The organism is Actinomycetota bacterium, from assembly GCA_030019255.1.
Taxonomy (GTDB): domain Bacteria; phylum Actinomycetota; class Geothermincolia; order Geothermincolales; family RBG-13-55-18; genus Solincola_A.
The window spans coordinates 198,001-254,383 of record JASEFK010000005.1; the positions used below are offsets into that span (position 1 = coordinate 198,001).

Below are 56,383 nucleotides of genomic sequence, written 5' to 3' on the forward strand. Positions count from 1 at the left end.
GCCTCCGGCGCTCGGTGGCCATCTCCTTCTCCAGGCGGGATATCTCCCCGCGGGTCAACAGGTAGGCCATGGGATCCCCGCGCCGGCAGTCTATCTTCTTCCAGTGGGCCTGCATACGCCTGGCCAGGCGGGATCGGGAGCGTTCCAGGCGCACCACCTCTCGGTCGGCGTGGAACTGGGCGAAGCTGGAGTTGAGCATGTGCACGGTGGTCTCCACGTCGTAGTAGTGCAGCAGGTTGACCACCATGTTGTAGGAAAGGGAGAAGCTGGAAATTATGGGAAGACTTTCCATCTCTGCCAGCCTGCGCACCTGGGAGAAGGGGACCATGGGGTTGTACAGGGTGATCGCGTTGCCCACCTTGTCGATGCCCCGGCGGCCAGCCCGGCCGGTGAACTGGGTATACTCGGTGGGGGTGAGGAACTCGTGGGATTCCCCGGTGAACTTGAACAGGGACTCGATGACCACCGTCTTGGCGGGCATATTTATCCCCAGGGAAAGGGTCTCCGTGGCGAAGACCACCTTGACCAGGCCCTGGGCGAAGAGGTCCTCCACTATCTCCTTGAAGATGGGGAGGTGCCCGGCGTGGTGGGAGGCCAGCCCCCGCTTGAGGGCCTCCAGCCAGTGGTCGAAACCGAACACCTTCAGGTCCTCCTCGGGAAGCCAGGCCACCCGGGCCAGGGCCTGCTCCTCGATGGCCCTCTTCTCCTCCGGGGTGGTCAGGTCCGCCCCCTCTTCCAGGCAGTGGGCCACCCCGGCGTCGCACCCGGCCCGGCTGAAGATGAAGTAGATAGCCGGGAGCATCCCCGACTTACGGAGACGTTCCACCACGTCCGCCCGCCGGGGTATGAGGTGACGGGTACGCGGCCTCTTCCCCCCGCGCCCCTTCTGCTTCATGGAACGCTCGTATTCCTCCACCACCCCCGGGGCGCGGTCGGAGAGCAGGTTGACCATGATGCCGCCGATGAGGTAGTAATGCCGCAGGGGAACGGGGCGGCGGTCGTGGTAGACCACGTCCACGTCCCCTCGCAGGTCGTTCAGCCACTCCCCGAACTCCCGGTAGTTGGAGACGGTGGCCGAGAGGGCCACGATCTTGATGTCCGTGGGGAGGTGGATGATGATCTCCTCCCACACCGGTCCCCGGAAGGGGTCCATGAGGTAATGGCACTCGTCCAGGACCACGTAGCGGAGGTCAATGAGGTCCGGGGAGCGCTCGTAGATCATGTTGCGCAGCACCTCGGTGGTCATGATCACCACCGGCGCTTGGGAATTGATGCTGTTGTCCCCCGTAAGGAGGCCTACCTTTTCCGGGCCGTAGGCGGCTCCGAAGTCGCGGAACTTCTGGTTGCTGAGCGCCTTGAGGGGAGTAGTGTAGAAAGTCCTTCCCCCCATCCTCTCCGCCAGCCACACCGCGAACTCCGCCACCACCGTCTTCCCCGACCCGGTGGGGGCCACCACCAGGACGGAGCGGTCACGGGCCAGGCTCTCTATGGCTTGGAGCTGGAAGTCATCCAGGGGGAAGGAATAGCGCGCGGTGAACTCCGCGATCAGGTCCGTTTCCCGTTCTCTCTCCACGCCTTAATTGTAACAGAAGGCGGAAACGGGGAACGGTAATCCCTCAGGCGGGCCCCGGAAACTCCATCCTGACCCCTGGCGTCATCCAGGGGTGAGACATTTTAAGAGGAGGCGTTTTGCTCGTGATGACTCGCTCCGGTAACCTGGGGCGTGAGGCGGAAATGCGAGACAGATTATCGTGCGAGCTCGTGGAGCCGGGAGAAGAGAGGGAGCTCCTCTCCTTCCTGGAGCGAGATCCGGTGGCCAATCTCCGCCTGGTGTGGACCGTGAGGCGCTGGGGCCTCCTCAACCTGGGCCTGGCGGAGCAGGGCGCTTTCCTCGCCGTGCGCTCTGGGGGGCGGATAAGGGGGGTACTCTTCCGCGACAACCTGGGCCTGTGGAGGACGGCCGCCGGGGCGGATGAGGCCCGGTTCCTGGTCCGGTCGGCCATGGACCTTTGGGGACCGCCGGTGGCCATGACCGGGCGCCGCGAGGAGGTGGAGGGCATACTGGCCGACTTTCCGGAGCTCTCCGGGGCAGTCGTACGCCGGGAGGAGGAGGTGTCCCTGGTCCTGGAGCCGGGGGATTTCGTTCCACGCAAGCCGGAGCTGGCCGAGGAGGCCGAAGAGGAGGACCTGGAATCACTGGCGGGCCTGGAAAGATCCTTCCAGTTGGAGTACATGGGAAGCGTTTCCAGGGACTGGGAGATAAGGCTGCGCATGCTGCGCCTGGTGGAAGCGGGCGCGGCGGCTCTGGCCCGCTGGGAAGGAAAACCGGCCGCCAAGGCGGAGATGGAGGCAGTCACTCCCCGGGCGGACGAGCTCGGGGGGGTTTACACTCTGCCGCGGTTCCGTCGCCGGGGGCTGGCGGCGGCGGTCTGCAGTCTACTCTGCAGCCGCTCCCTTTCCCGGGGGAAAGTTGTGCGCCTGGAGGCGCGCGAGGATAACCACGCCGCCATTTCCCTGTATCGTAGCCTCGGCTTTCGCGAGCTCTGGCCCCACCTGGTGGTGGTCTTCCGCCGCTGATCGAGGATATTTCACCAGCTTGAGATTTTTCTCCACAGGCTGGCCTCAACAAGTGGTCTTCCGCCGATGATCGGGAGGCGGGAAAAAGCCGATGGCATCCCTTCCGTCCTTCATTTTCCCCGGCGCCGGTGAATGCCTGCGTCGACGGGGCCCAGCCTGGACCGGGTGCCGGGTCTCATGGTAAACACTATGTTGGTAATATATACCAAATTAATTTCGATTGGACATCTTCGGGCTGCCTCCGGCCACCGCGACGGGCCGGAGAAGTGATCATGACCGTGCCCTCAAGCCGTGGCGCCGCTTTCCGCCTCCGCGACCAGAGACTTGATATCCATGGGGGCGGGCTTTTCTGGGTCCAGCTCCAGGGCGATCGCTTCCAGCTCGCAGCGGGAGACGCACACCCCGCACCCGAAGCAACGCCCAACGTCAACCTCCGCCACCAGGTCGTCCTCCAAGTTCAGTGCCTTGAAGGGGCAGGCCTCCACGCAGTTGCCACAGCCGCTGCATTCCTCCGGGTTCACCCGGGCCACGTAGCCGGAGGAGCATATGTTGGGTGAGCCGAAGGCCAGGTAGGACTTCATGCCTATGCAGCAGCAAGAGCAACAGTTGCAGATGGCGAAGAAACGGCCCCCGGCGGCGTCCTTGAAGTAGGCGCAGTGCACGTGCCCTCTCTCGTGCTCTTCCTTGAGGATGCGCGCCGCTTCCTCCGGAAGGAGGCGGCGGAAGTTATTGGGCTTATGCTCCTCCAGGAAGCCCAGGAAGGGTTCCCCCACTATTAGGCAGACGTCCAGGGGGAGGCAGGGATTGTTCTGCGTGTGCCGGCATGGGCATTCGATGACCCCGATGTGATCGGGGTCCTCGAGGATGATGTCGTTAGCGATGGGGTAGGGGACCACCTTCTCCTGACGGGGAAGGTAGACGTTCTCCTTCACGTTCACCAGGTCCACGGCGTGTTCCGTGCGCACCACCTTGGCGTGATAAGTGCTGGTGGCAGGGTCGAGGGTCTCCCGCGCCACTTTCCCTACCACCACGTCCAGGATGTCCTCCAGCTCAGGGGGAAGGTCGTGGGGAGGCTCCTTCTCCGCCATGTTGATGAGTTTTCCCAGGCGGTAGACGTAGGCGTTGGGGAACCGTCCGTAGAGGTAGCCGTGGATGAACCCCTCCAGGTTACGGTTGCCGAACATCTTGAAGAAGCGTTTGACGGGGTCGCGCATGCGCCTCCCTCCCTTTCAAGACGTACCCTCCCGGACGCCCATGCCCATTATTATATAGGAGAAGAGCCGATAACGGCCCGTCTCAACGCGCCCGCCGTTTTCACTGCCTCCTCTCGGCCGGCCGTGGCCGGGCGGGGAGATGGCCAATTCAGCTTGCGCTGTTTCACCGTAATGGGTGTGGACGGTGAACCTCTCTTGAAGGCGGGGAAGGCGGGCTGATGGTGCAGGCGTGCACTATTCCTCCGGAGTGGGATTAAATATTGGTGGCCGCCGCGGAGCCGGGGCAGGATGGCGGGGAAGGGCCCGCCCGGACACGTAAGGAAATGGGTCAGGGAGGAAGGGATGGCCGAGGGAGGGTTCTGGAAACCGGAGATGGAGCTCCTATCCGAGGAGGAGATACGGAACCTGCAGCTGCGTCGGCTGCGGGAAGTGCTGGAGCGCTGTGGCAGGAGTCCCTTCTACAGGGAATGGTTCCGGGAGGCGGGATTCGATCCCGGCAAGGTGAGCTCCCTCGCCGACCTGCGGGCCCTGCCCTTTATGGACAAGGAGACCCTGCGCGGGGATGACCCGCGGCGCTTCCTCACCGTCCCCCTGGAGGACGTGGTGCGCCTTCATTCCTCCTCGGGCACCACCGGGCAGGCCACGGTCATCTTCCATACCGCCCGGGACATCGAGGCCTGGACGGAGCTGGTGGCCCGGTGCATGTATATGACCGGGGTACGCCGCTCGGATGTCTTCCAGAACATGATGGGGTACGGGCTCTTCACTGGGGGCCTCGGCTTTCACTACGCCGCGGAGAGGATCGGCGCTCTGGTCATCCCGGCGGGCTCGGGAAACAGCAAGCGCCAGATACAGCTGATGCGGGACTTCGGGACCACGGTCATCCACGTCATCCCCAGCTACGCCCTCTACCTCCTGGATGTCTTCCGCGAGCTCGGCCTGGATCCGCATCGGGACACCAGCTTGCGCATCGCCTTCATCGGCGCCGAACCCCACACGGAGAGCCTGCGCCGCCGACTGGAGGAATCCTATGGAATCAAGGCCTATAACTCCTACGGGCTCTCGGAGATGAGCGGACCCGGGGTGGCCTTCGAGTGCCCCTTCCAGGAGGGGATGCACGTCTGGGAGGACAGCTTCCTCCTGGAGGTCATCGACCCTGAGACCCTGGAGCCCGTGCCCGAGGGCGAGGAGGGCGAGCTGGTCTTCACCACCCTGCACCGGGAGGGCATGCCCCTCCTGCGCTACCGTACCCACGACCTGGCCCGCGTCTTCCCTGGGCCCTGCCGCTGCGGGCGGGCACACCGCCGCATCTCCCGAATCAAGGGGCGCACGGACGACATGTTCATCGTCAAGGGGGTCAACGTCTTCCCCATGCAGGTAGAGAGGGTGCTCCTGGGGGTCCTGGGAGTGGGTTCCAATTACCGCATCGTGCTGGAGACGGTGGAGAACCGGGACGAGATGCGCGTCCAGGTGGAGGTCTCCGGCGATCTCTGGCATGGCGAGGTGAGGGAATTGAACCAGCTGCGCCGCCGCATCGTGCAGGAGCTGCGCCAGGAGATACTGGTGACCCCGCAGGTGGAGCTCATGGAGCCGGGTTCCCTACCCGCCGGGGAGGGGAAGGCGGTACGGGTGGTGGACATGCGGGACCACGCGAGGGGGGATTGATCATGGCGCACCAGGTCAACGTCTTCGCCCGGAACCAGCCCGGACGGCTGGAGAAGCTCACCCAGGTTCTCATGGAGGAAAACGTGAACATCCGGGCTATCACCATCGCCGGCGCCGACGATTACGGGGTGGTGAAGCTCCTGGTGGACGACCCGCGCCGGGCCCACGAGGCCCTGCGGAAGGAGGGCTTTTCCGCCTACCTCAAGGAGGTCATCGCAGTGCTCATGGACGACCGCCCCGGCGGCCTGCACCGCGTCTGCCGCGCCCTGGGCGAGAGGGGGGTAAACATAGAGGACGCCTACGGTTTCGTGGTCCAGGACCGCCGCACCGCCGTGCTGGTGGTGGAGGTGGAGAAGATCCCCGAGGCCGAGGAGGTCCTCCGGGCGGGTGGCTTCGAGCTGATGAGCGACGAGGAGCTCTATTCCATTTAGCTACCCCTTCGGTCCTGCGGCAGAGGGGCGGACGGTTCGCAAAGGGCTTTTCGGGAGGCCTGAGGTCATGCGGGATGCAAACCCGATACGTGGGTACCGCCCATCGAACCACCCGGCAATCTTCGGGTAATTGTTCTACTGGCACCAAGGAAGGCGGCCGATTCCCGCCGCCGGCTTCACAGGGGATGCGGGGCCTTCCGCGGAGGCGAAGGCTCGACGTTTATCTCCCGCAGGAGCCTTAGCTCCTCCACCGCTTCCCCCTCGCCCTCCATGCCGTAGATGCGGGGAGTCATCACCGCCAGGAAGGCGTTCACCACCCGGGGGTCGAACTGCACCCCGCTGTAGGTGGTTATTTCCTTCACCGCCTCCTTCACCTCCTTGATGTCACGGTAGCCCCTCCAGGAGGTCATGGCCACGAAGGCGTCGGCCACGCTCAGGATGCGCGCCCCGAGGGGTATGGATTCCCCCTTCAGCCCGTCGGGATAGCCCATCCCGTTCCACCATTCGTGATGTCCGCGGACGATGGGGATAATCTCCCAGTTGGGCCTGATGGCCGCCAGCATCTCCGCCCCCAGCAAGGGATGCCTCTTTATCATCTCCTTGTCCGCGGGCGCCAGTTCCCCGGCCCGAAAAGCAGCGTCCGAGAGCTGGCCCGCCACCTGGAGCATGCCGATGTCCATGAGGTTGGCCGCCCTCTCCACCAGGCGCACGTAATCCTCGTCCAGCTCCATGCGGCGGGCGATCTCCACAGCGTAGAAGGCCACCCTCTTCCAGTGCCCCTTCATGTGGGGCATCTTCTTCTCCAGCCTGGCGTGGAGGTCGTCGGCGATGGCCACCAGCTTGGAGACCTCCAGCAGGGCGGTAAGGTCTTCCATCTGCTTGCGGAGGCCGTCGGTGGTGCGGCGCAGTTCCTCGAAGACCCTCATGGACTGCCGGCTGTAATCCCTCTCCCGCCTCATCAGGTAGGCGACGAAGGCCACGATGAGGAGGGCGAGGCTTACGCGGGTGAAGTTGTTGAAATAGTCGGAGCCGAAAAGGCCGCTGAGCATCTCCAGGTTGAAGGCGTAGACCACCACGGCGATGCCCAGGATGAGGGCAATGAGCACGGCCAGGTAGAGGAGATCCCTCCTGCCCCTGTCGAAAAGCCGTATCTCCTCTTCCGGGGCGGGCGAGGAATCTTCCCGGGGCGGCGAGGAAGCTGGTTTGCCCATGACGGTCTCCCCGTGCGGGGTCCCTCTCCTTCTTCCGAACATCCTTACCCCCTGAAACTTCCCGTCACCATGATCTGGTAACGGTTTTTTCGCCTACATCCGCAACCTCGGCGTGGGTCAGCGCCTCTCTACATCACCCAAACGGGTAATAAAAGGGCGAAAAAGGATGGAGATGGGCCGGCCACGGGACAATAAAAAGCACCATTTTCCGGATGGGGTTACGGGTTGGGCGGCGGGATCGAGAAAGCACCCTCCCGGATTCCGGCCGGTTTGCGCTGGTGATTCCGTGCGCACGGATCCCCCCGGACCACAACTCGGACATGTTGGAAAAATCCAGTAAAACCTGGTTATTCCTTGAGTGCCGATCGCCCTGGACTTCAACCCGTCTGGTAGGCACTTAGCCCGTACAGTTGGTATCCTGAGGCCATGCCTGGAGTGATTTACGGAGACAGTCCCTCCGGGCATCAACCGCCGTTGTCCTGCGAATCATCCAGGCTGAAGGCGGCCTGCGAGCCGGAACGACTCGGGGTCCAGGAGCGGCGGGCGTCGATGACGTGCACCACCTCCCACCCGCGGCTCTGGAGGGCCTCGGCGATGAACCTCCGGTGGCACTTCCAGGGCAGGAGTTCGGCGCAAACCACGGCCGAGGGCATCTCCGCCGCTGCCCTCTCCAGCTCCTCGATGCCCTTCCTGAATTCCGGGGTCTCCATGTGCGCCCGGTAGCCGCCCTTGCGGTACCCGCCCAAGAGGTTTCCCATCCAGCGGTAGCCCAGTCCCTTATCCTCCAGGTAGGAGGAGAGGGCTTCCCGGGAGAAATGCGGGTACCTCCGGCTGGTCGGAAAGGACCTCACGTCGCAGACGCGTTTGATCCCCCAAGCCGCGAGCACGTCCAGGAACTCCTCAAGGGTCCGCGTGCTGGTCCCCAGGGTGAAGATCCTCTTCGAGGCGGTAGCCTCCGGTGTACCATCCACTTTTCTCCCTAGCCGTCTCTCGTACGGCTCCCAATCATGAGGTGGCTTCTTTCCCGTCCCCGGTCTCCGGTGTGTTTACCGCTCCCTCGTCCTTTCCGGCTCTCTCGAGGATGGCGGCCGCCTTCTCCAATATCTCCCGTTCACCCTTGTAGGAAAGGGCCTGAAGGGCCCGGTCGAGGGGCATCCACTCCACCCCCTCCACCTCCCAATCGTGGCCCTCCTCGCTCCCTCGGCGGTAGCGGAGGAGGTAGAAGTGGACCAGCTTGAAGTACCGGGTATCCTCCTCGGGGGAATAGTAGTAATAGCGGACGTAGCCCAGGGGAGCCACCGGCTCTCCCTCCATGCCAGTTTCCTCCCGGACCTCACGAACGGCGGTTTCCAGGGGGTCTTCACCCTCCTCCACCAGGCCCTTGGGGAGGGCGTGTACCTTCCCTCCCTTCAGCCGGATGACGGCCACCTCGTATCCGCCTTCGGCGGGGCGGAAAAGGACTCCTCCCGAGGAGACCTGTTTGCCGTATTTCATGACCCTTCCCGACTTCCCCGGCGATCCGGCCCGATATATCCGGAGCGGACGACAGGCTTGCGCCGGTTGGTCGTCCTGTCGCCTCTTACCCATTAAACATCAAGGGAACCGCTTTCCGTCAATGTTGCGGGAACCCGGAAGACCATGCGTATGCCCGGGTATAGGTTGCCCTGTGGGACGCCCCGATCCGGTACCTCTTTCATCGAAACTAAGGGGCGACTCACCATTGCTGGCGTTGAACCTCTCCGGGTGATGCGCCGTCTTAACCGTTAAGGCTTGCATGTGGTATTTTTAGGGCGGCTTTTCCGGAACGGGAGCGGCCTCCCGGACCTGTAGGCGAGGGGAGAGATATGCGGGTTGCGAGGATCTATGCTGCGGCAGCCATCCTTTTTCTGTGCCTTTCCCTGGCACTGGGCATGGCCGCCTGTGGAAAAGGTAACACCGAGGGCCTTCTCCGGAGAGAGGTGCCGGAGAACGCCACCCCGGAGAAGATCATGCTGGAGGGGCTGAACGCCACTGACGAGGTCGGCTCCCTCCACTATGTCTTCGACTACGCCTTCATCGTTCCTCCCACCGGAAAGCAACCCTACACGGCAGAGGTGAGGCTGACCGGGGAGGGCGATTACGACGCCGCCACCGAGAACGCGAGGGCCCACTTGACCTGGTCCACTTTCAATAAGGAATTCGACTACATCCTCTACGAGGGAGTGCAATATTTCCGCGCCGCGGACGGGGAACGGTGGTACGAGCTCCCCTCCGAATCCACCCTGCGCATCCCCAGCGTCTCGGAGATCGCCAGGAACACCGCCGAGTACCTGGATAACTTCCAAAAGATAACCCGCCTCCAGGACGAGGTGGTGGACGGGAGGGACTGCTACCACATTGCCATGGTTCCCAACTTCGACGCCATCATGGAGGACGAGGAGTTCCTCAACATGATCCGGGGGGAGGGCCAACTGGATGAATCCAAGCTGGCCGAGCTGGAAAGGATAAAGGAACAGCTTAAGGAGGCCAGTGTCAACTACGAATACTGGTTCGACAAGGAATACCTGGTCCTGAGACGAACCCTGTACAACATCGAGATGGTGCAGAAGGGCGAAGGCGACTCCCCCTCCTACACGGTCAAGGTGATCATGGAGATAACCTTCCCCCGCTACAACCAGAAGGTGGAGATCACCAAGCCGGAAACTGCCCTTCTTTACAAGGGATAGCGAGGGATAGCCGTTGGAAGGAGCTGGAAGATTGCGCAGGATTCACCCACTGCCCGTGACCGCAGGCATCACCGCTCTGGCCGTCCTGCTGGTCTTGGGAGTGGGCGCCGGATGCGGGAAGCAGAAGCGGGATTATTCCAGCGACCTGGTGGCCGCTGCGCAAGCTTTCACCGGGGCGGGGAGCGTTCACGCCCTGGTCAACGCGGCGGTCTCTCCCCTGGAGGGGGAGACCGGAATGACCGTCAACGTCCAGGGAGACGCCTGGGTTGACCTGCGCGCCCCGGCCCTGGAAGCCCGCTTCACGGTTCTGGGCATGGAGGTCTCCCTCCGCTACGTGGGGGGACAGGCCTATCTTAAGGTGGGGGGCAGTTGGTACTCCCTATCCGCGGAGAGCCTGGGGGTGAGCGAGGACATACCCTCTTCCCTGGCGGACTTGTTGGCGGCCCTTCCGGAGGTGCTGTCCGCCTCCGTGAGCGTGGAATACCTGGGGGAGAAGAAGGTAGGCACCTTCGACTGCGTGGAGCTGGATGTTCATCCCGACATCAAGGCGATCTCGGAGCTGGAGGAGGTGCGCAAGCTGGCCGAGGACCTGGACATCGCCCCCGAGGAGCTGGAGGAGATCCTTTCCGGTTCCAACCCCGTGATACGGGTCTGCCTCCAAAAGGGCGCACCGGTCGTCAGGCAGGTATATATGGCCGCCGACGTTGAGCTTTCCCCTTTTAACAAGCAGTTGGGTCTGGGCCTCCTCCCCGAGAAGGGGCGCCTGGAGATCACCGCCGATTTCCCGGAATACGACGTGGAGGTCACCGTGGAACCTCCCGCCGAGGCCCGCCCCTTCAGGGGCCTCTGAACCGGCGGCCCCTTCCGTCCATGGAACCCGGGAGCGGGTGCGCGGAGCCCTTCGTCCGTGCATGACTTAAGGGGTCTCTGGATCGCCGGCTCCTTCTGCCCTTGCGCTCTGCGCTTGACGTAACGGTCGCCTGCCCCGGGGGCCGTCCCCGCAGGGCGGCCGGCCGTCGGATCCGCGCCCTTTCCCGTGGCGGAACAGGCCGGTGAGCTCCTGGAATCAGAGCGAGCCTCCCATGACGCGGTGCCCCGTGGATGATAATATAGCCGTGATCGGAACCCGGAGGTGGAGTATGTACTTCCAGGACATGATCATGGCCCTGCAGTCCTACTGGACGGAGCGCGGCTGCGTGCTGGTGCAGCCCTACGACGTGGAGGTGGGAGCGGGGACCTTCAACCCGGCAACCTTCCTGCGCGCCCTGGGGCCGGAGCCCTGGCGGGTGGCCTACGTGGAGCCCTCGAGGCGCCCCACCGACGGGCGCTACGCGGAGAACCCCAACCGCCTTCACCAGCACACCCAGTTCCAAGTCATCCTCAAGCCCTCCCCCCACGACGTGCAGGACGTCTACCTCGATTCCCTGCGTGCCCTGGGGATTGACCCCGCGGAGCACGACGTGCGCTTCGTGGAGGACGACTGGGAAAGCCCCACCTTGGGGGCCTGGGGGCTGGGGTGGGAGGTCTGGCTGGACGGCATGGAGATCACCCAATTCACCTATTTCCAGCAGGTCGGCTCCCTGGACTGCCGGCCGGTTTCCGTGGAACTCACCTACGGCATGGAGAGGCTGGCCATGTACGTGCAGGGGGTGGACAACGTCTTCGACCTCCGCTGGAACGGGGAGTTTACCTACGGGGACCTGCAGAGGCAGGCGGAGGTGGAGTGGAGCATATACTGCTTCGACGAGGCGGATACGGAGATGACCTTCCAGCTCTTCGACCGCTACGAGGCGGAGGCCAAGAGGCTCCTGGAGAGGGGCCTGGTGCTTCCGGCCTACGACTGCGTGCTCAAGTGTTCCCACCTCTTCAACATCCTGGATGCCCGGGGGGTGATCAGCGTGACCGAGCGTACCGGGTACATCGCCAGGGTTAGGGAGCTGGCCCGGGGGACGGCCTCCGCCTACCTGGCGCAGAGGGAAGCGCTGGGGTTCCCCCTGCTGCGGGAGGGATGCTGAATGGCCGGGGGAGGAGCCAGGGACCTTCTCCTGGAGATAGGGACCGAGGAACTTCCCTGGGGAGCGGTCCAGGACGGGAGGAGGCAGCTCCGGGACAACCTCCTCTCCATCCTGGAAAGGGAACGCCTCGGACACGGGGAGATCCACGTTTATTCCACGCCGCGGCGCCTGGCCGCCCTGGTGGAAGACCTGGCGGAGAGGCAGGCTGATTACCAGGAAATGGTAAAGGGTCCGCAGCGTTCCGCGGCCTTCGACGAGCGGGGGAATCCCACCGCTGCCGCGGAGGGCTTCGCGCGCGCCCGGGGCGTGCGGGTCGAGGACCTGGTGGTAAGGGAGACGGAGAAGGGGGAGTTCGTCTTCGCCGTGGTCCGGGAGGAGGGGAGGAAGACCCTGGAAATCCTCCCCGGGCTGGTGGAGGAGGTGCTCCGCTCCTTCTCCTTCCGAAAGTCCATGCGCTGGGGGGAGGGGGAGTTCCGCTTCGCCCGTCCAGTCCGCTGGCTGGTGGTCCTCTACGGGACGGAGGTGGTCCCCGTGGAGTTCGAGGGCCTGCGGGCGGGAAGGCTGACCAGGGGACACCGCTTCCTTTCATCCGGGGAGGTGGAGGTGGCACTTCCCCGCGACTACGTGGAGGTTCTGCGCCGGGCCCGCGTGCTGGCGGACGAGGAGGAGCGCCGGAAGTCCATACTCGAGGGCGTGGAGGAAGCCCTCTCCTCGCAAGGCCTGCGCGCCGTCCCCGCCGGCGAGACCCTGGACGAGGTGGTGGACCTGGTGGAATACCCCTACGTAATCCTGGGAAGCTTCGAGGAGCGCTTCCTCCAGCTCCCGCGCGAGGTCCTGGAGACGGCCATGCAGGAGCACCAACGCTACTTCCCGGTGGAGGGAGAGGACGGGCGGCTGGCTCCCGCCTTCCTGGTGGTGCACAACGGGGATCCCGAAAGGGAGGATATCATCCGGAGAGGGCACGAGAGGGTGCTGCGGGCGCGCCTGGAGGATGCTTCCTTTTTCTACCAGGAAGACCTGAAGCGGACCCTCGAGGACCGCCTGCCGGACCTGAGATCGGTGGTCTGGCAGGCCAGGCTGGGCAGCCTCTACGACAAGTCCCTGCGCCTGGCCGACCTGTGCGAGGAGGTCTGCCGCTCCGCCCACCTCCCCGAGGAGACGGCGGAGAAGGCCCGGAGGGCGGCCCTGCTGTGCAAGGCCGACCTAGTGACCTCCATGGTGGTCGAGTTCACCTCCCTGCAGGGCGTCATGGGGCGCATCTACGCCCTGGCGGCGGGTGAGGACGGGGAGACGGCCGCGGCCATCGAGGAGCATTACCTGCCCCGCTTCGCCGGGGACCGCCTCCCGGAAACCCTTCCCGGCGCGGTGCTCTGCCTGGCGGAGAAGGTCGACAACCTGACTGGTTGTTTCGGGGTGGGGCTTATCCCCAGCGGATCGGAGGACCCCTATGCCCTGCGGCGCCAGGCGGTGGCCGTTCTCTCCGTGGTGGCGAAGGCGGGCCTGCACCTGGATTTCGCTTCCCTCCTCGCCGTGGCGGCGGAGAGGTTCGGTTTCGCCCGTCCCGATGCGGTGGCCGGGGAGGTGGGCGAGTTCTGCCGGCAGCGGTGGAGGCAGGCGCTCATCGGGGAGGGATTCGATTACGACCTGGTGGCCGCGGTCCTGGACCTGGCCCTCAGGGACCCGTGCGAGGCGCGACTGCGGCTGGAGGCCCTTCAGGAGGCGCGAAACCGGGGCTTGCTGCAGAGGGCCTACACCGGCTTCGAGCGCTGTTACAACCTCTCCAGCCGCTCGGAGGCCGCGGAGCTGGACGTGGATCTGCTACGGGAGGAAGCAGAGCGTAACCTCTATTCCAAGCTCACCTGGGCCCAGGATCCCCTGCGCGGGTACCTGGACGCGGGGGAGTACCAGGCCGCCCTCGGGGTGCTCCTGGAACTGGCCCCGGACATAGACCGCTTCTTCTCCGAGATCTTCGTCATGGGAGAGGACCGGCGGTTGCGCGACAACCGCCTGGCCCTCCTCAAGAAGGTGGCCTCCCTCTTCCTGGAGTTCGCCGATTTCACCCAGGTGGTGACCGAGGGGGAGCGCTGACCCCAAACGGAGGAAGAACAGCGTTTCCACCGGGAAATCCCGTTAAACCACCCGTGCAGGGCTCAATATAATTGTTTATAATTTTTCCATTATTCCGTCCCGTCCGGGTGACCTCCCGCCCGGATGACTAAGGGTCTTCCCGGTATGTGGGTGGGAGGAGGCGGAAACGCGCATACGCCGAGAGATACGGGTTAGAAGATTCAGGACAGGAAGGCGAGGGGGAATCGGAGATGACCAAGTATGTGTACGACTTCGACGAAGGCGATGCGGGGATGAAGAAACTCCTCGGCGGGAAGGGGTCCAACCTGGCGGAGATGACCAGGCTGGGACTGCCCGTGCCGCCCGGGTTCACCATTACCACCGAGGCCTGCAATTACTATACAGCGCAGGGCGAATATCCCCCGGGCCTGCAGGAGGAGATCAACGAGCACCTCCGCCGCCTGGAGGAGAAGATGGGCAAGAGGCTGGGCGACAAGGAGGACCCCCTCCTGGTCTCCGTGCGCTCCGGAGCGGCCATTTCCATGCCCGGGATGATGGATACCGTCCTCAACCTGGGTCTCAACGACGAGTCGGTGAAGGGCCTGGCCGCCCAAACCGGCGACGAGCGCTTCGCCTACGATGCCTATCGCCGCTTCATCCAGATGTTCGCGGACATCGTCATGGGGGTGGACAGAGACCTCTTCGAGGAGAGGATAAACGAGAAGAAGAAGGAACGCGGCGTGACCCAGGACGTGGAGCTGACGGCGGAGGACTGGAAGGAGTTGGTAGAGGAGTTCAAGGCCATCGTGCGGGAGAAGGCCAGGCGGGATTTCCCATCCGACCCCCGCGAGCAGCTGGACCTGGCCATCCGGGCCGTATTCAGGTCATGGAACAACCCCCGTGCCATCACCTACCGCAAGCAGTACGACATACCCGACGACCTGGGAACGGCGGTCAATGTGCAGACCATGGTCTTCGGGAACAAGGGTGAGGACTCGGCCACCGGAGTCTGCTTCACCCGCGACCCCTCCACTGGGGAGAAGCGCCGCTTCGGCGAGTACCTGGTAAACGCCCAGGGCGAGGACGTGGTGGCCGGGATCCGCACCCCCAAGAGCCTGGACCAGCTGGCGGAGGAGATGCCCGAGCTCTACCGGGAGCTCACCTCAGTCATGGACAAGCTGGAGAAGCACTACCGGGACATGCAGGACATCGAGTTCACCATCGAGCAGAAGAAGCTGTACATGCTGCAGACCCGGACGGGCAAGCGCACCGCGGCCGCTGCCCTGAAGATCGCCGTGGACATGGTGGAGGAGGGACTCATCACCAAGGAGGAGGCGGTGGCCCGGGTACAGCCCGAGCAGCTTGACCAGCTCCTCCATCCCCGGCTGGACCCTGATGCCAAGTACGATGTAATCGCCAGGGGCCTGCCCGCCTCCCCGGGTGCGGCGGTGGGAGAGGTGGTCTTCGACGCCGATACCGCCGAGGTGCGCGGCTCTCGCGGCGAGAAGGTCATCCTGGTGCGCTGGGAGACCACCCCCGACGATATCCACGGCATCATCGCCGCGCAGGGCGTGCTCACCAGCCACGGGGGAATGACCAGCCACGCCGCGGTGGTGGCCCGGGGCATGGGAAAGCCCTGCATCTGCGGTGCGGAGGCCATCAAGATCAACCAGGCGGAGAGGATCTTCGAGGTCAACGGGCTGGTGGTCCGGGAGGGCGACGTCATCACCATCGACGGGACCTCGGGGAAGGTCATCCTGGGGGAGGTGAAGCTCATCGAGCCCAAGGTGGACGTCAACCTGGAGAAGATCCTGGCCTGGGCCACCGAGATACGCCGCCTGGGCGTGCGCACCAACGCTGACACTCCCGAGGACGCCAAGCGCGCCCGCGAATTCGGCGCCGAGGGCATCGGGCTCTGCCGCATCGAGCACATGCTCATCGGGGAGGACCGATTGCCCATCGTGAGGCGCATGATCCTGGCCGAGACCGAGGAGGAAAGGGAGGAGGCCCTCATGGAGCTGGAGCCCCTCCTGCGCCGCGACTTCGAGGCCATCCTAGAGATCATGGACGGACTCCCGGTGACCATCCGCCTCCTGGATCCTCCCCTGCACGAGTTCCTCCCCGACCTCACCGAGCTGCGCGTAGAGCTGGAACGCCTCAAGCACGTGCCGGGGGAGAGGGAGGAGTACGAGGCCAAGGAGAAACTGCTGGCGCGGGTGCGCGCCGAGGCGGAGGCCAACCCCATGCTCGGGCTGCGCGGCTGCCGCGTGGGCTGCACCATGGGCGGGGTCACCGAGGCCCAGGTGCGGGCCATCATCAAGGCCGCCTGCGACCTCAAGAAGCAGGGCAAGGACCCGAGGGTGGAGATAATGGTCCCCCTGGTGGCCTTCCGCAAGGAGCTGGAGATCGAGCGGGAGAAGATAATCCGGGTGGCCGAGGGAGTCAAGGAGGCCATGGAGGTGGACCTGGACTACCAGGTGGGCACCATGATCGAGCTTCCCCGCGCCGCCCTGACCGCCGACCAGATCGGGGAGGTGGCCGATTTCTTCTCCTTCGGGACCAACGACCTCACCCAGACCACCCTGGGGTTCAGCCGCGACGACGCCGAGGCCAAGTTCCTGCCCCAGTACATCGAGGAGGGCATCCTCACCGACAATCCCTTCCAGACCCTGGACGTTGAGGGGGTGGGCAAGCTGGTGCGCATGGCCTGCGAGCTCTCCCGGAAGGTCAATCCGAAGATAAAGCTGGGGATCTGCGGCGAGCACGGCGGGGATCCCCGCAGCATCAAGTTCTGCCACGAGGTGGGCCTGGACTACGTGAGCTGTTCCCCCTTCCGCGTGCCGGTGGCCATCCTGGCCGCCGCCCACGCCGCCCTGGGGGACGTGCAGGACGCCACCAAGTAAAGCCCGGCAGTGTAAGTAAGCCGGGCCGGCGCCCCGCGGAAAGGGTTTGGAAGGCGCCTTCCCGCCCCATGCCGGTTCGCATTCAGGTGTGGCCGGGAAATCCCGCCATGGACGAGCACAGGGGGGATTCGCCGCGGTCCCCCCGACGATGTCTTGACATTACGGCGGGATACAATCTTCATGGGGCGCGTGCTCGGTTGCGCGGGAGCCGTCCGGGCGGCCGAGTCGCTTGAATGCCTTGCCGGAAAGGAGGTCACTGCCATGTATATCCTGGCCGTCAACGGAAGCCCCAACCGCAAGGGGAACACCGCCTTCCTCCTGGAGAAGGTCCTGGAGGCGGCCCGGGAGGAGGGGGTAGATGGAAAAATTATCCATGTGATGGATGTTGTGAAGGACCAGGAGAACCCCTTCTGCGTGGCCTGTTCCAGCCCCTGCAAGGAGGCCTGCCACGCAAAGTCCGCGGCGCTCCATGAGGCCTGCGAGGCCCTGGAGGGGGCGGCGGCGGTGGTTCTCGGAAGCCCGGTTTACTTCGGGACCGTTTCCGCCCAGCTGAAGGCCTTCTGGGACAAGACCCGCGCCGTCCGTTCCCGCAAATCCCTGGTGGGAAAGCCGGCAGCGGCGGTGAGCGTGGGAGCGGCCCGCTTTGGAGGCCAGGAGACCACCCTCAAGGCCCTCCATGACATGCTCATGATCCAGGGGATGAGCGTCGTGGGGGAGGGAACGCAGGACGATGATGCCGGGCACCAGGGAGTGTGCGCCCAGAAGCCGGCCCAGGAGGACTCCTTCGCCCTGGAGAGGGCGCGCATCCTGGGTAAGCGCCTGGCCCGCGAGGCGAAGAGGGCGGCGGGATGAACGGAAGCGCCTCTGCGCTTCCCGCAGGCCCTGTTCGATAAACGGCGATGGAAAGCGCGGAGAGAGAAGGGAAAGGTGCCGGGATGAGCGTGCGGGAGGAGATAGAACGCTGGGAGGAGGAATGGCTCTCTCCCTATGCCGTGCGCAGCCGGGAGAGCCGGGGCCGCCTGAGGGAGGAGAAGCCCGACTCCCTGCGGACCTGCTTCATGCGCGACCGGGACCGCATCATCCACAGCAAGTCCTTCCGGCGCCTGAAGCACAAGACCCAGGTTTTTTTGGCCCCCGAGGGGGATCACTACCGCACCCGCCTCACCCACACCCTGGAGGTCAGCCAGATCTCGCGCACCATAGCCCGGGCCCTGCGCCTCAACGAGGACCTTACGGAGGCCATCGCCCTGGGGCACGACCTGGGACATACCCCCTTCGGGCATATGGGGGAGGAGGCCTTCCGCGACCTCACCCCCACCCCTTTCCGGCACAACGAGCAGAGCCTCCGGGTGGTGGACAAGCTGGAATATAATGGTAAAGGCCTCAACCTCACCTGGGAGGTCCGGGACGGCATCCTCAACCACACGGGCCAGAGCCCTCTTCCCGCCACCCTGGAGGGCCGCGTGGTGCGCATCGCCGACCGCATCGCCTACGTGAACCACGACATCGACGACGCCATCCGGGCGGGCATCCTCACCGAGGAGGAACTGCCGGAGGGGCCCATACGGGTGCTGGGAAGGCGGCACAACCAGCGCATCGACACCCTGGTGCGGGACTTGGTGGAGGCCAGCCGGGACGGGGGGGACATCCTGCAGAGCGAGGAGGTGGCTGCCGCCCTGGACGAGCTGCGCGACTTCCTATTCGCGCGGGTGTACATAGGTTCAGTAGCCAAGCAGGAGGAGGACAAGGCCATCATGGTCCTGCGGCACCTGTTCCATTTCTACCTGGAGCACCCCGAGGAGATGCCCCGGGAGTTCCGGGAGGGGGAGGAGGACCTGCGGGTGAGGGTCTGTGATTACGTGGCCGGCATGACCGACCGCTACGCCATGCGCAAGTACCAGGAGCATTTCCTGCCGCGCGTGTGGGTGGGGGAGCTTTGAGGTGAGTCCCTTGGCCGGGGGGAGGATCCGGGACGAGGACATCGAGCGCCTCCGCGAACAGGTGGACATTGTGGAGGTCATCTCCGAATACGTGCAGCTTAAGAAGGCCGGGAGGCTGTTCAAGGGGCTGTGCCCCTTCCACGATGAGAAGACCCCCTCCTTCATGGTGGACCCCGCCAAGCAGCTCTACCACTGTTTCGGCTGCGGCGAGGGGGGCGACGTGTTCACCTTCCTCCGCAAGAGGGAGGGCCTAGGGTTCCGGGAGGCGGTGGAGAGGCTGGCCTCCCGGGTGGGATTCACCCTTCACTACCAGGGAGGCGCCCGCGAGTCCGGGGGCCCGGATAGCAGGCGGGCGAGGCTCTATCGCATCAACCAGTGGGCGGCGGAGGTATACCACCGCGTCCTGCTGGAGGGCGAGGAAGGAGAGGCGGCGCGCAGGTACCTCAAGTCCCGGGGGATCGACGAGGAATCCGTGTGCATCTTTGGCCTGGGATTCGCCCCGCCGAGGTGGGACTTCCTCTACCGCCAAGCCATGCGACGGGGTTTCGAGGTCCAGGATTTTCTGGCCTCTGGCCTGGGTCTCCGAGGTGAGAAAGGCGTTTACGACCGCTTCCGGGGCCGGGTTATCTTCCCCATCCGGGACCTGCAGGACCGGGTGGTGGCCTTCGGTGGAAGGACTCTGGGGGACGAGCAGCCCAAGTACCTCAACTCCCCGGAGACGCCCGTCTACGTTAAGAGCCGCCATCTCTATGCCCTCAACCTGTCCCGCCGGGAGATAGTGAAAGAGGGGTTCGCCGTCCTGGTGGAGGGATATACCGACGTTATCCTCCTCTGGCAACATGGTATCCGCAACGTGGCTGCCACCCTGGGCACCGCCCTGGGCCAGGAGCATTTCCGCCTCCTCTCCCGGCTCACGGAAAGGGTGATCCTGGCCTTCGACGCGGACCGGGCGGGGGTCAGTGCCAGCCTCAGGGGCCTGGATCTGCAGAAGGATTTTAACCTCGACTTGAGGGTTATGGTCATGGATGAGGGATCCGACCCTGCGGATTTTGTGACCACACATGGGCCGGAGGGGTTCAGGAAGAGGGTGGAGAACAGCGTTCCCCTGGTCGACTTCTGCCTCCGCAAGGTTCTCGAGGAACACGACCCCTCGGACACTAACGCGCGGCTGCGGGGCGTGCGCCGGGCGGTCTACCTGGTGGCCGAACTGGGAGGGGAGATAGACCAGGAAAGGCACATCCGGACCATAGCCGACTGGGCGGGTTCCAGCTACCAGGCGGTGCAGGAGCTCTACCGGCGGGCGCGGGGGAGGAGCTCCGGGCCGGCCCCTGCCGCGGAGGCCTCCATCCTCTTACCCCCACAGGGGCGCGCGGAAAGGGAACTTCTCCGCCTTCTGCTGCATCAACCTTTTCTGGTGGAGAGGGCGCTGGATGAGGTGGACCCCTCCCTCTTCGAGGATGCCGATTGCTCTCGGGTCCTCTCCGCCCTCCTGGATCTCTACCGGGAGGATGGGGGAGGGAAGGGCCTCGACGATCGCCGGGTGGGGCGCCTGGTGGAGGGCCTGGATTCCGGGACGGCCCGGAACCTGGCCACGGCGTTAATTCTGGACGGGAGTGGGAATGTTGATAATATGAGGGTGGAAGACGCCGTTGTGGTATATAATGACCTGCTGGCGACGCTGAAGGAATTCTATATCGAACGTCAAATTAGAAGATTGAAGCAGGAGCTGGAAGGTCTCTCCTCCGCGCCCCATAGGGATCATGAGCGTGAACGCGAGCTCTCGGAGGAGATTTATTCCCTCGAGCGCCTGAAGAGGGAGCTCAGAAGGGGCCGCGCTGGCTAAAGGACAGCGTGAGAGCGCTCGATTAATCTTAATAACCCTCATTTCAGGTGATTTATATGGACGACTGGAAAGACCTCGATTACGACGAGATAAAGGAACTGCTCTCCAGGGGCCAGGGCAGGGGCATCCTGACCCACGACGAGATAAGCGAGTCCCTGCAGGGCCTCAACCTGACCGCGGAGCAGATGGATCACCTCTATATGCTCCTCGATGAGCTGAACGTTGAGGTAGTGGACGGGCCTACGGATGAAAGCCTCCAGGACCTCGAGGACGAAGAGGATAAGGATGCCTCCCGCCTGGATAGCCTGGAGAGGGAACTGGAGCTGGCCGGGAAAACCCCCACCAACGATCCGGTGCGCATGTACCTCAAGGAGATAGGGAAGGTCCCCCTGCTCACCGCCCAGGAGGAGGTGGAGCTGGCCAAGAAGATCGAGGAGGGCGAGAAGGCCTCCGCCAGGCTGCGGGAGATGGGGGACAAGCTGAGCCGCGAGGAGAAGCGGGCCCTACAGCGTAAGGAGAGGGAGGGTCAGGAGGCCAAGCGCAAGCTGGTGGAGGCCAACCTACGGCTGGTGGTCTCCATCGCCAAGCGCTACGTGGGAAGGGGGATGCTCTTCCTGGACCTCATCCAGGAGGGGAACCTGGGCCTCATCAGGGCGGTGGAGAAGTTCGACTTCCGCAAGGGCTACAAGTTCTCCACCTACGCCACTTGGTGGATAAGGCAGGCCATCACCCGGGCTATCGCCGACCAGGCCCGCACCATCCGCATCCCCGTGCACATGGTGGAGACCATTAACAAGCTCATCCGGGTACAGCGGCAGCTTCTCCAGGAGCTGGGCAGGGAGCCTACGCCGGAGGAGATCGCCGAGCGCATGGAGCTCACCCCGGAGAAGGTGCGGGAGATCATCAAGGTCTCCCAGGAGCCGGTGTCCCTGGAGACTCCCATAGGTGAGGAGGAGGATTCCCACCTGGGCGATTTCATCGAGGATTCCGATGCCGTGGTACCCGCGGACGCCGCCTCCTTCATCCTCCTCCAGGAGCAGCTGGAGGACGTCCTCAACTCCCTGAGCGAGCGGGAGAGAGAGGTCATCAAGCTGCGCTTCGGCCTGGTGGACGGGCACCCGCGCACCCTGGAGGAGGTGGGCCGCGAGTTCGGGGTCACCCGGGAACGCATCCGCCAGATCGAGTCTAAGACCCTGGCCAAGCTCCGCCACCCCACCCGTTCGGCCAAGCTCCGCGACTTCCTCGAATAAAGGGGTCAGGTCTTGAATTTTGATACCCCGGGGGGTATAAACTTAACCTTGCCGGTTTTCCAAGTAAGCTCCGTGGCGGAACCGGTTATCCTTCCCCCGAAAAGGGATTTTCCTGTTTTTCGCGTCCTCCGCCGGCGCCGGGGTGCACGGCGAGGGGGCGGTCAGGTTAGGAGGAAGTCTGCTTCGGTCAGCGGACAATCTCCAGGACGGTCACCTGAGGCGGAGCGTAGTTGGAGACGAACAGGCACTCGCCCCTGGAGTCCACGCACAGTCCTATGGGCTTGGAAGTGGGGTAGGTGAATATCTGGCGGCGGGCCGCCAGGTCCACGCATCCCACCGTCCCGTCCTCGTAATTGCAGACGAAGAGGTATTTTCCGTCCGGGGTGATGTCCAGGGTACGGGCTGCCCTGCCCACCTTGATGGTGGCGGTGATGGTCCCCGCCTCGCGATCCACCACGGTGACCGTCCCCGGAACGTTGTTGCTCACGTAGAGGGATTTTCCGTCCGGCGAGGGTACAACGTGACGCGGGTTCTGGCCGCAGGGTATCTGACGAGTAACCACGTGGCCACCGGCCACGTCCACCTCCGCCAGGGTGTCACCTCCCATGATGCACACGTAAGCCTTGTCCCCCTGAGGGGAAAAGCACATGCCCCGGGGGGTGGCGTACAACGGGATGTCCTTCACCCTCGTCCTCGACCGCGCGTCGATCACCGTTACCGTGTTGGAGTTCCAGTTGGCTACATAAACCCAGGCGCCGTCGGGACTCACCGCCACCTCCTTGGGGATGCTCCCGGTGTCCACCTCTCCTGCCAGGGCCCCCGATTCGGTGTCCACCAGGACCACGCTGGCCGAGTTGTACAGGGAGACCCAGGCCCACCTTCCGTCGGGGGAGAAGTCCGCCTCCACCGGTTCGTCGGGAAGGACCACGGTCAGCAGTCTAGCGTAGGTCCGGGCGTCGAAGATGAAGTTCTTGTGCGCGTAGAGGTCGTTTACGAATATCCGGTTTCCGCCGGGCATGAGCTCCACCGATTTCGGGCCCGCTTCCACCCGCAGCACGGTCAGGAGGCGCAGCCCGGTGATCTGTCCGGTGACATAAAATGGTATCTCTGCCTGCGTCCCTTCTTCGGCCCGCTCCGGCGGAACGGCCTGGCTGTTGTCGCCGGCGGGGCCCGCGGCGCGGCAGCCCGCGATCCCGCAGATCAGGAGGGGGAGCAGCGATCCGTATACTAATATTTTCCATACAAAATGCGAGCCGGTCATGGCCTCGTCCTCCCATCGACCCACTTTTCCTGGTGGGCCATCTCCGCCCCCGGGGACCTTGCGAGCGTTTTCAGGAGTTATCCCGGCCTCGTAGTCGGTTATGGATTGCTTCGAGTATCCTTGAGGGCATGTCTCCACCAGGCTACCGCTGCTCTCCTCGTTCCTCTATCTGTTCCCTTACCGGTTCCCTCACCATGCCCGCGCGGTCGCTTTTCGAAAACACATCTCGGGTTTCTCTTCCTCACCCCGCTTGGCGGCTCCCGTGGCAGGATACATACGGCGGAACAAAGACCCCCTTCTCTTTCAGCCTTCCGGTTACATATACCCATGGCTTCCGTCCTCTGGTGTACGCTTCCAATTTCATTTTTCGGCCTGAGGGCCAAAAAGCCCTTTTCGGCTTGGCAGGTGGGTGCTGCAGTCTCCGGGCCATGCCACCGCTGACACAATATCCCCTGTAGAACCCCCTCCCATCCCGGAGCGACGCGATCCCCTTCACCACTGTGGATCGAACCGGTCCGGCGCGTCTCATATCCTGAGCCAGCCGGGGACTATGAGGAAGGCGTATCGCAGGGCGAAGGGTGCGTAAAGGGGATACAGGCCGAAACCTGCACGGCTTACCACCTTGAGGCCCCATGGGAAAGTGGCTTCGATGAGGCGGCGGTTAAGGTAGCTCATCCTCCAAAAACGGTTTACCCTTCGGAATTCCCGGTAGGCCGCCTCGGGATCGTCCACGGCCAGGGCCGCTATCCTCCCGGTCACCAGGGCCCCGTGCACGCCGAAGAGGAGGACCGGGTCCTGTGCCCCCGCCAGCGTCCCCGCCAGTATGAACCGGTCGTGGAAGAGGCGCGGATTGGAAAAAGATCCCATAGGCAGCACGCCCATGTCCAGCTCGTGCCATTCCGGAAACTCGAGGCCCTCGTCACGGGCCAACCTCTCCGGGAACCAGCGCTTGGCCTCCGCGCCGAGGGGTCGCTTGCGCTGGAAGAGGAGGGCCCCGGCGACCCCGTGGATGGTGGAGAAGAAGGCATAGTCCCAAGTGTATTCATCCATATACAGTATGACCCTGGGGCCCCGGTAGTCCTCGGCCACCATCCCCTGGCCGAACAGGCCGTAGACGGGAACGAAGGGTATTTCCAAGACCTGGAAGGCATCCCGGAAGAGGCCGGTGGCCAGGATGCTGCGGGGTGGCAGGTCCTCGAAGTCCCGGCGCGTCTTTACGGGGTGATTGAATTCGAAGTGCACCCCCTCCTCCACGGCGATGCGGTAAAGGTACATGTCCAGGGAGGCTGAGCGGGATCCCCTCTCCACCAAGTAAGCGGGAACGTTGGAGGGAAACCGGGTATCATAGCGCTTCCCGAAGCTGTAAATGCGGGTTCCTTCCAGGGGTTCGCAGACGGGAGAGATGTCTATGCCCGTGTAATCCCGTATCCTTCCCAGGTCCATCGGGGTTCCGTCGGCCATCACGTAGGTAAGTTCGCCGGTGGGCATGTCCCGCGCCGGCCCCCCTACCCCGTCACGGCGCTCCAGCACCCTTACCTCGTAACCTCGCCGCCTGAGGTTGATGGCCGCTGTGAGTCCGGCCAGTCCCGCTCCGACCACGATCTTCTCGCCCATGGGTCCTCCTCCCCCTCGGGCCCCTCCCAGGGCGTGCCCGGCGACGAGCTCCCTCGCCGGCACCGCGGAGCACAACCCATTTTATGATACCCTCTTTCCGCTGTTCCACCCGCGCGAAAAGACAATGATCCGCCTCGTACCCTTGAGGTTTGGACGAGACTCGGGAAAAAGGAAATATTTTCTATGGCTCGATCCGGGAACCATGGTACCTCTCCGCGTACCCGTGGCCATCGAGTAGGACGCCTTGCCCGACCCTGGGAACGCCGTGCCCCACCTTATGGATGCGGAACCCATGCGGGTGATCCTTACCCTGTGGAAGGGCACATTTTCCAGCCCTGAAGGGGGAACCGCCCCGAGTACCCGTGGCCATCGGGTAGGACGCCTTGCCCGACCCTGGAGACGGGGAACTCGTATGCCTGCCCCTTGTCATCGTGCATAAGGTGCTATATTCTTTTACCGACATGATGTCGGAAAAGAGGGAGGTGATCCGGATGGGAGGAAGTGGAAAGCAGGGTATCTCCCGCTGCTCGAGTGGAGGAGATCGGCCTGGCCCGCTGCTCATGCCGCTGCGCTTCGCGGCGTTCGCCTTTGCCGCCGCGGAGGCCGTGCGCGGGATGGTGGGCGAGAGGAAATTCCGCCACCTGCTGGCCTGGCTCGGCGGGTGGGCCCTTTTCCTCACCTGGCCGCGTTACCTGATCTGTTCGCGGTGCGAGGGATACGGCGAGATGTGCCGATCCTATTATTTGGGGAAATACACATCCCTGCTCTATCCCCGCGTGGAGGGGAAGTCGGTGGGAAAGCTGGGGCTCGCGCTGGAGATCCTCAGCCTGTCCGCCATTTTCTGGGTCCCGGCCCTGGCCCTGCGGAAGAATAGGAAGAAACTGGCAAGATACCTGGCCCTGATGCAGGCGGTGCTCCTGGGCCAGTTCTTCCACGCCTGCCGCTGGTGTGGAACCCATGACCAGCAGGAGTGGAAGAAGGTCTGCCCGGCTTACCGCTTCTGGAGGCCGAGGGCCTCCTCGTGCGGAGCTTTCGGCGGCTGAGTCGTTCCCGGTTGATTTCAAGGCGGATGCTTAACGGTTAAGGCGGGTGATTTCAGGATTGAAGACATGCGGTAAACCAGGTAAGGATTTGTCTATGTGACCGGCAAGTGATATTTTTTCCCCTTGACATTCCCGATTCCGGTCCGAAAGTGATTAGGGAGGAACGGTAGGGAAGGTTTTGTGAAGGGCATCGTTTATGCCCACCGGCTTTGCACGCCTATAGGCCCAAGGGGAAAGTGGAAAGGATGTTATGAAGATGAAAGCGTGCCCAAATTGCGGCTTGCTCAACACCGAGGGAGCGAATTTCTGCTCCGGCTGCGGTTACCGCCTTTCGGACGTCATGCCCCCTGGAACGACGCACCCGGCGTTCCAGGTAGCGGAGGGTGCCTACCCGCGATACGCGGGGTTCTGGATCCGCTTCGCCGCTGCCATCGTCGACGGCTTGGTCCTCTCGGTCGCCTTCCTTCCGGTGAACCTCCTCTTTTGGGCGGTCAACGAAAACATCCATTTCTGGGGCTCCTGGGACTTCAGCCGGGGGGTCAGCTCGGGCCTGCTCTTCCTTTTCAACGTGATCCGGACCCTTATAGGCTGGGCCTATTACACCTATCTCACCGGCCGCTACGGAGCCACCCTGGGCAAGAAGCTGCTGGGCCTGAGGGTGGTGGGCGAGGACCTGCAGCCGGTCACTTACGGGACGGCGGTGGTCAGGGAGATACCGGGCAAGCTCCTCTCCGCCCTGGCCTGCATGCTGGGCTACATCTGGGCGGGCTTCGACGGGCGTAAACAGGCTTGGCACGACAAGATCGCGAGAACCCTGGTCATTTACGGCTGAGAACGGACCGTCGACCGGGGCAGGGGGCCAGGAAGAACACGTGCCGATGCGGAAGATGTTGGCATAAAGAAAAAGAGCGCGCGGTTGATAACTGCCTTTCTTCCTGCCGCCTCGACATCCACTCCCCCTAAGCATCGGAGCGGGCCCGCAATGGTTTAAACTGCCTTTCTTCCTGCCGCCTCGGCGCAGGCCCTCCGCAACGTGTGCATAACGCATGGGCATGGAGATATCCGGTTGGGAAAAGGAGATGTCCCCCGGTCCCTTGGCGTGCGTCGTTAGAGGTCCCGAGGTGGTGGATGTGATAACATTTTATCGTCCGGGTTATCGTCCGGGAAGGCGGCGAGCGGGTCGGCGGCAAGGGTGGAAGAACCCCAGAGGAGGGAGAAAGCGGCCCAGGAGGTCGGACAATGATCTGTAACGGCTGTGGAGCCGAGAACAGCGATGACGCCCGCTTCTGTGTGAAATGCGGGAGGGACTTATCCGCCGTGGTGGCGGCCAGCGGTGAAAACGCCGGGAAGGAGGATTTCCAGGCTGCGGGTTATCCGACCTCCGGCGAGAGCAGCGAGCCCGATTCCGGGTCGAAGGAAACCCTTCCCCGTCCTCCCTCCGCCGGGTACCAGCCGGCAATTTCCCACGCTCAACCGTACTACATTCCTTATTCCATGCCCCGTACTGATGGCCTTTGCGTCGCCGGGATGGTGCTGGGCATCATCGGTCTGGTTCTCTTTTGGGTCCCCGTCTTCGCCATCATCTGCGGCATCCTGGGGATCGTCCTGGGGTCCATCGGGATAAAGAACGTGCAGAACGAGCCGCAGCTCAAGACGGGTCAGGGAATGGGGGTGGCCGGGCTGGTCACCGGGATCCTGGCTTTCCTGGGGGGAATAGTGATGTTCATCCTCTACGCCTCCCTCGCCACGTGGTGACCGGCTACCTTTTTCCGGTTCCCGACCTGAAGGATGTCCTCGGCCTTGATTCAAGGTTATTGCAGCTAAGCTTTCCATTCTTGCCGCGGCTTGGAGATTTTCCAAGATGCCCTCGGTCCGGGCCGATTCTTAACGCGGTAACCTTAAATTTCCCATCCGGGGCCGCTCAAGGGATTTTCACGGCGGTTCTCCCCGTCGATTTACCACCCCTTGAGGTGAGTCATCGACCCACCTCGCCCCTTTCCACCAGCCAGGCGTAGGCGGAGAGGGCGGCCTTGGCTCCCTCGCCGGCGGCGATGATGATCTGCTTCTCCAGGACGGTGGTCACGTCCCCGGCGGCGAAGAGCCCCGGCAGGCTGGTGCGGTTGTTGGCGTCGATGACGATCTCCCCCGCGGGGTTGAGCTCCACTTCGGGAGGGAGGTATGCGGTGCTGGGCACGCTACCTATCTCGATGAAAACCCCCTGTACCTCGAGGGACTCTTCCCTTCCCCCGCTCGAGAACTCTATCCCCTCCACGAAGGTGGTCCCACGGATGGCCAGCACCCGGGACGAGGTGCGCACCTCCACCTTCGGGGAGTCCAGCACCTGCCGCCTGCGTATCTCGTCCCCGTCGAGGGTGGGTTCGATGGTAAGGACGTGTACCATGTCGGCGATCTGCGCCAGCTGGAGGGCGGCGTCCAGGGCGGAGTTCCCCCCTCCCACCACGGCCACCCTTCGGCCGCGGAACAGGGGGGCGTCGCAGGTGGCGCAGTAGGCCACTCCCCGCCCGCGGAACTCATCCTCTCCCGGCACCCCCAGCTTGCGCGGAACCTTGCCCGAAGCGGCTATGGCTGCCTTGGAATAATATTCCTCCCCCTTGTCCGTGGCCACCCTGAAACGTCCCTTCTCCCTGCAGAGGGAGACGACCGTCCTGCCCTCCAGGAGCTGTACCTTGAAGTTCTCCAGGTGGTCGCGGAAGCGCTCCACCAGCTCCGCCCCGCTGATGAGCTGGTATCCAAGGTAGTTCTCCACCTCCCAGGACCAGGCCGCCTGCCCTCCCACGTTGCTGGAGATGACCAGGGTGTCCAGCATCTTGCGGGCGCAGTACACCCCGGCGGAAAGGCCGGCGGGTCCGGCCCCGATGATGATCACGTCGTGAAGCTCCATGCCTCCGCTAAAACGGGGAGATCGAGCAGGAAGTCGATCCCGCTGTTACCACCCGACAACCGACCCGGCATCCGGGAGCTCGCGCTTAGCGCCCTTTCGGCACGGGTTCCACAAGATACCCGCACCTGCATCTCCCGCTCCTTGCATGTATCACTACTACCTTAAAAGAGGGATCTACGAGAGGTATGGCACCTGGACCTTCCGCCCCCGTATGCCTCAACGGTTTTCCGCCACCGGTTCCTCCAGGTTCTCGCTGGGTTCTTCCGCCATCCCGGCCCGCGAGCTGAACTTTTCCAACAGCGAACGGAAAACGTCCCCCTCCAAGGTTTCCTTCTCCAGCAGTATCTCCGCGATGCCCTCCAGGGCCCGGCGGTTCTCGGAAAGCAGCCCCCTTACCCGCTCGTAATTGGAGGTCACGATGTCCTTGACCTCCTGGTCGATGAGTTCCGCGGTGGCCTCGCTGTAGTTGGCCTCCTTGCCGTAGGAAAACTCTCCCAGGAGAAGGCGTGCTCCCCGCTCCAGCCCCAGGGCGACGGGTCCCAGCTTATCGCTCATTCCGTAATCCTCCACCATCTTGCGGGCCAAGATGGTAGCTTTTTCCAGGTCATTCTGGGCCCCGGTGGAAACTTCTCCGAAGACAATCTCCTCCGCCGCCCGGCCGGCCAGGAGAACTCCCAGGCGGTCTTCCAGCTCCGGGCGGGTCATGATGTAGCGGTCCTCCTCGGGGAGCTGCATGGTCATGCCCAGGGAGCCTATTCCCCGGGGGATGACGGTTATGCGGTGGACGGGATCGGCGTGCTCCAGCAGGGAAGCGGCCAAGGCGTGGCCCACCTCGTGGAAGGCCACCACCCGGCGTTCCCGCTCGCTCATCACCCGGCTCTTCAGCTCCAGGCCTCCGATGACCCGGTCGATGGCCTCCTCGAATTCCTGCTGGTTGACGGCCTTCTTGTTCTTGCGTGCGGCTAAAAGAGCGGCTTCGTTGACCACGTTGGCCAGCTCCGCCCCCGCGAAGCCGGGGGTGCGCGCGGCGATTTTCTTGAGGTCCACATCCGGGCCCAGCTTCACCCGGCGGGCGTGCACCTTGAGTATCTCCTCCCGTCCCTTGATGTCCGGGCGGTCGATCATTATCTGCCGGTCGAAGCGCCCGGGCCGCAGGATGGCGGGGTCCAGGACCTCGGGACGGTTGGTGGCGGCCAGGATGATGACCCCCGTCTGGGGGTCGAAGCCGTCCATCTCCGAGAGCAGCTGGTTGAGGGTCTGCTCGCGTTCTTCCGTTCCCCCGCTGGCCATGATGCCGCCCCGCACCTTGCCGATGGTGTCTATCTCGTCGATGAACACGATGCAGGGAGCCTTGGACTTGGCCTGCTCGAAGAGGTCCCGGACCCGGGCCGCGCCCACCCCGACGAACATCTCCATGAACTGGGAACCGCTTATGGAGAAGAAGGGGACGTCGGCCTCCCCGGCCACGGCGCGGGCCAGGAGGGTCTTCCCCGTCCCCGGCGGCCCCACCAGCAGGACCCCCTTGGGGATGCGGGCCCCGATGCTGCGGTACTTCTGGGGGTGGCGGAGGAAGTCGATGATCTCCCGCAGCTCCTCCTTGGCCTCGTCCAGCCCGGCCACGTCGTCGAAGGTTACCCGGTCCACGCTGCGGTCGTAGAGCTTAACCTTGGACTGGCCGAAGGACATGGGGCTGACCCCGCCCACCCGCCGTGCGAGGCGCCGGAAGACGAAGAACCAGATGAAGGCGATGAGCCCCAGGGGGAGCACCCAGGTGAGCAGGAAGTCCCTCCAGAAGGTGTTCTCCACCCTTCCCGAGAAGTCCACGCCCTTTTCCTCCAGCAGGGCCACCAGATCCTTGATGTCCGTGTCCGGTATGCGGGTGGCGACGAAGTTGCTCTCCCCCTCCTGGGTCTTGAGGGTGCCCTCGATATGGGTGTCGGTGATGACCACCTTGCTTACCTCACCGGCATTCAGGTGGCCCAGGAATTCGCTGTAGCTTATCTCCGTAGGCTGGAAAGGTTTGGCAAACTGTATGCTGAGGATAATGCCCAGGGCCAGCAGGCCGTAGACCAAGTACAGCCAGAGCTTTTTCTTTCTGCTCTCGTCCATGATAACATTATACCCGCTCCGGTGGGGCGGCACCTGACGCGTGCATGCGAAAACAGTCTCCCGCGGATTGCGGCGAAGGGCTCGAACCGAAGGTTGGCGGAAGCCTCAAGACCTCGCGCGTCTGCCCGGAAGGGATCGCACTTCCTCCATGGAGAGTACCCCGCCCTGGATGCCCAGCTTTATCACTATAAGCCTGGCATCCGTTCCGGAATCTTCCAGGGCCTGCCGGGCGATATTGGCCAGACCGAAGCAGCATGGGACCTCCATGTGCACCACGGTTATCTCCTGGATCTCGTTTTCGGCGATGATGGCCGCCAGCTTCTCTCGGTAGAACGAAGCGTCGTCCAACTTAGGGCAGCCCACCAGGAGGACCTTGCCCTCCAGCAGTTCCCGGTGGAATTCCGGGAAGGCGAAGGCCGTGCAGTCCGCGGCCAGAAGGAGGTGGGCCCCCTTCAGATAGGGCGCAGTGACGGGCAAAAGCCTGAGCTGGACGGGCCAGTTGCGCAGCCGCGAGGCTATCCTCGGACCGCCGGCCTCCCCGCTTCCTTCCTCTTCCGCGGGAGACTTCAGCTCTCGGACCACGGTTCCGGGGCAGCCGCAGGGGAGGTTGTCCCCGCCGCCCTCCCCCTCATCCGCGCGGGGAGCACCGCTTTCACGCCCCGGAAACCCCCTCGCCTTCCCGGTGTCTGGCCCGTCAGGGTGCCCGGATGGCGCTCCGGCTCCCGCCCGGTTCTCGCCGAGGTGCCGGCGCACCGCCTGCTCGTCGAAGGGAGCCGCCTCCCGCTCCAGGATGGTGATGGCCCCCTGGGGGCACTCCCCCAGGCAGGCGCCCAGCCCGTCGCAGTAGGATTCGCTTACCAGCCGGGCCTTGCCGTCGATGATGGCGATGGCCCCCTCGGCGCAGGCGTCCACGCACAGCCCGCAGCCGTCGCACTTCTCCCCGTCGATATGCACTATCTTGCGCAGCATGATACATCACTCCTTGTGCTTCCGCGCCTGCCTGCCGGGTCCGGCATCCGCAACGTCGGCTTTCCCCTTACGGTTTCGCGTGCCTTTTCTCGCGGGCCCTTCGCCTTCGGGAATGCTCCCGCCGTCCACCCCGTCGCGGGTCCCGGGAGGGCTCCCCACCCCTGACGGGGCGTTCTTGCGTTGTGCCCTCAGCATCGCGCCCGCCGAACCCAGGTCGGTCTCCCGCAGGTAGCTCTCGAACTGGCTGTCCACCGCTCCCAGGAGTCCCGCCAGGACGCAGGACCGTCCCAGGCACGAATCGCGGCCCAGGAGGCATGTGGTGGGGGAGAAGGGCCCTTCCAGGCTCTCGTAGATGTCCATGAGGGTTATCTCGCTGCCCTCGCGGCTCAACCTGAAGCCGCCTCGCGGCCCGCGGGAGGACTCCAGTACCCCGGCCCGGACAAGTCGCTGCATGACCTTGGCCAGGTGGGCCTCCGAGACCCCCAGGTAACGGGCGATCTCGCGGGTGGAGGCCTTGCCCCCCTCGCGGCCGGCCAGGTAGCAGGCGGCGTGCAGGCCCAGGGTGAAAGCCTCCGAGAATCTCAGCGTCCCGTTCATGACCACCACCTCGAGCGCCTTCTCGACTTGCGCGACATCTCAAATAAAAAGGTATTATGGTACCAAAATACCAAAATAATCGAACGGCGTCAAGTCCCCGTCCCGGGTCCCGGTCCCCGTTCCGGACCATGCCGCTCGCACTCGTTCTCCGCAGGTCCTTCATCGAACCCCATGCCCGGGATCAGCTATCTACTTCGCGGCCGGGTTATTTTTTCGAGCACCTGGAAATAATGGTAGGTGCGGGAGGGCGGCATGCACCGAATCGCCGGAATACGAGGCGGACGCGCTGCCAGGATTTCCCGCGAAAGCGGAGATTGCAGCTGAACCGTGGAAAAAGGAGGAGAGAAGATGCTTTCGGAGATCCCCAAGGACCTCGGCCGCATGAGCGGAAAGGAGCTGGACCGGGAGATCTGTCGCGTGGGCATGATCGCCGAGCTGGACGCCGTGAACCTCTACGAGCAGCTGGCGGCCATGACCGAGAACCAGCTTATCAAGAAGGTTCTCCTGGACATCGCCAGGGAGGAAAAGACCCACGTGGGCGAGTTCCAGACCCTCCTCCTCATGGAGGACGAGGAGCAGGCCAAGGAGCTGGAGGAGGGCCGCGAGGAGGTCGAGGAACTCAAGGGCTGAGTAGAACCTCGACCGCTGGCGTTGAGACGGCATCCAGGAAAGCCGGTAAGGTTCGCGGCCGAAGTGGGATAGAAATGAGGGCAAAGGCCGTAGGATCCGAACCGGTAAAAGGAACCGCACTCTACGGAGAAAGTGTGGGAGGTCTGGAAGCCGGATTTCTGAGGTGAACGATTATCCTGGGCTGTAAGAAAATAGGCCGCCCCGTAGCTATGCGGAGCGGCCTTTCCCGTTACCGGCTCAGGCGGATTTCCACAGCCCGTGGAGGTTGCAGTATTCGCGGGCGGTGATTCCCTCCCTGGGCACGGTGAACTTGCCCTCGGGAGCGATTCCCGGCTTGAGGAAGATGCGATAGCTCATGTCGCCCACCACGACCTGGACCCACTCGATGTAGTGTTCCTCGGTCATGGGATGGGCCACCTCGCCCACCTTCACCAGCACGCCGTCGTCCGTGACCTCCACCACGGGGACGTGCTTCTCCACCGCCGCGTCCACGGTGTTCTCCACCTGCAGGGCCATGGGCTGTCCGCAGCACACCAGCTCGCCCTGGCCGGCGTGCAGGACCTCCACGATGTTCCCGCAGACCTCACACTTGTAGACCTGAAGCCTCTCGGTCATCTCCTACCTCCCTCGGACGCGATGTTTCCTTTACTTTCCCGCTCTTCCGTCGTTTTTCCGGCGCGGCCCCCTCAGAAGGCCACGAACTTGTCCCGGGAGGCCCCGCAGATGGGGCACTTGTCGGGTGCGTCTCCTTCCCGCGTATGCCCGCAAACGCTGCATATCTGGATGGTCCCTATCTTCACGTCCTCGCCCCGATCCACCGCCTCCTTGGCCTTCTTGTACCACTCCGCGTGGATCTTCTCCGCCTCCAGGGCGTAGTGGGTGCTGCGTACCGCTCCTTCCTCGTCCTGCAGCTTGGCCGCCGCGTTGAAGACGGGATACATCTCGTTGATCTCATAGGTCTCGCCGTTGATGCAGGTCTGGATGTTGTCCGAGGCCGCCTTCAGTCCGCCCAGGACCTGCAGGTGGTTGCCGGCGTGCACCTTCTCGGCGAAGGCGATGGCCCGGAACATCCTGGCCAGCTCGGTGAGACCGTCGGCCTCCGCCCGGTCCGCGAAGAGCTGGTATTTCATGTGGGCCATGCTTTCCCCGGCGAAGGCCTCGTTGAGGAACTTCTCCGTCATCTCACGCATGCTACTCCCTCCTTTCCATCTCTACCTTGATCAGTACTTGAAGGCCGGCGGTTGCCCTTGTCCAGGTGGACACCCGCCAAGGGTTACCTCCCTCGAATTTATAAGGGACGGCACCCCGGAATTCATAAGATATGATTCCCTCGTGGTAACCGGGTAAACATGCCCTTCGTAAACCGTTATGATGTGTATCAAGCTTGAAACGGATGGGTATGGGCCTCGAAATTAACCCTTATCCATGGGCAGTAGCGTCGGAACCCGGAAGCAGCAGGCCGGCATCAGTCGTGTCGCCCCGAGGTTATAAGGCAGGGGCGTGGCTCAAGATCGCTGTCCGGCTTCCGGGTTATCGCACCGAAGCCGGTGAGGCCGTTACGGTTTCCTTGCCATGCGTCGCATGAGATCCCTGTCCGGCTTCCGGATCATCGCGGGTCCGGGAAGGGTATGCTATACGGTGAAATGATCCCGCAAGACGGGCGCTTCCGCCTGGAGGGGCCGGAGGACTGAAGGGAAAGCCGGGAAAAGCGCACCGTAAGGGGAGGAAGGATGGCCGGCAAGCTGTACGGGCCTTCGGATATTTTACGAAAGCACCTCGAGGGGCGGAGCCTGGGAGACCTGTCACTCGAGGCACGCGACTTTCGCCGCGGCAGGACGGACCGTGAGACGTATTTCAACCTCTATCTCCGGAAGGGTGATGCAACCTCTCGAAGACCCGTGGTCCAGGGCCTCTTTTTCATGGGCCGCGGCGAATACATCAAGCCCTGGATGGAATTCAGGTACGACCCCGTGGCCTCTTTTCCGGGGGATGACGACCTCGACCTCGAGGAGTACGGACTTACCGGAGAGCTCATCGGCCTGCTGGGGAGCATGATCCCGCCGGGGGGTTCGCTCATGGTCATCTACGGGGCGGAGCCCCATCCCCTGGCCAGGGAGACGGAAAGGGGCCTGAAGAGAAACTTCCCCCCCATGGCCACCCCCCTGGGTCTTTATCTCTGGAAGGCGGGCTTCCGATGGTTCAAGGACTGGTATTTCCCCGAAGGGTGGTTGGAAGGGGCCATGAAGCTGCAGGCCACCCGCCCGCTGGACGAGGAGATCCGCGCCCGCAGGGAATACGAGGCCCGCCGCATGCTGGAGAAGTTCGTCGCCGGGGAAAACAGGCGTGGCAACCCCGATCCGGAAGAAGCCCGGGCCCTTTCCCGCGCGGAGGAGATATTGGCCGGCCTTGAATAACGGAAATTGCTGCCCCGCTCATTCCCGGCCCCGTCTTCCGAGGAGCATTTCCTTGAGCGTGGCGTTGAAGACCGGAAGGTCGTCCGGCACTCGGGAGGTGATGATGTTCCCGTCCACCACCACCTCCCGGTCCACGAACCTGGCGCCCGCCGCCTCCATTTCCTCCTTGATCTTGGGATACCCGGTCATGGTGAGTCCCTTCACCAGGCCTGCCGCGGCCAGCAACTGTCCCCCGTGGCAGATGGCCGCCACCGGTTTTCCGGTGGCGGCGAAGCGGGCCACGAAGTCCACGGCGGCGGGGAATCTCCGCAGGTGGGCGGGAGACCTTCCTCCGGGTATCACCAGGGCGTCGAAGTCCTCCGGCGAGACCTCCTCCAAGGTCCTCTCCACCTCGATGACCGCGCCGTGGAGGCCCCTTATCTCCCCGGTCTCCGGTCCTATGGTGATGACCCCGGCCCCCTCCCGGCGCAGGAATTCAATGGGCACCGTTCCCTCCTGGTCCTGGAACCCCTTTCCAATCAACACGGCTACCCTTTTCTTTTCCAGGTCCATCCCCTCACCTCGCTTTCTCTCCCGGGGCGGGTCCCGGCGTCCAGGCCGGGATCATCCAGGCCTTACCAGCCCACCCCCTGACGCCCGGTGGTGTGCGGCGGGAGCGCGTTCCCCGTGCGTTCGCCCCGTTCCCTCGCGCCGGACCTAAAGGCATTACGTTGCACGGTAACGCGGAGGATCTTTCTATGGGCCCACGGACAGGTAGTGCATGCCCAGCAGCCTTGTTCCCCGCTCCGCGAGGTTGGCGGCCGCGCCGGAATCGAGGTGGGCGCAATGCGGATCGAAGGGTTCCTCCACCAGGCGCGGCGGGAATCAAGTCACGTCCACCAGCCCGTCGATGCGTGGCACCAGGCTGTCCATGAAGGAGGTGTCGGCCACGATCAGTTCGATGGCCCCGTGCGGGCACACCTCCACGCAGTGTCCGCAACCGCGGCATTCCTTGCCTATTACCGCCCGGTCGCCTTCCATGCGGATAGCCTGGACAAAGCAACCCTTCTTCACGCAGGTCCCGCACCCCTCGCATCTATCGGTGACCCTGACCTCCACCCCGGGCATGCGGTGCACCTTGGAGCTGATCTTCTCGGAGAGTGCGGGTATCATCCTCCACAGGCAGCAGCACGGACAGCAGCTGCAGATGGTTAGCAGGCGGGTTCCCGGCCTCACGTTCAGCCACACCGTGTCAAGCTTGTTTCGCCCGATGAGCTGGAAGAGCCCGGCCTCGCGGCAGCGGCGCACGTGTTCCAGGGCCTCCTCCCGGCTCACCCTCCTGCCCAGCCTGGGATTTATTCCCATGGCCGCTTCCCCGAGGAACAGGCACCCCAGGTCAATGGGGTAGTCCCGGCAGCCGGAGGCCTCCCGGCAGATGCAGGTGTTCATTATCCAGTGGTAGTTGGCCTTCTCCACGAAATATTCCACAACCCGCGTGGGAAGGACCACGTTTTCCCCGCCGGCCACCTCCCGGTCGACCCTGACCACGCGGTCCTTGGGCAGGTAGACGATGTCGTCTCCGCCAAAGAGCCAGCGGTCGAGGAACGCTCCGACCAGGGGCACCCTAGTCAGCCTGGCCAGGGTGAAGCGCTGCGGAAAGGTCTTCTTCACCAGGTTCACGAACCACACTGGACTGGCCACCTTTCTCCCTCCCTCGTCTCGGGTCAGGCCCACTTCAATGGACAGCGGCTTGGTTGATGAGATGAGCCAGGTAACCGGCTCCGAAGCCGTTGTCGATGTTCACCACCGCCACGCCGGGAGCGCAGGAATTGAGCATGGTAAGGAGGGCCGAGAGTCCGCCGAAGCTGGCCCCATAACCCACGGAGGTGGGGACGGCGATGACTGGGCAGCTCACCAGACCCCCCACGATACTGGCCAGGGCGCCCTCCATCCCCGCCACCACTACCACCACGTTGGCGCCCCGGAATATGTCGGTGCGGGAGAGCAGCCGGTGGATTCCGGCCACTCCAACGTCAAAAAGGCGCTCCACGCGGTTGCCGGATATCTCCGCCACCAGGGCCGCCTCCTCGGCCACCGGGATGTCCGCCGTGCCACCGGTGACCACCACCACCTTGCCCACTAGCGGCCTCTCCTCCCGCCGCACGACGATGACACGGGCTAGGGGATGGTATTCCGCTTCTGGCAGGCACTCCTTCACCTCCCGGTAGGCCTCCTCCGAGGCCCGGGTGAGGAGTATGTTCCCGGTGCTCCTCTCCGCGAGGGAACGGGCGATGGGGCCCACGGTTCCCGGCGGCTTTCCCTCGCAGTAGACCACCTCGGGGAGGTCCTTGCGCAGTTCGCGGTGTTGGTCCAAGTTAGCGAAGCCCAGGTCGGTCACGGGTTCGAGGGCTATCCTGGCCGCGGCTTCCTCGGCGTCCACCCGGCCCTCGCGTACCCCCTGGAGGATTTCCAGCAGCTCTTCCCTTCGCATTTCACTCTTTCCTTCGTGCCCTAAGTATATCACGGTCCCGAACCAAGTACGCTTCCCCGCCCGCTGCGTACCATATATTACCATCAGGACAGCTTTTCCCGGGATTCCGGAAACCCGAATGATGTCTTTTTCTCGTCATCGGTTCAAACAATAAAGTTTCCACGCCCGCTTTAGACCATGCGGAACAACAGAAAATCTTTCCCCGGACATATCGAAAACCCGAAGGATATCTTTTTCTCGGCGCTTGATATTGGACGTGAACCACTGGATTTAAGGAACGATCTTCGGGTGCGATGGGGGCTTCCTCTTTGCGTCCTCGAGGGAATGCCCGGGTGGACGACAATTTCCGCCGGGCAGGAATAAGGGTACCTCTCGATGAAATATGAGAGCGGGAAGGAGTTACCGGCCATCCATTTTAAGTTGAGGAGTCGCAGAGCCCGGCGGTCGTCTACGCAGCGGGCCAGGCTCCCGGCCGGGTTGGGATGGAGGCCTTAAGCCGGCGATTTCGACGCTGAGGTGGGAGTGAGTATGAAGTTCAGATCATGCAGAAAGGAAAGGCTCACGGCTGCCCTCCTGCTGGCCCTCCCCCTCCTTTTCATACTGGGCCCGGTCGCTTCCGTAGGTTCCGGAACGCTGGTCCCGGGCGGCTGGGAGAGGCTGGCTTCGCGGGGACTGGATTTCCAGGCCGATACCTCGGCCGGTGTCATGGCCCAGTATGCTGGTAAAATATACCTGGGAACCAACAATTCCAACGGTTGCCGGGTGTGGTCGTATGACGGCCTGACCTGGTACCAGGAGGTGGGGGGGGACGAGCCGGGCACCCCCACCGGTCCGGGGTTCGGCCTGGCCTCGAACACCAACGTCTCGGCCATGGCGGTATTCGAATCCCGGCTTTACGTCTCCGTGCGCAACGCGACGCAGGGATGCAGCATCTGGTCGTTCGACGGCGAATCCTGGGCCCAGGTGGTGGGACAGGGCGCGCCGGGCACCCCCACCGCTCCCGGCTTCGGGGAGGCGGCGAACATCGATGTGCCGGCCATGGCCGTCTTCGGCGGCCGGCTCTACGTGGGGACCTATAACGAAGGGGGATGCCAGGTCTGGCAGTATGACGGCAAGGCCTGGTTGAGGGTGGCCGGCGGCGGTTTCGGCGACCCCCGAAACTATGGGGCCACCTCCATGGCCGTATATTACGGCCGGCTCTACGTGGGCACCTACAACAACGACTACTCCTCCGGGTGCCAGGTCTGGTCCTACGACGGCCGCTCCTGGACCCAAGTGGTGGGACAGGGCGCGCCGGGCACCCCCACAGCTCCAGGCTTCGGAAACCCGAACAACCGCAAGGCCTCCTCCATGACCGTCTACGACGCCGGCCTTTACGTGGGGACCTATGATTCCTCGGGAGGCAACGGCTGCGAGGTCTGGTCCTACGACGGGGCCAACTGGACCAGGGTGGCGGATGCCGGTTTCGGGGACGCCGGAAACCTGGGCGCGGTATCCATGGCCGCCGGCGGCGTGGACCTCTACGTGGGGACTTACAACGACGCCTCGGGATGCCAGGTCTGGCGCTTCGACGGTGCGAACTGGGGCCGGGAAGCGGTGAACGGATTCGGGTATCCGGACAACACCTCCGCGGCCTCCCTGCTTTTGCGCGGGGAGGAGCTACTGGCCGGGACCCAGAATCTTGAGGGGTTCGAGGTCTGGAGTACCCGCGCCGTCCAGGTCCTCTATTTCGCCGAGGGTTATACCGGGGAGAATTTCGATGAATACCTGTGCCTGGGCAACCCACACGCCGTTCCCGTGCGCACCGCGGTGACCTACCTTTTCCCGGACGGCACCAGCCTTTCCCGGAAGGTGCTGGTCCCCGCCGAATCGCGCATGACCATTCACGTCAACCTGGACGTGGGATCGGACCGTGAGGTGTCCGTCAAGCTGGAATCAGACGGAGACATCACGGCCGAAAGGCCCATGTATTTCACCTACGGGGGGAAGTGGTCGGGAGGCCATATAACCATGGGGATGGAGGAGACCTCCACCGCGTGGTATTTCGCCGAGGGCTATACGGGGGAGGGCTTCGAGGAGTGGATATGCGTCCTCAACCCCCTGGAGAACGATGCCGTGATTTCCTTTTATTTCCAGACCCAGGAAGCGGGGGTGGTGGAGAAGGTGGGATACAAGGTCCCGGCGGGTTCCAGGCGCAGCTTCTTCGTCAACGACATACTCGGACCCGGGTACCAGCATTCCCTGAAGCTCGTCTCCGATTCCCCGGTGGTGGCAGAACGTCCCATGTATTTCGACTACCTGGGGACAGGAGAGCATCATTGGCAGGGAGGGCACTGTGTCAGAGGAGCCACCTCCCTTTCGCAGGGCTATTATTTCGCCGAGGGGACCACGCGCCAGGGTTTCGAGGAGTGGTTGACCATCCAGAACCCCAACCCCTTCAACATCCTGGTTTACGCTTCCTTCCAACCGGGCCCGGAACAGGGAACGGTGGTGGAGAGGTCCTACATAGTGCGCGCCGGTAAACGTTACACCGTCTACGTCCCCGGGGAGGTGGGCAGGGACAAGGACGTGTCCGTGGTCCTGGTGTCCACGGCCTATTTCCTGGCCGAGCGGCCCATATACTTCAACTACGCGGGCTGGTCGGGCGGGGACTGCGTGATGGGTTCCACCGCGGCGGGGAGGGACTGGTTCCTGGCCGAAGGCTACACCGGACCGGGCTTCCACACCTGGTTATGCCTGCAGAATCCGGGAAGCGAAGACGCCCAGGTGGCGGTGTATTACTTTACCCAGGAGGTGGGGGCCCTGCCTCCGCGAACCTTCGTCCTGCCTCCCAGGACCCGGCAGACTATTTTCGTGAACCACGACGCAGGGGAAGGATACCAGCTGTCCATGAGGGTCCGGTCGGATTCCCCCATCGTGGTGGAGCGGCCCGTATATTTCGATTACGGTGGAGTGCGGGGAGGCCACAGCCTTCCGGGGAGGTGACGACGGGTAGCGCAAACTCCCGGCCAACGCACAGGAGGCCGAAGCCGACCTTCACACCTTCGCGGTCCCCTAAGTACCTTGAGCTCTCCGCCGGTTCGGAAGGAAGTGAACCTGTACCTTCTCGAGAACCCGACATGGAGAGGGCGCCGGCCCGACGCCCTCTTATCTCCTTTTCGACTGCCGCCCTCTTACCAGTTGTATCCGGACCTGCGCTCCGGCTTGGGACGGGCCTCGTTGACCCGGAGTACCCGTCCCTCGAATTCCTTGTTGTCCAGGCCGGCTATGGCCGCCCTGGCCTCCTCGTCGTTGGGCATCTCCACGAAACCGAACCCGCGGGAGCGTCCCGTCTGGCGGTCGATGATGATGCTCACCGTGTCCACCACTCCGTACGCTTCGAAGAGGTTCCGAAGGGAATCCTCAGTCGAACCGTAGCTCAGGTTTCCGACGTAGATGTTCACCGTCTCCTCACAACTCCTTTCTCCGCCTTCCCCGCACCGGCCATAAAAAAATCGCGGGGAAGATGCCCCCTCCAGCAGGCATCGCCCATATTTTAATGAAAAGTGGGATATAAAGCAAAGGTATGTAAAGAAAGGTCTGTTGCATGTGGAGAAAGGAGTCCGGAGAGGCGGGCAGACCCGGACAACGTCATTGCGAGGAGGCGCGATAGCGCCGACGAAGCAATCCCATAGGGGAATCCGGAGGAGATCGCTTCGCCGCTCCGCTCCTCGCGATGACGTTGTTAGACCGGAGGAGATCGCTTCGCTTACGCTCGTGATGACAATGAAAGAAGCATCGCGATGACAATAAAAGTGCTCGCGATGACATTTCACTCGAGCGAGGTCGCCTCGCTGTACCCTCCCGATGTTGAAACCGGTGGCGCTTGCGGTGAAAGTGAGTCGCGACAACCTCGCCCATTCTTGTCTTGTCTATATGGAAGTAAATCCATCCGCCCAGCAAGGCGGACAGTTATTTCTGCGCCTGGGGTAAGACTTAGGCGAGGAACCACACCTTACCGGAAATCGCCGAGCTTCTTATGAAAATCCACCGGACGTTCAAGTTTCTCCACCGGCTTGCTGGTATCGTGGAAACAGCTCCCCGGCTTTTCGCTCTCCTTTACCTTGGAATATATTACCTCCTTCAGGAAGGCGAGAGCCGCGTCACGATCGTTGTCCATGACGATGCGCTCCAGCTCCATGCGCTCCCTCTCGCCGAAGGAAATTCCCCAGGTCCTCACGGTCTCCTACCTCCAAGTCGCATCCGCCCGTGCTTTCGTCCCGCTCCCTTAGCCTCCTCTGCGTTAACACTGTTCCTTATCCTCTTCCTCCGTTAACACCTGCAAATAATCATATATCCCGCATCAGGATTTTTTCCATGATCTCGGTTCCGCCTCCGCGTTCGGATATGACCCCCGGCTTCGGAAAAGCCGCCGGTTGTCCTCATCGGTCCCCCGGGATGGCCACGGGTTGGAAGCCCACACGGTGCTTGTCCTCCGCCCGTACTTCGAGTTCCCCATCCCCAAAGGCTCCCCTCCACGTTTTTGGCTCGTCCGATTCAAGAGAAAGGTTAATGAGTTTTATGTACCTGCCCCCAGAGGCCCCGCTGCACTGTGTTACCTTGCGGGCGAGGTCTCCACGGACCCTCCCTGGTGAGCGACTGGGAAGGCCATCGCTTCCTTTCCTCCATTCCGCGCCTCTCAGATCATCCCCTTGGAGGCCAGGAAGTCGCGCACCATCGCCGCCTGTTCCGGGGTCAGCTGGGGGAGGGGGCTCTTGACCGTCGGGTTTATGGGATGCCCCATCAAGCGCAGGGCCTCCTTCTGCATGGCATGAGGGGTGGGAGAGGAGGCCAGGAGCGGCGCGTAAGTATAGACCTCGTTCTGAAGGACCTCCGCCTTTTCGTGGTCCCCGCTCTGGCAGGCCTCGTAGAGGTCCAGGACCAGGCGGGGGACGAAGTTGGGCAGCGGACATATAGCCCCGCACGCACCCCTTTCCATGGTGGCCATGAGGTTGAAGGACATGCCGGTGAAGACGCAGAAGTCCTCGCCCGCCGCCTTCACGAGCTCGCCCACCTCCTCCACGTCGAAGATGGTCTCCTTGGCCCCCACCACGGAGGGAATCTCGGCGGCGATGCGGGCGATGGACTGCGGCGAGAGGGCCAGTCCGGTATGGGTTGGGAAATTATAGTAGAGGATGGGCAAGCGTGTGCCCTCGGCCAGTCGGCGGTAGAAATCGAGCACCTCCTCCTCGTCCAGGGGATAAAAGCGGTGCAGGGCCACCAGGAGCCCGTCCGCTCCCGAGCCCTCGGCGTACCGTGCCATGTCCAGCGCCGGATCCACTCCCCTGGAGTTTATGCCCACGATGACCGGCACGCGGCCCGCGCAGGCCTCTACCACCGCGTCCACGGCGTTCTTTCTATTGCGGTGGTCAATGTAGGGGCATTCCCCGTTGCTTCCCAGGACCACCAGCCCGTGCACCCCGGACTTCACCAGGTATTCGGTCATGTGGCGCATGGCGCGGAAGTCGATCTCCCCATGATCGTCGAAGGCGGTGAGCATCACCGTGAAAATGCCCTCAAACCTTTTCAACTCGCACCTCCTTCCCGCGTCCTGCCCTACTTTCATAAAAGTATGGAAAGGGGGCAACAACCTCTTCCCGCCCCCTTCGACCCGCACCCCCCTGCCGCCTCCCGCCCTTCTTTTCCGTCCGCGACGAGAAAGGGATGAAATCGGAATCCCATCCTTCCCCATCATGGCTTCTTTTTCCACCCTTCATCAGGAATGATATCATTTCTGATGAAGCTCGCGACCGGTCAGGGAGGCGGAGGGTAAGCATGGAAGACATTCCCTGGTGGAAAAGGGCGGTCATCTACCAGGTGGCAGTCCCCAGCTTCAGGGACTCCGACGGCGACGGATACGGAGACCTCCGGGGGCTCCTGGAGAAGCTGGATTATCTCAACGACGGTACTCTGCGTTCGCTGGGAGTGGATGCGGTGTGGCTTACCCCCATTTTCGACTCTCCCTGGGCGGATTTCGGTTACGACGTGCGGGATTATTACACCATCCATCCCCGCTTGGGTGACCTGGATCTCTTCCGGGAACTCCTGGAGCAATGCCACCGCCGTGGGATTAAGGTCATCCTGGACATGGTGCTCAACCACACCTCGGAGGAGCATCCCTGGTTCGTGGAATCTCGTTCCTCCAGGGACAACCCGAAGCGGGACTGGTACATATGGCGTGACGGGCGGGCGCCGGGAAAGCCGCCCAACCGCTGGCGGGCGGTGGTGGAGGGCAGCGCCTGGGAATGGGACGAAAGGACGGGTCAATATTACTACCACGCCTTCCTGTCTCAGCAGCCGGACCTCAACTGGCGAAACCCCGAGGTGAAGGAGGAGATGTTCCGGGTATGCCGCTACTGGCTGGACCGCGGGGTGGACGGTTTCCGCCTGGACCTCATCAACTTCCTCTTCGAGGACGAGCTCCTGCGCGACAATCCCCGCAAGCTCGGCCTGCGCCCCTATGACTGGCAGGTGCACCTCTACGACCGCTCCCGGCCGGAGAGCCTGGAGGTGGTGCGGGAGCTGAGGCGCATGCTTGACGGCTATCCCGAACGCATGATGATGGGGGAGGTGTATACCGACCGACCGGAAGACGCGGTGGCCCTACTAGGGGATGGCTCGGATGCCCTGCACCTGTCCTTCTACCTGGACTTCGCCATGAGGAGGTGGAGGGCGGGAGGTTTCCAGGACTCCGTTCTCTGGCTGGAGCGGCATGTCCCGCCCGGTGCCTGGCCCTGCTATTACCTATCCAACCATGACCTGGTGCGGCACTACACCAGGCTGGGAAGAGGGGGAGACGCCGAGGCGCGGGCCAGGGTGGCCGCGGCCATGCTCCTCACTCTGCGCGGTACCCCCATCCTTTATTACGGCGAGGAGATAGGCATGCCTCAGAGCCGCATCCCCCGCCCGTATATCAGGGATCCCATTGGGAAGAAGTTCTGGCCCCTTCCCGTGGGTAGGGACGGGGCGCGCACACCCATGCATTGGAGCGGGAGCAGGAACGCGGGCTTTACGGACGGGGAACCCTGGCTTCCCCTCCACCCCTCTTTCAAATGGAAAAACGTGGAATCCCAGGATGGGGACCCCGCTTCCCTCCTCAACTGGTACCGCCGGCTGATCCGGCTCCGCCGCGAGAATCTTGCCCTCACCGCCGGCGGTTTTATTCCCATCCGCAACGTTCCCGGAACGGTTTTCGCCTACCTGCGCGAACGCGGGGATCGAGCGGTCGCCGTGTTCCTCAACTTCTCTTCCCGTTCCCTCGCCTTTCGGGTGCCCGGGGAGGTATCCTCGCGCGGGACCGCCTGGAGGGCGCTCCTATCCACCCACCGGGAGGAGGGAGAACCGCTCCGGCCCGCCGGCCGCCTGGAACTGGCGGGGTACGAGGCGTTGCTGGCCCTCCCGGATTCCTGACCTCACCGCGCCTTGAAATCCCGCACCGTATAATAAAGGCAAGCCGGGGTCCGGCCGCTCGACCGGCGAAAAAGCCTGCAGAGGGATGCTCGGTGGAAAAGACGAAGTTTCGCTTTCGGGCCATGTGCGAGTGCATACAAGAATCTCAAGAGAGGGATGCTCGGCGGGAAAGAAAAAGGTTGTGCCCGCTTTCCTGAGGTTGCTCCGGCGAGCGGGAATGGCGGCCCGGCCCCCGGGAACCGCGGGGTCCAGCGGAGGGATGGGCCCGGAAGAACCTGAACATGAGACCAAGGTGAGTGCCGCGCATGGAAACCAGTGCTTCCAAGGAGGAGACACGTCGCAGCTACGATCTGTTGAGCCATTTCTACGAGCTCCTGTCCTCTTCCAGCGAGAGGAGGTTCGTGCGGGAGGCGGTGGACAGGTATCTCATCCCCACCGCGGGAGAGCGCATCCTTGAGGTCGGCTTTGGGGCCGGACATGTCCTTGTGGAGCTGGCAGAGAGGGTAGGGGACGGCGGGAAGGTATACGGCCTGGACATTTCCGAGGGCATGGTCAGGGTGACCCGCAGGAGGGTACGCCGCCGGGGGCTGGAACGGCGGGTGGAACTGGTTAAGGGAGACGCAGCGAAGATGCCTTTCGAGGCGGGGTTTTTCGACGCTGTGTTCATGAGCTTCACCCTGGAGTTGTTCCCGGAACCGGAGATCCCTACGGTGCTCGGCGAATGTTTCAGGGTCCTCAAGGAGAGAGGACGGCTGTGCCTGGCTTCCATGTACGACAGCCGGGAACGCGGCCCCATGATGCGCCTCTACCTCTGGTTACACCGCAGGCTTCCCCGTTTCGTAGACTGTCGGCCCATCAGGGCTTCGCAGTACGTGGCCGAGGCCGGCTTCCGGGTGGAGGCGACGGAGCTCCTTTCCATCTGCGGCCTGCCGGTGGAGGTCGTGCTGGGCAGAAAAGACACTGGGGCATGAGCATGGGCCATGTGCATGCGGGAGAAGAGGGCGATTTCGCGGCCGGAAAGAGGCTCACCCTGGGCCTGGTCCTGAACACCGCCTTCCTCGTCCTGGAGGCGGTCTTCGGGGTCCTCCTGGGAAGCCTGGCCCTCCTGGGCGACGCGGCCCACAACTTTTCCGATTCCTTCGCCCTCATCCTCTCCCTGGTCGCCGTGCGCATGGCCACCCGTCCGCCGACCTCGAGGAAGACCTACGGCTATCACCGCATGGGAATCCTGGCCGCATTCATCAATTCGCTGGGCATCACCCTCGTCTGCTTCTACCTCTTTTACGAGGCCCTGAGGCGGCTGGCGCACCCGGTGGAGGTGGCAGGCGGGGGCATGGTGCTGGTGGCCGCCGCCGGCTTTGTGATCAATGGGGGAGTGGCCCTGCTCCTCCTGCGGGGAAGGGAGGACCTCAATGTCCGCAGCGCCTTCCTGCACCTGTTCACCGACGCCCTGGTCTCCCTGGGGGTGGTGGTCTCGGGCGCGGTGATCATGGCCACCGGGTGGACCTATGCCGATCCCCTGGTGACCATGGTCATCGGCCTGCTCATCCTGGTGAGCGCCTTCCAGATTCTCAGGGAATCCACCCATATCCTCATGGAGTCGGTTCCCGCGGGAGTGGACTACATGGAGATACTCGAGGATATTCGGGAGCACCCCGGGGTACGTGACGTGCACGACCTCCATATCTGGGAGATAGGTTCGCGCCAGTACTCCCTCTCCGCCCACGTGGTGGTGGAGGACGTTCCGGTGAGCGAAGCCCAGGAGATCGCCTCCCGCATCAAGGAGATGCTCCTCAACCGTTACCATGTGGTCCACTCAACCCTGGAGCTGGAGAGCGAACCCTGCTCCCCCGGCGAAATCTGCTCCTTCGAATAAAGGGGTCAGGTCTTGAATTTTGATACCCCTGGGGGTATATGGGGGATGAAGGTCGCCGGGCAACGGTCTCGCTCGCCTCCGCGAAACGCCACTATGAAGGAGAAGCCGAAGGGAGGAGGACTCGCTGCGACCGACCCGGTCGGCCACGGGGATAAGTTGTAGGAAAAGAGAATAACTCTTAGAGTTTTTGGTGACGGCGTGACCACAAACTTTTCCGCTCATCGTGCCAGGAGCTGGAAAGGGAAAGGGACCGACCCCGAGATTTTGTTGGGGGTGATGGGTGTGGCGGGAAGGATAAGGGTAGAGGGCTTTGACGGCAGGCTGGTGTTCATTACCGGGGGCTCCAGCGGTATCGGGCTGGCCGCGGCACGCCTCCTGGCTCGGGAAGGAGCCGATGTCGTGATCTTCGCCCGGGGCAGGGAGCGCCTGGAGTCGGCCGTGGCGGAGATGGAGAAGGAAAGGAGGCGGGAAGGCCAGCGGTTGGCCTGGAGACAGCTGGATGTCACCGACCACGACCAGGTCATACGGGTCATGGAGGAGGCGGTGAGAGAATACGGCGCCCCGGACATCCTCATCAACTGCGCCGGCCGCGCCTATCCCAACTATTTCGAGAACATCACCTACCAGCAGTTCGACGAGACCATGAAGGTGCACGCCTACGGGGCCTGGAACACCGTCTCCGCCCTCTTTCCCCACATGAAGGAGAGGGGAGGCTACATCGTCAACACCTCCTCCGTCCTCGGCTTCATGGGCATCTTCGGGTACACGGACTATGCCGCCTCCAAGTTCGCCGTGGTGGGCTTCAGCGAGGCGCTGAGAAGCGAAGCCAGGCGTTACGGCATCGGGGTTTCCGTCCTCTGCCCGCCGGACACGGACACTCCCGGCTTTGCCGTGGAAAACCTTACCAAGCCGCCGGAGACCAGGGCCATCAGCGAGGGCGGGGGTCTCATGCAGCCCGAGGAGGTGGCCGAGGCCCTCATCCGGGGAATGCGCAAAGGGGAGTTCATCATCGGCCCCGGCTCGGCCAAGATGATTTACCGGCTGAAACGCTTTTTCCCCTGGCTGGTGGATCTGGTCACCGAGCGGGGCATCAGGAAGGCGCGAAAAAATACTGAGATGTTTTCGAAATTGGGCTGTTGAATCAGCCGGGATGCCGCGGGCGTTGCGCGTCTTTTCAAGGGAGCGCTGAACATGTACAGCGAAAGAGGCATTCGGGAGATACCGGACCGTTCACCACTGCACTATTGCGGAAGAGGACGCGAACATGGCGTCCTTTGCGGAATTGCCGGATCTTCCAGGAAAAACGGTTATTGCCTGGCCTCGTTAACACGCGATATCCTGCCGCACCTCTTTTCCCGAAATACATACGAGTACGGCTGGGTATGCGGCATGATCGATCAAGGTGATGCGGAGCTGAAATCCGAGGAGACCGGAGGTGATCTCATGCAGCCTGAAGAGATCAGGAAAGTGATGGTGGTGGGCGCGGGGGTAATGGGGCATTCCATCGCCCTGGTGCTGGCCTGCGGGGGAAAGGAAGTCTCCCTGGTGGACGTGGACCGGGAAAAGCTCTCCCACGCCTTGAAGCTGATGGATCGCGCCTTCCAGGTTCTGGGGGAAGCGGGAAGGGTGGATCCCCACGACAAGGACACCGTCCTGGAACGGGTGCACCCCTTCACCGACCTCGAGGAAGCCGCGCGGGATTGCGACCTGGTGATCGAGGCCGTAACTGAGGTTCCGGAGGTGAAAAAGGAGGTCTTCACCAGGCTGGACAAGTGCTGCCCTTCAGACGCGGTTCTCACCAGCAACACCTCGGGGTTGAATATCTTCGAGTTCGTGGAGGTAGAAAACCCTGCCAGGCTCCTCATCACTCATTGGTTCAACCCTCCCCATGTCATCCCCCTGGTGGAGGTGGTCCCGGGTCCGGCTACCGATCCCCGGACGGTGTCCCTGGTCATGGACTTTCTCCGGGACCTGGGCAAGGTTCCCATTGCCCTGAGGGGCTTCACCCGCGCCTTTATCGTCAACAAGATCCAGAACATGATGGGACTGGCAGTCTTCGAACTCCTGGGAAGCGGATTGGTGGACCCCGAGGACATCGACCAGGCAGTCAAGTACAGCATCGGCATCCGCATGCCGGTCATCGGCGTGGTGCAGTCCCTGGACTTCACCGGGCTGGACCTGGTGGCGGACATCGCCAGGAGCTACGGGCTGAACGTTCCCTTCATCCAGGACCTGGTGGATAAGGGACGACTGGGGGTGAAGACCTCGGCGGGGATATACGACTACGCCGGGCGGGACGAGATGGAAATACTCGCCAAGAGGGACCGCCTCTTCCTGGAGCTCATGGACCGCATGGAAGAGATGGGCACCTTCCGGCCGGTATGAGCCCCAGTTCCTTTACCCCGCATTTACCATATCAAACAGTGGGATTCCGGTCTTGTATTGCTGAAATATGCACAGGGCAGCATTAGCGGTGTGTCAGATTATCCGCAGGATGGTAAAATAATGGCATCAGTAAAGTATTTGGGAAATATCGGATTAAAAACCTTGGAAGGTTCTCCCAACGGAAGAAAATGGGGTTCATCGCAAGAATACAGGGATAACGGGGTTTTCCTCCCAGACATGGTCCTGAGAAGCAATAGAAATCATCATGGACAAAGCCGACCTTCTGGAGATGATGAAACAGCTCTCCTCCAAGGAGATTAAGGAACTCTGCAAGGAGCATGGTCTTAAGGGTTTCTCTGGCCTGAAGCATGACGCATTGGCGAAGTTCGCCTGCGAGAACCTCTCCCTGCCGGAGGAGGAGCTCAGAGAAATGGTGTGCTGCCTGCTGGAGGACAAGCTCCTGTGTAAGGTGCGGGATGCCGGAGATTACTTCTTAACCAAGCAAGTGGAGATCAAGTACGTTGACGAGGAGCTGGCCAAAGGATCGGTGGGCGGCTACTCGGTGACGGTAAACAACCTGGGCTCGGATAACTTTAGCTACATCTGTGACGAGAAGTGCCAGGACTTCCTCTACCAGGTGCGGAAGGGACGCTACCCTTACTGCAAGCATTATCCCGCCCTGGTGGCTGAGCTGGTCCTCAAGGGCTTCCTCGACCCCGAACGGACCAGGATAAACCTCATCGAGGGGCGGGTGCTCGAGGAGCTCCTCTCCTTGGTGGAGCTGCGCCGGAGGGAAGAGGAGATCCCCCTGCAGGTCTCCGGGCGGACCATCGAGGACGATCTCCGTATGCTTCAGGAGGACTACCTGGAGATATCCCGCCAGAACCAGTCGCTTGCCCGCAGCAAGTACCACGACACGGCGGAAAACGTCTTCGAGATGATGACCGACATGGCCTTTCAGCTCCTGGACTTCGACAACATCCGCCGGCGCAAGACCCAGGGGTGGGATCTCATTCTCATCGCCGGCCGGGCCACCCCGCCCTACATCGCGGTGGCCGAATGCAAGACAGCGGCGGGGGGCGTCTACAGCCACGTGCTCAGGGACGAGGACTACCTGGTGCGCCTGCGCTCCTACTGCATCGAGATGGTTAAAAACAAGCTGGTGGGCACTTACCGGGACTACGTCAAGTACTGCCTGGTGGTGGCCCCCTCCTTCGACCCCCGAGTGGAGGAGCTGGCCCCCAAGTTCAGGCGGCTGGCCGAAGGGATCAGGCTCAGTTTCTGGCCCGCCGAGGTGATTTTGGACCTGGTGGTGCGCTACCGGGAAAACCCTATTGTTTTGCAGACCGTCCTCGAGGACTGCTTCGCCAAGGAACGCATTATCACAAGAGAGGATATAGACGAGGCCTTCAGGAGGTCGGAGGCGGAGATCGAGGCTCTGACCGAGCGGGCACGCAGGAAACTCCGCCAGCGTTTCGAGCAGTTCTCCCAGATCGCTGCGGACACCTGCTTCATCAAGCTGGACACCATGATCATGCAGTCCATGATCAACGACGTCATCGAAATCCTGGAGCCGGAGCTATTGGTGAAGGGAAGGATCGGAGCCTTGGGGGTGGAGACCATTTATCTGAAGCACGACTACTGGGCGATATGGGACCGGATCACACGGGGATTGCAGGAGGAGTACACCCAGCTACTCCGGGAGGAGTCCTTTTTCCAGACCAAGAGAACCGAGTTCAAGGACGAAGTGTTGAAGTTCCTGGGGATGTAGATGGATTTGGGGTCACATCTATAGTAAATAGCGAGGAGCCCGTAAACAGGACCAAGTCTTGCGCCGTGGTACCTTCAAGGCATAAACAGGTTTAAGCCTTGAATGGTAATAATCCCCTTTACGTTACCTATAAGCATTTTCGCGTTTGCCTGGTGCCCCAGGCTACCGGGTGGTAATATAGGGCGTGAAACCGGAGGGCATGTCTCGAGTTCCTGAGATGCGAATGATGCCGCCGGGACCGGAAACCACGGGAAAGAACCGGCCGGACCCGGAAATCACAGAGAAGAACCGGCGTGGGAAGAATCGGTGGGATGCGAGTCGGCTAGGGCGTTGGGGCGGGCGGGAATCGGTTGTAAGAAACGGTAGCCTCAAGGCCCATGACCTGGTCCTCACCCGGTTCATCCATGCAGTAATGAAAGGCGAGGAATGACTGGAGATGGAAAAATTACCTTATAATCTCCCGTTCGCCTATTTCCTCAAGGTAAACTGGGCGGTGGGCGAGAGGGTGGTCCGCGCCTTGGTGTTGAACCGCAAGGCCCCGCCCGTGGCCGGCGTGACGCGGAACGTACCCTACGTGCCGGGAGGCAACCGCTTGCAGGTACTGGATATCATCCGCCCCCTGGGGGAGCCCCCCTTCCCGGTCCTGGTCTATATCCACGGTGGAGCCAACCACCTGGGGGACAAAAGGACTTACGACCGCATCTGCAAGGTGTTCGCCTCCCGGGGCTTCCTGGTCTTCAACGCCAACTACCGCATGGCGCCACGCTGGAGGTACCGGGAACAGCTGCAGGACGCCGCCGCGGCTGTGGACTGGGCTTACCGCAACTCGGAGTCCTACGGGGGCGATCCCACGCGGGTCTTTCTGGCTGGCGACTCGGCGGGCGCCTACCACGCGGCCACCTACGCCGCCGAGGTCATCCATCCCCAACTGGCGGAGGCACTGGGGACCGCTCCTGCGGTTCCCCTGGAGAACATAAAGGGGCTCCTGCTCTTCTACGGCGTCTACAACCTGGTCACCGTGGGCGACTCCAGGTTCCCCTTCAGCAAGCTGTTCATCACCGGCTTCCTGGGACGGGACCCCGAGGAGTTCCGCCGCGCGGCCGAGCTGGCCTCGCCGGTCCGCTACGTGACACCCGCCTTCCCGCCCTCCTTCCTCTCCACCAGCGAGATCGACCCCCTGCACTCCCAGACCATGGAGTTCGTCAAGCGCCTGGAGGAGGAGGGAGTGGAGCACGAGCTGGTAATACTTGACAGGAAGGACTATCCCTACACCCAGCACGGTTACCTCAACTTCTGGTTCACGCGCGGCGCCCGGATGACCATGCAGCGTGCTCTGGAGTTCCTTTCCCGCCACCGGGATTGAGACGCGATCCCCTTGCGTCTCACCGTTCTCCATCGTTAGGGGGCGAGGTTAAGGTTCTGACTACGCCGCCCGGGGACCTCCAGGCAGGATAGCGCGAGGCTGGTCGAATTCGAGGTTTCCCGCTGGTCCCGTCCGAAGGCGCGACAAATCCGGTAACCGTTTACATCCTCTCTCGTCCTTGAACCTGAAGCCTTGCCGATCCGATAAAGCCGGTTGTCAAACCGTTCGCGATGCATACCGGGGGCGACCTCTCCCGGCCGTTGGGCTTGTCGCCAAAGCGGATTAAGGTGAAGCTTGGGCAATCATCGTATGGTCCGCTGAACGCAGGTCGACGCGGAAAGACGGAACCCCCATGCCGCCGCCGCATCGTTCAGAGATCGATTTAGGGCTGAAAAGTTGAGACACTACCTTCATCCCGGCGAGAAGAGAAAAAGGAGGAAAAAGGGCGATCCCCCGATGTTCGTCTCCATTCCACGGCACCGCGCTTGGATGCTGTATCGCTCAAACAGGCGCTTCAAGGTTGAAAAACGATGGGCTTGACATACCCGAAAAGGGCAAGGATATTTAAACGGGGGAGGGAAGACCGAGGTAATCAACGCTGCAACGTTCACGTCATAGTCGCATCCTGAAACGCGCCGTCACAAAGGGTTTTCCATCCGCTTCCGGCGCTGGATGGAGCCCTGGGGAAACGGTACCTGTTCCGGTGACGGTCGCCGCGGATGGCAGCCACAAAGGGTTCCCCATTTCCCGTGAGGCGGAGGAAGAAGTTTTTTCGCAGCCAGGAATATTTTCCGGGAGTGGCCATGAAAAAGGAAAAACTTACCACCTACGGCGAGCGACTTTTAAGGGAGACACCCGTGCTGGAAGCGCTGCACGACCTCGATCCCCGCGGGGTGGGCGAGGTCCTGCGTATCGCGGAGAGCTGCGCCGAGTTCGCCCGCCTGCACGCGGAGCCGAGAGCCCTGGAGCTGGACGCCCTGATGGAGCGGGATCCTGAGTATTTCGACTGGGAACTGGCGAGGACGGCGGGCAGGTACCGCCTCTTCAGCCTGGTGGTCCCCAAGGTGCTCGGGGGCCTGGCCGGGAAATACATGCTCACCGCCGCCTCGCTGGGCGTGGAGGAGATCTGCTCCGCGTGCGCCGGCATCGGGAACATGATCGCCGCCACGGGCCTGGGGGCCAGTCCCCTCCTCACCCCCGGGGGGATGCCCCACTGGGATACCGTGCTACACGAACTGGTGGAGGGGAGAAGAAGGGGCAGCCGGTGCTCATGGCCTACGCCATCACCGAGCCCTCGGCCGGCACCGACGTGGAGGAGCCCCACTTCCTGGCCACGGCCAGGATAGGCATGGAGGCGCGCCGGGTGAAGGGGGGTTACCTTCTGAACGGCCGCAAGTGCTTCATCTCCGGGGGGAAGGAGGCTAAGTACCTCACCGTGTGCGCGGCTACGGACCGCAGCCGTCCCCTGGAAACCTGGACAGTCTTTTTAGTGAGCCGGGACATGGAGGGGTTATCGGTCCCGCGCGTGGAGCGCAAGATGGGGCAGAGGGCCTGCCACGCCGCCGAGCTCCTCTTCGAGAACGTGTTCGTGCCCGAGGAGAACGTCATCGGCTACGAGGGGGACGGCATGTCCATGGGGATACTGGCCATCATGGCCGCCTCGCGGGGACCGGTGGGGGCGGTGGCCACAGGGATAGCCCGGGGCGTGCTCAGGCACCTCCTCTCCTGGGCGCGACGGAAGCGCGGTGGCAAAAAACCCATAGACGACCAGCGGATGCAGATGGAGATTGCCGACATGGCGGCCTCCATCCAGATATGCCGCGGGCTGATCCTGGATCACAGCCTGGCCGGGGACAAGGTCTTCGGGACGTTGCTGGTCAATCCCATGATGAAGGGCCTCTTCGCCCTGCCCCGGGAGCTCCGGCTTTCCAGGCCTTACCAGGTGTTCCTTCATTCCCGCCTGGGCAAGGCCACCTCGGCGCGCCTGCTACACCTGCTGGTAAGCGAAGAGGAGATGACCCGACTTCTGGCCCTGGCCTCCCTGGCTAAGTTCGCCGCCACGGACATGGCTATGGGCGTCGCCTCGCGGGCCCTGGAACTCATGGGTCCCGAGGATTGCGAGGAGAGGCGCTGGGTGGAGAAGTGCTACCGGGACGTCAAGGTGACCCAGATATACGAGGGGACCAACCAGCTCAACCGCCTCACCTGGTACATGGTGGAACAGGAAGGATCCCTGCGGGTGGAGCTGTCCAGGCCCCACTATAGGCAGAAAATGGGAAAGGAGGGAGAAGTTGTCAGTTCTGTTCACCCCGGCGAGGATAGGGGACGTGGAGATCAGGAACCGCTTCGTCCACGCCGCCACCTACGAGAGCATGGCCGAGGAGGACGGTCGGGTCACGGACATGCTGGTCAAGCGATACTCCCGCCTGGCGCAGGGGGAGGTGGGCCTGATCATCACCGGCATCGCCATCGTCCACCCCCTGGGTAATGTGCCGGGAAAGGCCATCGGGATATACAGCGACGCCCATGTTCCCGGCCTCCGGAGGCTGGCGGAGGCGGTGCACGAGCACGGCGCGAAGCTCTTCATCCAGCTCCTGCACGCCGGGGCCCAGACCAACCGAGGGGCCATAGGAAGGACTCCCCTCGCCCCCTCCCTCATCGGGCCCAACCCCATGTACCTGAACTTCGCCCGGCCCATGCGGGAAAGGGAGATAGAGGAGGCCATCCACGCCTTCGGGCAGGCGGCGCGCCGGGCGGCGGAGGCGGGGGCGGACGGGGTGCACATCGCCGCCTCCGGGGGATACCTCCTCAACGAGTTCCTCTCCCCTTACTTCAACCGCAGGAGGGATCAGTGGGGCGGTTCGGACGAAGGGCGTTTTCAGATCATGCGGGAGGTGATAAAGGAGGTCAGGAGGAACCTTGCCCCCGGGATGGCGCTCACCGTCAAACTTACCGCCAACGACTACACCCCAAGGGAAGGAATCACCACCCCGCTTGCCGCCCGCTACGCGGCGTGGATGGCCGAGCTGGGCATCGACGCCCTGGAGATAGCCTCCGGTTGCACTACCTATTCCGGCTGGCACATCTGGCGCGGAGGGGTGCCGGTGAAGGAGCTGGTGAAAGACCTCCCCGCCTGGCAGAAGCCGGTGGCCTGGCTCAAGTTCCGCAGCATGGTCGGGAAGTATGATTTCCAGGGACCCTACAACCTGGCCGACGCGAGGGTGATCAAGGCGGCCATCTGGGACGTGCCCTTCATCCTGGTGGGGGGCCTCAGGCGCCTCTCCGAGATGGAGAAGATAGTGGAGAAAAGGGAGGCGGACTTCGTGGCCCTCAGCCGGCCCCTGGTGCGGGAGCCCAACCTGGTTAAGAAGTTCAAGGAGGGAAAGGCGCGGGAATCGTCCTGCACCTCCTGCAACCGCTGCTTCGCGGAGATAGTCCACCGCCGCCCCCTCCGCTGCATGGCCTGACTCCCGGTTCATGACTGTCTCAACCCCTCACCCTATCCTTCCGCTCAGCGTGTCCAGGCAATTTTCTCGGTGGGCATGGCGTGAGGTCCGGAAATTTATACTCTTCCCCCCTCATTCCTTCTTTCCCCCGATCTGGTATGGTGACCCGCTCTGCTGCCTTATCCCGCCGGCCCGGTGCTGGGTATCCGGTAGCGTATACGAAATTGTGTCACCAAATCCATAGACATTATGGAGAGCAATCA

At 63.1% G+C, this 56,383-nt stretch carries 46 protein-coding genes and 1 pseudogene (1 of these 47 cut by a window edge); 28 read left to right on the forward strand and 19 right to left on the reverse strand.

Features of this window, described 5'->3' with window-relative positions; all coding sequences use genetic code 11:
• A protein-coding gene (locus QME84_06300; GenBank protein ID MDI6873877.1) for a DEAD/DEAH box helicase crosses the window boundary here: on the reverse strand, window positions 1-1,573 show its 5' portion. 1,142 nt of this gene lie to the left of the window's left edge; the window shows 1,573 of its 2,715 coding nt (coding positions 1-1,573); the start codon lies at window positions 1,571-1,573; its stop codon lies beyond the left edge, outside the window.
• A 161-nt stretch (window positions 1,574-1,734) separates the two neighbouring features.
• Here QME84_06300 and QME84_06305 point away from each other — a divergent pair, with 161 nt between their 5' ends.
• Complete coding sequence (locus QME84_06305) at window positions 1,735-2,577, forward strand: GNAT family N-acetyltransferase (GenBank protein ID MDI6873878.1); 843 nt, start codon at window positions 1,735-1,737, stop codon at window positions 2,575-2,577.
• Window positions 2,578-2,861: 284 nt separating this feature from the next.
• Here QME84_06305 and QME84_06310 read toward each other — a convergent pair whose 3' ends face one another.
• Complete coding sequence (locus QME84_06310; GenBank protein MDI6873879.1) at window positions 2,862-3,791, reverse strand: 4Fe-4S binding protein; 930 nt, start codon at window positions 3,789-3,791, stop codon at window positions 2,862-2,864.
• A 342-nt stretch (window positions 3,792-4,133) separates the two neighbouring features.
• Here QME84_06310 and QME84_06315 point away from each other — a divergent pair, with 342 nt between their 5' ends.
• Together QME84_06315 and QME84_06320 are read left to right on the forward strand one after the other, a co-directional pair.
• Window positions 4,134-5,456, forward strand: a complete 1,323-nt coding sequence (locus QME84_06315; GenBank protein ID MDI6873880.1) for a phenylacetate--CoA ligase — start codon at window positions 4,134-4,136, stop codon at window positions 5,454-5,456.
• Between the two features lie 2 nt (window positions 5,457-5,458).
• Window positions 5,459-5,887: an ACT domain-containing protein gene (locus tag QME84_06320; GenBank protein ID MDI6873881.1), complete on the forward strand. Its 429-nt coding sequence runs from the start codon at window positions 5,459-5,461 to the stop codon at window positions 5,885-5,887.
• 176 nt (window positions 5,888-6,063) lie between these two features.
• On the opposite strand, the gene QME84_06325 is transcribed toward QME84_06320, so the two are convergent.
• The 3 genes from QME84_06325 to QME84_06335 form a co-directional block, all read right to left on the reverse strand.
• Entirely contained in the window at window positions 6,064-7,140 is a 1,077-nt protein-coding gene (locus QME84_06325; protein MDI6873882.1) for an HD domain-containing phosphohydrolase, read from the reverse strand.
• Window positions 7,141-7,562: 422 nt separating this feature from the next.
• Window positions 7,563-8,069 (reverse strand): DUF488 domain-containing protein, encoded by a 507-nt coding sequence (locus QME84_06330; protein ID MDI6873883.1) that lies wholly within the window; start codon window positions 8,067-8,069, stop codon window positions 7,563-7,565.
• Between the two features lie 34 nt (window positions 8,070-8,103).
• Entirely contained in the window at window positions 8,104-8,592 is a 489-nt protein-coding gene (locus tag QME84_06335) for an NUDIX hydrolase (GenBank protein ID MDI6873884.1), read from the reverse strand.
• A 350-nt stretch (window positions 8,593-8,942) separates the two neighbouring features.
• On the opposite strand from QME84_06335, the gene QME84_06340 reads away from it, so the two are divergent.
• The 9 genes from QME84_06340 (at window position 8,943) to rpoD (ending at window position 21,821) form a co-directional block, all read left to right on the forward strand.
• Window positions 8,943-9,803 carry a hypothetical protein gene (locus tag QME84_06340; GenBank protein ID MDI6873885.1) on the forward strand — a complete coding sequence of 287 codons (861 nt, stop codon included), beginning with the start codon at window positions 8,943-8,945 and terminating at the stop codon, window positions 9,801-9,803.
• Between the two features lie 31 nt (window positions 9,804-9,834).
• On the forward strand, window positions 9,835-10,653 hold the full coding sequence (locus QME84_06345; GenBank protein ID MDI6873886.1) for a hypothetical protein: 819 nt from the start codon (window positions 9,835-9,837) through the stop codon (window positions 10,651-10,653).
• 289 nt (window positions 10,654-10,942) lie between these two features.
• Window positions 10,943-11,818 (forward strand): glycine--tRNA ligase subunit alpha, encoded by an 876-nt coding sequence (glyQ, locus tag QME84_06350; GenBank protein ID MDI6873887.1) that lies wholly within the window; start codon window positions 10,943-10,945, stop codon window positions 11,816-11,818.
• The gene (gene glyS, locus QME84_06355) at window positions 11,819-13,906 is read left to right on the forward strand and encodes a glycine--tRNA ligase subunit beta (protein ID MDI6873888.1); all 2,088 of its coding nucleotides are present in this window, start codon (window positions 11,819-11,821) and stop codon (window positions 13,904-13,906) included. It begins immediately after the preceding gene.
• 230 nt (window positions 13,907-14,136) lie between these two features.
• The gene (gene ppdK, locus QME84_06360; protein MDI6873889.1) at window positions 14,137-16,788 is read left to right on the forward strand and encodes a pyruvate, phosphate dikinase; all 2,652 of its coding nucleotides are present in this window, start codon (window positions 14,137-14,139) and stop codon (window positions 16,786-16,788) included.
• A gap of 261 nt (window positions 16,789-17,049) precedes the next feature.
• Window positions 17,050-17,640 carry a flavodoxin family protein gene (locus QME84_06365; protein MDI6873890.1) on the forward strand — a complete coding sequence of 197 codons (591 nt, stop codon included), beginning with the start codon at window positions 17,050-17,052 and terminating at the stop codon, window positions 17,638-17,640.
• Between the two features lie 83 nt (window positions 17,641-17,723).
• Window positions 17,724-18,728 carry a deoxyguanosinetriphosphate triphosphohydrolase gene (locus tag QME84_06370; protein ID MDI6873891.1) on the forward strand — a complete coding sequence of 335 codons (1,005 nt, stop codon included), beginning with the start codon at window positions 17,724-17,726 and terminating at the stop codon, window positions 18,726-18,728.
• Between the two features lie 10 nt (window positions 18,729-18,738).
• On the forward strand, window positions 18,739-20,571 hold the full coding sequence (gene dnaG / locus QME84_06375) for a DNA primase (protein ID MDI6873892.1): 1,833 nt from the start codon (window positions 18,739-18,741) through the stop codon (window positions 20,569-20,571).
• A gap of 56 nt (window positions 20,572-20,627) precedes the next feature.
• Window positions 20,628-21,821 (forward strand): RNA polymerase sigma factor RpoD, encoded by a 1,194-nt coding sequence (gene rpoD / locus QME84_06380; protein ID MDI6873893.1) that lies wholly within the window; start codon window positions 20,628-20,630, stop codon window positions 21,819-21,821.
• A 187-nt stretch (window positions 21,822-22,008) separates the two neighbouring features.
• Here rpoD and QME84_06385 read toward each other — a convergent pair whose 3' ends face one another.
• The gene (locus QME84_06385) at window positions 22,009-23,082 is read right to left on the reverse strand and encodes a beta-propeller fold lactonase family protein (protein MDI6873894.1); all 1,074 of its coding nucleotides are present in this window, start codon (window positions 23,080-23,082) and stop codon (window positions 22,009-22,011) included.
• 525 nt (window positions 23,083-23,607) lie between these two features.
• Complete coding sequence (locus QME84_06390) at window positions 23,608-24,696, reverse strand: NAD(P)-binding protein (protein ID MDI6873895.1); 1,089 nt, start codon at window positions 24,694-24,696, stop codon at window positions 23,608-23,610.
• Window positions 24,697-25,187: 491 nt separating this feature from the next.
• Between QME84_06390 and QME84_06395 the strand changes: the two genes are divergently transcribed.
• The 3 genes from QME84_06395 to QME84_06405 all read left to right on the forward strand — a co-directional run bounded on the left by QME84_06395 (window position 25,188) and on the right by QME84_06405 (window position 27,494).
• Window positions 25,188-25,739, forward strand: coding sequence for a hypothetical protein (locus tag QME84_06395; protein ID MDI6873896.1), 552 nt, complete (start codon window positions 25,188-25,190; stop codon window positions 25,737-25,739).
• A gap of 256 nt (window positions 25,740-25,995) precedes the next feature.
• The gene (locus QME84_06400; protein MDI6873897.1) at window positions 25,996-26,571 is read left to right on the forward strand and encodes an RDD family protein; all 576 of its coding nucleotides are present in this window, start codon (window positions 25,996-25,998) and stop codon (window positions 26,569-26,571) included.
• A 407-nt stretch (window positions 26,572-26,978) separates the two neighbouring features.
• Window positions 26,979-27,494 (forward strand): zinc ribbon domain-containing protein, encoded by a 516-nt coding sequence (locus QME84_06405; protein MDI6873898.1) that lies wholly within the window; start codon window positions 26,979-26,981, stop codon window positions 27,492-27,494.
• Window positions 27,495-27,714: 220 nt separating this feature from the next.
• Here the strand turns inward: QME84_06405 and QME84_06410 are convergent, their stop codons facing one another.
• The 4 genes from QME84_06410 to QME84_06425 all read right to left on the reverse strand — a co-directional run bounded on the left by QME84_06410 (window position 27,715) and on the right by QME84_06425 (window position 32,316).
• Window positions 27,715-28,641, reverse strand: a complete 927-nt coding sequence (locus QME84_06410) for an FAD-dependent oxidoreductase (protein MDI6873899.1) — start codon at window positions 28,639-28,641, stop codon at window positions 27,715-27,717.
• Window positions 28,642-28,857: 216 nt separating this feature from the next.
• Window positions 28,858-30,750, reverse strand: a complete 1,893-nt coding sequence (ftsH, locus tag QME84_06415) for an ATP-dependent zinc metalloprotease FtsH (GenBank protein MDI6873900.1) — start codon at window positions 30,748-30,750, stop codon at window positions 28,858-28,860.
• A gap of 105 nt (window positions 30,751-30,855) precedes the next feature.
• Complete coding sequence (locus QME84_06420; GenBank protein MDI6873901.1) at window positions 30,856-31,719, reverse strand: 4Fe-4S binding protein; 864 nt, start codon at window positions 31,717-31,719, stop codon at window positions 30,856-30,858.
• Between the two features lie 6 nt (window positions 31,720-31,725).
• Window positions 31,726-32,316 carry an Rrf2 family transcriptional regulator gene (locus QME84_06425; protein MDI6873902.1) on the reverse strand — a complete coding sequence of 197 codons (591 nt, stop codon included), beginning with the start codon at window positions 32,314-32,316 and terminating at the stop codon, window positions 31,726-31,728.
• Between the two features lie 348 nt (window positions 32,317-32,664).
• On the opposite strand from QME84_06425, the gene QME84_06430 reads away from it, so the two are divergent.
• Window positions 32,665-32,946, forward strand: coding sequence for a ferritin family protein (locus QME84_06430; protein ID MDI6873903.1), 282 nt, complete (start codon window positions 32,665-32,667; stop codon window positions 32,944-32,946).
• A gap of 237 nt (window positions 32,947-33,183) precedes the next feature.
• On the opposite strand, the gene QME84_06435 is transcribed toward QME84_06430, so the two are convergent.
• Together QME84_06435 and QME84_06440 are read right to left on the reverse strand one after the other, a co-directional pair.
• Window positions 33,184-33,561, reverse strand: a complete 378-nt coding sequence (locus QME84_06435; GenBank protein MDI6873904.1) for a desulfoferrodoxin — start codon at window positions 33,559-33,561, stop codon at window positions 33,184-33,186.
• Between the two features lie 71 nt (window positions 33,562-33,632).
• Window positions 33,633-34,136 carry a rubrerythrin family protein gene (locus tag QME84_06440; protein ID MDI6873905.1) on the reverse strand — a complete coding sequence of 168 codons (504 nt, stop codon included), beginning with the start codon at window positions 34,134-34,136 and terminating at the stop codon, window positions 33,633-33,635.
• Between the two features lie 540 nt (window positions 34,137-34,676).
• Here QME84_06440 and QME84_06445 point away from each other — a divergent pair.
• The gene (locus tag QME84_06445) at window positions 34,677-35,360 is read left to right on the forward strand and encodes a DUF1122 family protein (protein ID MDI6873906.1); all 684 of its coding nucleotides are present in this window, start codon (window positions 34,677-34,679) and stop codon (window positions 35,358-35,360) included.
• A gap of 18 nt (window positions 35,361-35,378) precedes the next feature.
• Here QME84_06445 and QME84_06450 read toward each other — a convergent pair whose 3' ends face one another.
• The 3 genes from QME84_06450 to larB form a co-directional block, all read right to left on the reverse strand.
• Window positions 35,379-35,912 (reverse strand): type 1 glutamine amidotransferase domain-containing protein, encoded by a 534-nt coding sequence (locus tag QME84_06450; GenBank protein ID MDI6873907.1) that lies wholly within the window; start codon window positions 35,910-35,912, stop codon window positions 35,379-35,381.
• Between the two features lie 312 nt (window positions 35,913-36,224).
• Window positions 36,225-37,040 carry a 4Fe-4S binding protein gene (locus QME84_06455; GenBank protein MDI6873908.1) on the reverse strand — a complete coding sequence of 272 codons (816 nt, stop codon included), beginning with the start codon at window positions 37,038-37,040 and terminating at the stop codon, window positions 36,225-36,227.
• Window positions 37,041-37,074: 34 nt separating this feature from the next.
• Window positions 37,075-37,830, reverse strand: coding sequence for a nickel pincer cofactor biosynthesis protein LarB (larB, locus tag QME84_06460; GenBank protein ID MDI6873909.1), 756 nt, complete (start codon window positions 37,828-37,830; stop codon window positions 37,075-37,077).
• Between the two features lie 528 nt (window positions 37,831-38,358).
• Here larB and QME84_06465 point away from each other — a divergent pair.
• On the forward strand, window positions 38,359-40,815 hold the full coding sequence (locus tag QME84_06465) for a hypothetical protein (protein MDI6873910.1): 2,457 nt from the start codon (window positions 38,359-38,361) through the stop codon (window positions 40,813-40,815).
• 188 nt (window positions 40,816-41,003) lie between these two features.
• Here QME84_06465 and QME84_06470 read toward each other — a convergent pair whose 3' ends face one another.
• The 3 genes from QME84_06470 to QME84_06480 all read right to left on the reverse strand — a co-directional run bounded on the left by QME84_06470 (window position 41,004) and on the right by QME84_06480 (window position 43,399).
• Complete coding sequence (locus QME84_06470) at window positions 41,004-41,273, reverse strand: RNA-binding protein (GenBank protein ID MDI6873911.1); 270 nt, start codon at window positions 41,271-41,273, stop codon at window positions 41,004-41,006.
• Window positions 41,274-41,824: 551 nt separating this feature from the next.
• Window positions 41,825-42,049: a hypothetical protein gene (locus QME84_06475; protein MDI6873912.1), complete on the reverse strand. Its 225-nt coding sequence runs from the start codon at window positions 42,047-42,049 to the stop codon at window positions 41,825-41,827.
• A gap of 459 nt (window positions 42,050-42,508) precedes the next feature.
• On the reverse strand, window positions 42,509-43,399 hold the full coding sequence (locus QME84_06480) for a dihydrodipicolinate synthase family protein (GenBank protein ID MDI6873913.1): 891 nt from the start codon (window positions 43,397-43,399) through the stop codon (window positions 42,509-42,511).
• Between the two features lie 245 nt (window positions 43,400-43,644).
• Here QME84_06480 and QME84_06485 point away from each other — a divergent pair, with 245 nt between their 5' ends.
• The 10 genes and pseudogenes from QME84_06485 to QME84_06530 all read left to right on the forward strand — a co-directional run bounded on the left by QME84_06485 (window position 43,645) and on the right by QME84_06530 (window position 56,141).
• Window positions 43,645-45,279 carry an alpha-amylase family glycosyl hydrolase gene (locus tag QME84_06485; GenBank protein ID MDI6873914.1) on the forward strand — a complete coding sequence of 545 codons (1,635 nt, stop codon included), beginning with the start codon at window positions 43,645-43,647 and terminating at the stop codon, window positions 45,277-45,279.
• A gap of 305 nt (window positions 45,280-45,584) precedes the next feature.
• Complete coding sequence (locus tag QME84_06490) at window positions 45,585-46,250, forward strand: methyltransferase domain-containing protein (GenBank protein MDI6873915.1); 666 nt, start codon at window positions 45,585-45,587, stop codon at window positions 46,248-46,250.
• Window positions 46,247-47,155, forward strand: coding sequence for a cation diffusion facilitator family transporter (locus QME84_06495; GenBank protein MDI6873916.1), 909 nt, complete (start codon window positions 46,247-46,249; stop codon window positions 47,153-47,155). The genes QME84_06490 and QME84_06495 overlap by 4 nt, the downstream gene beginning before the upstream one ends.
• A 276-nt stretch (window positions 47,156-47,431) precedes the next feature.
• Window positions 47,432-48,295, forward strand: coding sequence for an SDR family oxidoreductase (locus QME84_06500; GenBank protein MDI6873917.1), 864 nt, complete (start codon window positions 47,432-47,434; stop codon window positions 48,293-48,295).
• A gap of 303 nt (window positions 48,296-48,598) precedes the next feature.
• Window positions 48,599-49,540, forward strand: a complete 942-nt coding sequence (locus QME84_06505) for a 3-hydroxyacyl-CoA dehydrogenase family protein (GenBank protein MDI6873918.1) — start codon at window positions 48,599-48,601, stop codon at window positions 49,538-49,540.
• A gap of 265 nt (window positions 49,541-49,805) precedes the next feature.
• Complete coding sequence (locus QME84_06510) at window positions 49,806-51,311, forward strand: hypothetical protein (GenBank protein MDI6873919.1); 1,506 nt, start codon at window positions 49,806-49,808, stop codon at window positions 51,309-51,311.
• A 436-nt stretch (window positions 51,312-51,747) separates the two neighbouring features.
• Window positions 51,748-52,674 carry an alpha/beta hydrolase gene (locus QME84_06515; GenBank protein MDI6873920.1) on the forward strand — a complete coding sequence of 309 codons (927 nt, stop codon included), beginning with the start codon at window positions 51,748-51,750 and terminating at the stop codon, window positions 52,672-52,674.
• A gap of 803 nt (window positions 52,675-53,477) precedes the next feature.
• The gene (locus QME84_06520) at window positions 53,478-54,020 is read left to right on the forward strand and encodes an acyl-CoA dehydrogenase family protein (GenBank protein ID MDI6873921.1); all 543 of its coding nucleotides are present in this window, start codon (window positions 53,478-53,480) and stop codon (window positions 54,018-54,020) included.
• Window positions 53,945-54,868: pseudogene (locus QME84_06525) on the forward strand (acyl-CoA dehydrogenase). Before QME84_06520 ends, QME84_06525 begins: the two are co-directional and overlap by 76 nt.
• A 133-nt stretch (window positions 54,869-55,001) precedes the next feature.
• Window positions 55,002-56,141: an NADH:flavin oxidoreductase gene (locus QME84_06530; protein MDI6873922.1), complete on the forward strand. Its 1,140-nt coding sequence runs from the start codon at window positions 55,002-55,004 to the stop codon at window positions 56,139-56,141.
• Window positions 56,142-56,383 lie beyond the last annotated feature (242 nt).

Coding starts and splice junctions, on each gene's coding strand:
- QME84_06305 (MDI6873878.1), top strand. CDS start 1,735: ATGCGAGACAGATTATCGTGCGAGCTCGTGGAGCCGGGAGAAGAGAGG.
- QME84_06310 (MDI6873879.1), bottom strand. CDS start 3,791: ATGCGCGACCCCGTCAAACGCTTCTTCAAGATGTTCGGCAACCGTAAC.
- QME84_06315 (MDI6873880.1), top strand. CDS start 4,134: ATGGCCGAGGGAGGGTTCTGGAAACCGGAGATGGAGCTCCTATCCGAG.
- QME84_06320 (MDI6873881.1), top strand. CDS start 5,459: ATGGCGCACCAGGTCAACGTCTTCGCCCGGAACCAGCCCGGACGGCTG.
- QME84_06325 (MDI6873882.1), bottom strand. CDS start 7,140: ATGTTCGGAAGAAGGAGAGGGACCCCGCACGGGGAGACCGTCATGGGC.
- QME84_06335 (MDI6873884.1), bottom strand. CDS start 8,592: ATGAAATACGGCAAACAGGTCTCCTCGGGAGGAGTCCTTTTCCGCCCC.
- QME84_06340 (MDI6873885.1), top strand. CDS start 8,943: ATGCGGGTTGCGAGGATCTATGCTGCGGCAGCCATCCTTTTTCTGTGC.
- glyQ (MDI6873887.1), top strand. CDS start 10,943: ATGTACTTCCAGGACATGATCATGGCCCTGCAGTCCTACTGGACGGAG.
- glyS (MDI6873888.1), top strand. CDS start 11,819: ATGGCCGGGGGAGGAGCCAGGGACCTTCTCCTGGAGATAGGGACCGAG.
- ppdK (MDI6873889.1), top strand. CDS start 14,137: ATGACCAAGTATGTGTACGACTTCGACGAAGGCGATGCGGGGATGAAG.
- QME84_06365 (MDI6873890.1), top strand. CDS start 17,050: ATGTATATCCTGGCCGTCAACGGAAGCCCCAACCGCAAGGGGAACACC.
- QME84_06370 (MDI6873891.1), top strand. CDS start 17,724: ATGAGCGTGCGGGAGGAGATAGAACGCTGGGAGGAGGAATGGCTCTCT.
- rpoD (MDI6873893.1), top strand. CDS start 20,628: ATGGACGACTGGAAAGACCTCGATTACGACGAGATAAAGGAACTGCTC.
- QME84_06385 (MDI6873894.1), bottom strand. CDS start 23,082: ATGACCGGCTCGCATTTTGTATGGAAAATATTAGTATACGGATCGCTG.
- QME84_06390 (MDI6873895.1), bottom strand. CDS start 24,696: ATGGGCGAGAAGATCGTGGTCGGAGCGGGACTGGCCGGACTCACAGCG.
- QME84_06395 (MDI6873896.1), top strand. CDS start 25,188: ATGGGAGGAAGTGGAAAGCAGGGTATCTCCCGCTGCTCGAGTGGAGGA.
- QME84_06400 (MDI6873897.1), top strand. CDS start 25,996: ATGAAAGCGTGCCCAAATTGCGGCTTGCTCAACACCGAGGGAGCGAAT.
- QME84_06405 (MDI6873898.1), top strand. CDS start 26,979: ATGATCTGTAACGGCTGTGGAGCCGAGAACAGCGATGACGCCCGCTTC.
- QME84_06410 (MDI6873899.1), bottom strand. CDS start 28,641: ATGGAGCTTCACGACGTGATCATCATCGGGGCCGGACCCGCCGGCCTT.
- ftsH (MDI6873900.1), bottom strand. CDS start 30,750: ATGGACGAGAGCAGAAAGAAAAAGCTCTGGCTGTACTTGGTCTACGGC.
- QME84_06420 (MDI6873901.1), bottom strand. CDS start 31,719: ATGCTGCGCAAGATAGTGCATATCGACGGGGAGAAGTGCGACGGCTGC.
- QME84_06425 (MDI6873902.1), bottom strand. CDS start 32,316: ATGAACGGGACGCTGAGATTCTCGGAGGCTTTCACCCTGGGCCTGCAC.
- QME84_06430 (MDI6873903.1), top strand. CDS start 32,665: ATGCTTTCGGAGATCCCCAAGGACCTCGGCCGCATGAGCGGAAAGGAG.
- QME84_06435 (MDI6873904.1), bottom strand. CDS start 33,561: ATGACCGAGAGGCTTCAGGTCTACAAGTGTGAGGTCTGCGGGAACATC.
- QME84_06440 (MDI6873905.1), bottom strand. CDS start 34,136: ATGCGTGAGATGACGGAGAAGTTCCTCAACGAGGCCTTCGCCGGGGAA.
- QME84_06445 (MDI6873906.1), top strand. CDS start 34,677: ATGGCCGGCAAGCTGTACGGGCCTTCGGATATTTTACGAAAGCACCTC.
- QME84_06450 (MDI6873907.1), bottom strand. CDS start 35,912: ATGGACCTGGAAAAGAAAAGGGTAGCCGTGTTGATTGGAAAGGGGTTC.
- larB (MDI6873909.1), bottom strand. CDS start 37,830: ATGCGAAGGGAAGAGCTGCTGGAAATCCTCCAGGGGGTACGCGAGGGC.
- QME84_06465 (MDI6873910.1), top strand. CDS start 38,359: ATGAAGTTCAGATCATGCAGAAAGGAAAGGCTCACGGCTGCCCTCCTG.
- QME84_06485 (MDI6873914.1), top strand. CDS start 43,645: ATGGAAGACATTCCCTGGTGGAAAAGGGCGGTCATCTACCAGGTGGCA.
- QME84_06490 (MDI6873915.1), top strand. CDS start 45,585: ATGGAAACCAGTGCTTCCAAGGAGGAGACACGTCGCAGCTACGATCTG.
- QME84_06495 (MDI6873916.1), top strand. CDS start 46,247: ATGAGCATGGGCCATGTGCATGCGGGAGAAGAGGGCGATTTCGCGGCC.
- QME84_06500 (MDI6873917.1), top strand. CDS start 47,432: ATGGGTGTGGCGGGAAGGATAAGGGTAGAGGGCTTTGACGGCAGGCTG.
- QME84_06505 (MDI6873918.1), top strand. CDS start 48,599: ATGCAGCCTGAAGAGATCAGGAAAGTGATGGTGGTGGGCGCGGGGGTA.
- QME84_06510 (MDI6873919.1), top strand. CDS start 49,806: ATGGACAAAGCCGACCTTCTGGAGATGATGAAACAGCTCTCCTCCAAG.
- QME84_06515 (MDI6873920.1), top strand. CDS start 51,748: ATGGAAAAATTACCTTATAATCTCCCGTTCGCCTATTTCCTCAAGGTA.
- QME84_06520 (MDI6873921.1), top strand. CDS start 53,478: ATGAAAAAGGAAAAACTTACCACCTACGGCGAGCGACTTTTAAGGGAG.